This window comes from Terasakiella sediminum (assembly GCF_033100395.1).
Classification (GTDB): Bacteria; Pseudomonadota; Alphaproteobacteria; order Rhodospirillales; family Terasakiellaceae; genus Terasakiella.
This window is the reverse complement of sequence record NZ_JAWLVJ010000023.1, coordinates 1-57,671: the sequence shown is the minus strand read 5'-3', so window position 1 is coordinate 57,671 and position 57,671 is coordinate 1. Positions and strand designations below refer to the sequence as shown.

At 49.6% G+C, this 57,671-nt stretch carries 55 protein-coding genes (1 of these 55 running past the window's edge); 33 read left to right on the top strand and 22 right to left on the bottom strand.

Annotation, left to right across the window (positions count from 1 at the left end):
* From RYZ26_RS16335 to RYZ26_RS16315, 5 genes are all read left to right on the top strand, one after another.
* Positions 1-568, top strand: the final stretch of a protein-coding gene (locus tag RYZ26_RS16335; protein WP_317684311.1) for an MFS transporter. 698 nt of this gene lie to the left of the window's left edge; the window shows 568 of its 1,266 coding nt (coding positions 699-1,266); its start codon lies off the left edge, out of view; its stop codon occupies positions 566-568.
* 13 nt (positions 569-581) lie between these two features.
* A complete protein-coding gene (locus RYZ26_RS16330; protein WP_317684310.1) occupies positions 582-1,781 on the top strand; it encodes an aminotransferase class I/II-fold pyridoxal phosphate-dependent enzyme in 1,200 nt (399 codons plus the stop codon).
* A gap of 37 nt (positions 1,782-1,818) precedes the next feature.
* Positions 1,819-2,187 carry a response regulator gene (locus RYZ26_RS16325; RefSeq protein ID WP_317684309.1) on the top strand — a complete coding sequence of 123 codons (369 nt, stop codon included), beginning with the start codon at positions 1,819-1,821 and terminating at the stop codon, positions 2,185-2,187.
* 89 nt (positions 2,188-2,276) lie between these two features.
* A complete protein-coding gene (locus tag RYZ26_RS16320) occupies positions 2,277-2,651 on the top strand; it encodes a response regulator (RefSeq protein WP_317684308.1) in 375 nt (124 codons plus the stop codon).
* A 97-nt stretch (positions 2,652-2,748) separates the two neighbouring features.
* Positions 2,749-3,804: a MaoC family dehydratase gene (locus RYZ26_RS16315; protein WP_317684307.1), complete on the top strand. Its 1,056-nt coding sequence runs from the start codon at positions 2,749-2,751 to the stop codon at positions 3,802-3,804.
* Positions 3,805-3,875: 71 nt separating this feature from the next.
* Here the strand turns inward: RYZ26_RS16315 and RYZ26_RS16310 are convergent, their stop codons facing one another.
* On the bottom strand, positions 3,876-6,038 hold the full coding sequence (locus RYZ26_RS16310) for a methyl-accepting chemotaxis protein (RefSeq protein WP_317684306.1): 2,163 nt from the start codon (positions 6,036-6,038) through the stop codon (positions 3,876-3,878).
* 198 nt (positions 6,039-6,236) lie between these two features.
* Here RYZ26_RS16310 and RYZ26_RS16305 point away from each other — a divergent pair, with 198 nt between their 5' ends.
* Entirely contained in the window at positions 6,237-7,253 is a 1,017-nt protein-coding gene (locus RYZ26_RS16305; protein WP_317684305.1) for a ParA family protein, read from the top strand.
* 9 nt (positions 7,254-7,262) lie between these two features.
* The gene (locus tag RYZ26_RS16300) at positions 7,263-8,135 is read left to right on the top strand and encodes a hypothetical protein (RefSeq protein WP_317684304.1); all 873 of its coding nucleotides are present in this window, start codon (positions 7,263-7,265) and stop codon (positions 8,133-8,135) included.
* Here the strand turns inward: RYZ26_RS16300 and xth are convergent.
* From xth to RYZ26_RS16280, 4 genes are all read right to left on the bottom strand, one after another.
* Complete coding sequence (xth, locus tag RYZ26_RS16295; RefSeq protein ID WP_317684303.1) at positions 8,132-8,923, bottom strand: exodeoxyribonuclease III; 792 nt, start codon at positions 8,921-8,923, stop codon at positions 8,132-8,134. The genes RYZ26_RS16300 and xth overlap by 4 nt on opposite strands.
* 259 nt (positions 8,924-9,182) lie before the next feature.
* Positions 9,183-9,800 carry a LolA family protein gene (locus RYZ26_RS16290; protein ID WP_317684302.1) on the bottom strand — a complete coding sequence of 206 codons (618 nt, stop codon included), beginning with the start codon at positions 9,798-9,800 and terminating at the stop codon, positions 9,183-9,185.
* A 77-nt stretch (positions 9,801-9,877) separates the two neighbouring features.
* Entirely contained in the window at positions 9,878-10,369 is a 492-nt protein-coding gene (locus tag RYZ26_RS16285) for a methylated-DNA--[protein]-cysteine S-methyltransferase (protein ID WP_317684301.1), read from the bottom strand.
* A gap of 1 nt (position 10,370) precedes the next feature.
* The gene (locus RYZ26_RS16280; RefSeq protein ID WP_317684300.1) at positions 10,371-11,771 is read right to left on the bottom strand and encodes a DNA-3-methyladenine glycosylase 2 family protein; all 1,401 of its coding nucleotides are present in this window, start codon (positions 11,769-11,771) and stop codon (positions 10,371-10,373) included.
* Positions 11,772-11,868: 97 nt separating this feature from the next.
* On the opposite strand from RYZ26_RS16280, the gene hemW reads away from it, so the two are divergent.
* Entirely contained in the window at positions 11,869-13,008 is a 1,140-nt protein-coding gene (gene hemW, locus RYZ26_RS16275; protein ID WP_317684299.1) for a radical SAM family heme chaperone HemW, read from the top strand.
* Here the strand turns inward: hemW and RYZ26_RS16270 are convergent.
* Both RYZ26_RS16270 and RYZ26_RS16265 read right to left on the bottom strand, forming a co-directional pair.
* Positions 13,001-14,323 (bottom strand): cyclic nucleotide-binding domain-containing protein, encoded by a 1,323-nt coding sequence (locus RYZ26_RS16270; RefSeq protein WP_317684298.1) that lies wholly within the window; start codon positions 14,321-14,323, stop codon positions 13,001-13,003. The two genes, hemW and RYZ26_RS16270, sit on opposite strands and share 8 nt — an antisense overlap.
* A gap of 14 nt (positions 14,324-14,337) precedes the next feature.
* A complete protein-coding gene (locus RYZ26_RS16265) occupies positions 14,338-15,756 on the bottom strand; it encodes a penicillin-binding protein activator (protein WP_317684297.1) in 1,419 nt (472 codons plus the stop codon).
* Between RYZ26_RS16265 and rsmI the strand changes: the two genes are divergently transcribed.
* Positions 15,723-16,649 (top strand): 16S rRNA (cytidine(1402)-2'-O)-methyltransferase, encoded by a 927-nt coding sequence (rsmI, locus tag RYZ26_RS16260; protein ID WP_317684296.1) that lies wholly within the window; start codon positions 15,723-15,725, stop codon positions 16,647-16,649. The two genes, RYZ26_RS16265 and rsmI, sit on opposite strands and share 34 nt — an antisense overlap.
* Positions 16,650-16,793: 144 nt before the next feature.
* Here rsmI and RYZ26_RS16255 read toward each other — a convergent pair whose 3' ends face one another.
* From RYZ26_RS16255 to RYZ26_RS16240, 4 genes are all read right to left on the bottom strand, one after another.
* Positions 16,794-17,231 (bottom strand): GNAT family N-acetyltransferase, encoded by a 438-nt coding sequence (locus tag RYZ26_RS16255; RefSeq protein WP_317684295.1) that lies wholly within the window; start codon positions 17,229-17,231, stop codon positions 16,794-16,796.
* Positions 17,231-18,109: a DMT family transporter gene (locus tag RYZ26_RS16250; RefSeq protein WP_317684294.1), complete on the bottom strand. Its 879-nt coding sequence runs from the start codon at positions 18,107-18,109 to the stop codon at positions 17,231-17,233. The genes RYZ26_RS16255 and RYZ26_RS16250 overlap by 1 nt, the downstream gene beginning before the upstream one ends.
* 95 nt (positions 18,110-18,204) lie before the next feature.
* On the bottom strand, positions 18,205-18,576 hold the full coding sequence (locus RYZ26_RS16245) for a histidine triad nucleotide-binding protein (RefSeq protein ID WP_317684293.1): 372 nt from the start codon (positions 18,574-18,576) through the stop codon (positions 18,205-18,207).
* 101 nt (positions 18,577-18,677) lie between these two features.
* A complete protein-coding gene (locus RYZ26_RS16240) occupies positions 18,678-19,298 on the bottom strand; it encodes a flavin reductase family protein (RefSeq protein WP_317684292.1) in 621 nt (206 codons plus the stop codon).
* Positions 19,299-19,399: 101 nt separating this feature from the next.
* Between RYZ26_RS16240 and RYZ26_RS16235 the strand changes: the two genes are divergently transcribed.
* The 3 genes from RYZ26_RS16235 (at position 19,400) to RYZ26_RS16225 (ending at position 21,739) form a co-directional block, all read left to right on the top strand.
* A complete protein-coding gene (locus tag RYZ26_RS16235; RefSeq protein WP_317684291.1) occupies positions 19,400-19,936 on the top strand; it encodes an NUDIX hydrolase in 537 nt (178 codons plus the stop codon).
* Positions 19,937-19,972: 36 nt separating this feature from the next.
* The gene (locus RYZ26_RS16230) at positions 19,973-20,197 is read left to right on the top strand and encodes a hypothetical protein (RefSeq protein ID WP_317684290.1); all 225 of its coding nucleotides are present in this window, start codon (positions 19,973-19,975) and stop codon (positions 20,195-20,197) included.
* Between the two features lie 219 nt (positions 20,198-20,416).
* Positions 20,417-21,739, top strand: a complete 1,323-nt coding sequence (locus RYZ26_RS16225; protein WP_317684289.1) for a protoglobin domain-containing protein — start codon at positions 20,417-20,419, stop codon at positions 21,737-21,739.
* Here the strand turns inward: RYZ26_RS16225 and ggt are convergent.
* Both ggt and RYZ26_RS16215 read right to left on the bottom strand, forming a co-directional pair.
* Entirely contained in the window at positions 21,736-23,514 is a 1,779-nt protein-coding gene (gene ggt / locus RYZ26_RS16220; protein ID WP_317684288.1) for a gamma-glutamyltransferase, read from the bottom strand. The genes RYZ26_RS16225 and ggt overlap by 4 nt on opposite strands.
* 415 nt (positions 23,515-23,929) lie before the next feature.
* A complete protein-coding gene (locus RYZ26_RS16215; protein ID WP_317684331.1) occupies positions 23,930-24,223 on the bottom strand; it encodes a hypothetical protein in 294 nt (97 codons plus the stop codon).
* Between RYZ26_RS16215 and ccoN the strand changes: the two genes are divergently transcribed.
* The 16 genes from ccoN to RYZ26_RS16135 all read left to right on the top strand — a co-directional run bounded on the left by ccoN (position 24,128) and on the right by RYZ26_RS16135 (position 39,965).
* Positions 24,128-25,567, top strand: a complete 1,440-nt coding sequence (gene ccoN, locus RYZ26_RS16210) for a cytochrome-c oxidase, cbb3-type subunit I (RefSeq protein WP_317684330.1) — start codon at positions 24,128-24,130, stop codon at positions 25,565-25,567. The two genes, RYZ26_RS16215 and ccoN, sit on opposite strands and share 96 nt — an antisense overlap.
* Before the next feature lie 10 nt (positions 25,568-25,577).
* On the top strand, positions 25,578-26,306 hold the full coding sequence (gene ccoO / locus RYZ26_RS16205) for a cytochrome-c oxidase, cbb3-type subunit II (protein WP_317684287.1): 729 nt from the start codon (positions 25,578-25,580) through the stop codon (positions 26,304-26,306).
* A 14-nt stretch (positions 26,307-26,320) separates the two neighbouring features.
* Positions 26,321-26,467: a cbb3-type cytochrome oxidase subunit 3 gene (locus RYZ26_RS16200; protein ID WP_317684286.1), complete on the top strand. Its 147-nt coding sequence runs from the start codon at positions 26,321-26,323 to the stop codon at positions 26,465-26,467.
* A gap of 10 nt (positions 26,468-26,477) precedes the next feature.
* Positions 26,478-27,335, top strand: a complete 858-nt coding sequence (gene ccoP / locus RYZ26_RS16195; protein ID WP_317684285.1) for a cytochrome-c oxidase, cbb3-type subunit III — start codon at positions 26,478-26,480, stop codon at positions 27,333-27,335.
* 284 nt (positions 27,336-27,619) lie between these two features.
* The gene (gene ccoG / locus RYZ26_RS16190) at positions 27,620-29,071 is read left to right on the top strand and encodes a cytochrome c oxidase accessory protein CcoG (protein WP_317684284.1); all 1,452 of its coding nucleotides are present in this window, start codon (positions 27,620-27,622) and stop codon (positions 29,069-29,071) included.
* A complete protein-coding gene (locus tag RYZ26_RS16185) occupies positions 29,071-29,565 on the top strand; it encodes a FixH family protein (protein WP_317684283.1) in 495 nt (164 codons plus the stop codon). Before ccoG ends, RYZ26_RS16185 begins: the two co-directional genes overlap by 1 nt.
* Positions 29,566-29,586: 21 nt before the next feature.
* Complete coding sequence (locus RYZ26_RS16180) at positions 29,587-31,911, top strand: heavy metal translocating P-type ATPase (protein WP_317684282.1); 2,325 nt, start codon at positions 29,587-29,589, stop codon at positions 31,909-31,911.
* Positions 31,911-32,108, top strand: a complete 198-nt coding sequence (gene ccoS, locus RYZ26_RS16175) for a cbb3-type cytochrome oxidase assembly protein CcoS (RefSeq protein WP_317684281.1) — start codon at positions 31,911-31,913, stop codon at positions 32,106-32,108. The genes RYZ26_RS16180 and ccoS overlap by 1 nt, the downstream gene beginning before the upstream one ends.
* Positions 32,105-32,932, top strand: coding sequence for a 3-methyl-2-oxobutanoate hydroxymethyltransferase (gene panB / locus RYZ26_RS16170; protein ID WP_317684280.1), 828 nt, complete (start codon positions 32,105-32,107; stop codon positions 32,930-32,932). Before ccoS ends, panB begins: the two co-directional genes overlap by 4 nt.
* 2 nt (positions 32,933-32,934) lie before the next feature.
* Positions 32,935-33,777 (top strand): pantoate--beta-alanine ligase, encoded by an 843-nt coding sequence (gene panC / locus RYZ26_RS16165; RefSeq protein ID WP_317684279.1) that lies wholly within the window; start codon positions 32,935-32,937, stop codon positions 33,775-33,777.
* Positions 33,778-34,022: 245 nt separating this feature from the next.
* A complete protein-coding gene (locus RYZ26_RS16160) occupies positions 34,023-34,313 on the top strand; it encodes a hypothetical protein (RefSeq protein WP_317684278.1) in 291 nt (96 codons plus the stop codon).
* Positions 34,314-34,324: 11 nt separating this feature from the next.
* Positions 34,325-34,987: a ferredoxin gene (locus RYZ26_RS16155; RefSeq protein WP_317684277.1), complete on the top strand. Its 663-nt coding sequence runs from the start codon at positions 34,325-34,327 to the stop codon at positions 34,985-34,987.
* A gap of 285 nt (positions 34,988-35,272) precedes the next feature.
* Positions 35,273-36,106 carry a diaminopimelate epimerase gene (dapF, locus tag RYZ26_RS16150; protein ID WP_317684276.1) on the top strand — a complete coding sequence of 278 codons (834 nt, stop codon included), beginning with the start codon at positions 35,273-35,275 and terminating at the stop codon, positions 36,104-36,106.
* Between the two features lie 7 nt (positions 36,107-36,113).
* On the top strand, positions 36,114-37,358 hold the full coding sequence (gene mtaB, locus RYZ26_RS16145) for a tRNA (N(6)-L-threonylcarbamoyladenosine(37)-C(2))-methylthiotransferase MtaB (protein ID WP_317684275.1): 1,245 nt from the start codon (positions 36,114-36,116) through the stop codon (positions 37,356-37,358).
* Between the two features lies 1 nt (position 37,359).
* Positions 37,360-38,289: a signal recognition particle-docking protein FtsY gene (gene ftsY / locus RYZ26_RS16140; protein WP_317684274.1), complete on the top strand. Its 930-nt coding sequence runs from the start codon at positions 37,360-37,362 to the stop codon at positions 38,287-38,289.
* A 65-nt stretch (positions 38,290-38,354) separates the two neighbouring features.
* A complete protein-coding gene (locus RYZ26_RS16135; protein ID WP_317684273.1) occupies positions 38,355-39,965 on the top strand; it encodes a tetratricopeptide repeat protein in 1,611 nt (536 codons plus the stop codon).
* A gap of 85 nt (positions 39,966-40,050) precedes the next feature.
* On the opposite strand, the gene RYZ26_RS16130 is transcribed toward RYZ26_RS16135, so the two are convergent.
* The 7 genes from RYZ26_RS16130 to ccrA form a co-directional block, all read right to left on the bottom strand.
* Positions 40,051-40,932, bottom strand: a complete 882-nt coding sequence (locus tag RYZ26_RS16130) for a 3-hydroxybutyryl-CoA dehydrogenase (RefSeq protein ID WP_317684272.1) — start codon at positions 40,930-40,932, stop codon at positions 40,051-40,053.
* 59 nt (positions 40,933-40,991) lie between these two features.
* The gene (locus tag RYZ26_RS16125; protein ID WP_317684271.1) at positions 40,992-41,921 is read right to left on the bottom strand and encodes an FAD-binding protein; all 930 of its coding nucleotides are present in this window, start codon (positions 41,919-41,921) and stop codon (positions 40,992-40,994) included.
* Position 41,922: 1 nt separating this feature from the next.
* Positions 41,923-42,672, bottom strand: coding sequence for an electron transfer flavoprotein subunit beta/FixA family protein (locus RYZ26_RS16120; RefSeq protein ID WP_317684270.1), 750 nt, complete (start codon positions 42,670-42,672; stop codon positions 41,923-41,925).
* Positions 42,673-42,836: 164 nt separating this feature from the next.
* The gene (locus RYZ26_RS16115; protein WP_317684269.1) at positions 42,837-43,400 is read right to left on the bottom strand and encodes a cob(I)yrinic acid a,c-diamide adenosyltransferase; all 564 of its coding nucleotides are present in this window, start codon (positions 43,398-43,400) and stop codon (positions 42,837-42,839) included.
* Positions 43,401-43,503: 103 nt separating this feature from the next.
* Positions 43,504-45,642: a diguanylate cyclase domain-containing protein gene (locus tag RYZ26_RS16110; protein WP_317684268.1), complete on the bottom strand. Its 2,139-nt coding sequence runs from the start codon at positions 45,640-45,642 to the stop codon at positions 43,504-43,506.
* 297 nt (positions 45,643-45,939) lie between these two features.
* Complete coding sequence (locus RYZ26_RS16105) at positions 45,940-47,601, bottom strand: acyl-CoA dehydrogenase family protein (RefSeq protein WP_317684267.1); 1,662 nt, start codon at positions 47,599-47,601, stop codon at positions 45,940-45,942.
* 124 nt (positions 47,602-47,725) lie between these two features.
* Complete coding sequence (ccrA, locus tag RYZ26_RS16100; protein ID WP_317684266.1) at positions 47,726-48,997, bottom strand: crotonyl-CoA carboxylase/reductase; 1,272 nt, start codon at positions 48,995-48,997, stop codon at positions 47,726-47,728.
* A 301-nt stretch (positions 48,998-49,298) separates the two neighbouring features.
* Here ccrA and RYZ26_RS16095 point away from each other — a divergent pair, with 301 nt between their 5' ends.
* The 3 genes from RYZ26_RS16095 to rlmN all read left to right on the top strand — a co-directional run bounded on the left by RYZ26_RS16095 (position 49,299) and on the right by rlmN (position 53,760).
* On the top strand, positions 49,299-51,284 hold the full coding sequence (locus RYZ26_RS16095) for a methylmalonyl-CoA mutase family protein (RefSeq protein ID WP_317684265.1): 1,986 nt from the start codon (positions 49,299-49,301) through the stop codon (positions 51,282-51,284).
* A gap of 128 nt (positions 51,285-51,412) precedes the next feature.
* Positions 51,413-52,270, top strand: coding sequence for a TIGR02285 family protein (locus RYZ26_RS16090; RefSeq protein WP_317684264.1), 858 nt, complete (start codon positions 51,413-51,415; stop codon positions 52,268-52,270).
* Between the two features lie 344 nt (positions 52,271-52,614).
* Positions 52,615-53,760, top strand: coding sequence for a dual-specificity RNA methyltransferase RlmN (rlmN, locus tag RYZ26_RS16085; RefSeq protein WP_317684263.1), 1,146 nt, complete (start codon positions 52,615-52,617; stop codon positions 53,758-53,760).
* Between the two features lies 1 nt (position 53,761).
* On the opposite strand, the gene RYZ26_RS16080 is transcribed toward rlmN, so the two are convergent.
* Both RYZ26_RS16080 and RYZ26_RS16075 read right to left on the bottom strand, forming a co-directional pair.
* Entirely contained in the window at positions 53,762-54,526 is a 765-nt protein-coding gene (locus RYZ26_RS16080) for a substrate-binding periplasmic protein (RefSeq protein ID WP_317684262.1), read from the bottom strand.
* A gap of 24 nt (positions 54,527-54,550) precedes the next feature.
* Positions 54,551-55,282: a substrate-binding periplasmic protein gene (locus RYZ26_RS16075; protein WP_317684261.1), complete on the bottom strand. Its 732-nt coding sequence runs from the start codon at positions 55,280-55,282 to the stop codon at positions 54,551-54,553.
* Positions 55,283-55,690: 408 nt separating this feature from the next.
* Here RYZ26_RS16075 and RYZ26_RS16070 point away from each other — a divergent pair, with 408 nt between their 5' ends.
* Both RYZ26_RS16070 and RYZ26_RS16065 read left to right on the top strand, forming a co-directional pair.
* On the top strand, positions 55,691-56,497 hold the full coding sequence (locus RYZ26_RS16070) for a motility protein A (RefSeq protein WP_317684260.1): 807 nt from the start codon (positions 55,691-55,693) through the stop codon (positions 56,495-56,497).
* Positions 56,498-56,500: 3 nt separating this feature from the next.
* Positions 56,501-57,403 (top strand): OmpA family protein, encoded by a 903-nt coding sequence (locus RYZ26_RS16065; protein ID WP_317684259.1) that lies wholly within the window; start codon positions 56,501-56,503, stop codon positions 57,401-57,403.
* Positions 57,404-57,671 lie beyond the last annotated feature (268 nt).

The window sequence follows — 57,671 nt, the reverse complement described above, 5'->3', positions numbered from 1 at the left end:
TGATCATAAAACCGTCTTTTCCTTCCTCATCACCCGCATGATCTATATCGATGGACTGAACACCCTGTTTGCTTTTGGCGGCATTTATGCGGCTGGGACCTTCAATATGGGATTTAAAGACCTGATCATCTTCGGCATCGGGCTAAATGTCACGGCCGGAATTGGGGCAGCTTTCTTTGGCTGGCTGGATGATCGCTGGGGGCCCAAACGGGTGATCAGCCTGTCCCTGATCGCCATTTTCTTTATCGGAGGAGGCACCTTGCTGGTCGCAGATAAAAATCACTTCCTGATCCTGGGGCTGTTGCTTGGGTTCTTCATGGGGCCAACGCAAGCGGCCAGCCGGACCTATATGTCCCATATTGCGCCCAAAGATATTCATACCGAACTGTTTGGTCTTTATGCCTTATCAGGCAAGGTCACTGCCTTTATCGGGCCATTATTGGTTGCTTTTATGACCGATGTCTTCCTGTCGCAACGCGCCGGGATGGCAACCATTCTTATCTTTTTCATCATCGGGCTTGCCCTGATGCGAAACTTGCCTGATATAAGAGGGCAGACACAGACATAAAGGCCTTTTAGACATGGTGAATTCTTCTCTTTCCCAACTTAGTGATTATCCTTTCCAGCGCCTGCGCGACCTGCTGGACCATCATGAAGTCCCCGAAGGCATCACCCCGCTGGCCATGTCCATTGGTGAACCGCAGCATCAGCCACCTGCCTTGTTACAAGATACCATCAATGCCAACGCTTTAAGCTGGAACAAATATCCACCGATCGCAGGCAATCCGGACCTGAAAGCCGCCATTAAAGAATTTCTGGATCGCCGTTATGATCTGAAAGACGATTTCATCAGCACCGATGATGTCCTGCCCGTCTGTGGTACCCGTGAAGCCCTGTTTCTGATCGGCAATTTGCTGATTGAACGGGTGGCGAAGGGGGAAGAAAAGCCGCTGGTTTTAGTCCCGAACCCGTTTTATCAGGTCTATGTCGGTGCCGCCGTCATGAACGAAGCCCAGCCTGTCTATCTGCCCGCCGGTCCTGAAAATGATTTCATGCCTGATCTTTCGGCAGTTGATGAAGAAACCTGGAAAAAAACGGCGATGCTGTTTTTATGTTCCCCGGGCAACCCACAAGGGATGGTCTGTGATCTGGATTATCTACGACACGCCCTGGAACTGGCACGTACATATGACTTCACCCTGATTATGGATGAATGTTACGCCGAACTTTATGATGCAGACAAACCTCATGGGGCTATGGAAGTCGCACAGGAAACCGGATCAACCAAAAACCTGCTGGTCTTTCATTCTCTGTCCAAACGATCGAGTGCTGCGGGCCTGCGCTCCGGCTTTGTGGCGGGCGACCCGGATCTGATCAAGAATTTTGTCGGTTTGCGCAATTATGGTGGGGCCTCCATGCCCTTGCCGTTACAAGCCGCCTCCGCAGCGCTGTGGCGCGATGACGCCCATGTGGTTGAAAACCGTCGTCTTTACAAAGAAAAGATTGATACGGCAGAACGAATCCTTGGCAACCGCTTGGGCTTTTATCGCCCAGCGGGTGGATTTTTCCTCTGGCTGGATGTGCGTGAACGCTGGGCAAACGGTGAAGAAGCCGCCCTTGAAATTTGGAAAAAAGCCGGTGTGCGCGTTATTCCGGGAAATTATCTTGCCAAGACAGACCAGTCCGGTGTAAATCCCGGTACAGCTTATATTCGTCTTGCCCTTGTTCATGAACAACCTATCATCGAAGAGGCCTTGAACCGGATCGGTAAAATCATATAAGCTAATATTTTAGTTTGTTAACATTCGGACACGATTAATGGCTGCCATCCTGATTGCAGAAGATATTGCTGAAATTCGCTTTGCCTATGAAACCATCCTGATGGGGGCGGGCCATGAGGTAAACAGTGTGGCCAATGGTCGCGATGCCATCACCAGTCTGGAAGAACAGAAGTATGACATCGTCATCACCGATCTGATGATGCCGCAAAAAGACGGATTCGATGTCGCTGAACAAGCCGATAAATTGAACCCGCGCCCAAAAATTCTCGTAATTACAGGTGGCGGCGATCAAATGTCCCCTTATGCCGCGCTTAAGTTGCAAGGCGCAAACATCGACAGAATGCTTGTAAAGCCTATTGAAAAGAAGACCTTAACTGACACGGTTGAACGCTTGTTGCGCGACTAGGTATATTTACCCTCACCCATTTATGGGATGAATACTACCTGAAAATACATTATATTTTCCTTTAGCACTTTCGTGATAAAGGACTGCAGATGGCAAATATACTGGTTGCAGATGACATGGCCGAAATTCTCTTCGTCTATGAAGAAACATTGCGCGCTGCTGGCCACACAGTGGTCACCGCAACAAATGGTAAGGAAGCCAATCGATATCTGGATACCGAAGACTTTGACCTGGTCGTGACCGACCTTTTGATGCCCAAAGTCGATGGCGTTGAAGTTGCGACCCACGCCCACAGTCTTGAAAATACGCCAAAGCTGCTGGTCATCACCGGAGGCGGGGATCGCATTTCCCCCCACGAAGCCTTGAAAATCAGCGAAGTCTTCTTTGATGCAACCCTGATCAAGCCTGTTAGTCAGGATGAACTTCTCAATATGGTGGACAAATTGCTCGCAGAACGGCATTGAGTAATTTTATTTCAATATCGCACCTGCAAAAAGTCTTTTCATTGCGCTGCAAAAAATGCTAGAAAGCCTCAAATTAAAAAATTTGAGGATTCTCACCATGACTAAAACCAACCCGGGTAACTTCTTTGAAGATTTCTCCCTCGGTCAGGAAATTGTGCACGCAACACCACGTACCGTAACAGAAGGCGACGTATCGCTTTACACAGCCCTTTACGGTTTCCGCCACATGCCCCATTCATCTGAGCCAAACGCGCGCGACCTTGGCTTTGAAGCCATGCCGCTGGACGACCTGCTGGCGTTCCACATGGTGTTTGGTAAAACGGTTCCGGATGTATCGCTCAACGCGGTTGCCAACCTGGGCTATGCCGAAGGTCGCTTTGGCGCGCCTGTTTATCCGGGTGATACGGTTCGTACCACCTCAACCGTGATCGGACTGAAAGAAAATTCCAACGGTAAATCCGGTGTGGTTTATGTCAATTCTGTCGGCGTCAATCAGGATGATGAAGTCGTTCTGGATTATGTGCGCTGGGTGATGGTGAAAAAGAAAAATCTGGATGCCCCGACACCTGAAACACAAATTCCCGAACTGGCAAAAGTTGTTGAGGTTGACGATCTGGTGATCGCAGAAGGTCTGGATTTCTCAAATTACGACACCGACCTGGCAGGCTCTCCTCACCTGTGGGAAGACTATGAAGTAGGCGAGAAAATCGACCATATCGATGGCATGACCATTGAAGAAGCGGAACATCAGATGGCAACCCGTCTCTATCAAAACACAGCCAAGGTTCACTTTGACCAGCTGGCAGCCAAAGATAACCAGTTCGGCAAGCGTCTGATCTATGGCGGTCACATCATTTCACTGGCACGTGGCCTGTCCTTTAACGGCCTGGGCAATGCGTTCAAGGTTGCAGCGATCAACGCTGGTGCACACGCCAACCCGACTTTCGCCGGCAACACTATCTTTGCTTATTCTGAAATTCTGGATAAACAGGAAATCAAGGGCCGCACCGACATGGGTGCGCTTCGCCTGCGTCTGGTCGCCACAAAAGACCATCCGGCTGGCGACTTCCCATATAAAAACGAAGACGGCAAGTACCACGAAGATGTGGTTCTGGATCTGGATTACTGGGTACTGATGCCACGTCGTGGCTAAGACCAGATTAATCGACACAAAAAAGGGCGCTTCCGATCTGTCAGGAAGCGCCCTTTTTTCTTGTCCTGATTTTATGCCGCTGCGCTCATTGCCAGCTGTTGACGCACAAAGGCTGCGTCCACACGGGAAATATGACCGTTAAACCAACCAAGCAAGCCAGCAAAGGCTTCGGTGATATCATCGGTTTTTCCACCTTCGTAGGCTTTATACCAATGTGTCAGATTATCCAGGAAGTCCTTATGGGCCGTGCGCACATTATCCAGTCCGGGATAATTCACTTTCGCCAATACCGTCATTTCCTGTTCAAAATGGGCAGGCGCGTCATTATGGATGTTATCCAGCACATGCATCACGCTTTGCATATTGTCACCGGACAACATGGCTGCGAAAATCTTGTTCAGGCCTTTCACATAACTTTGGTTTGCCGCATCAATGGTCGCATGACCGTATGAGTAAGCATCATCCCATTCCACAATCGAAAGCTCGCCTTCGTCATTTCTGACCCGATTGAGGAAGCTTGCGACTTTTTCGCGCAGGAACTCACCCTGATGAGACAAGTCTGCACTGGCATCCGCAATCTGTGTGGCCGCACTGCCGGTTTCGGTCGCCGCCTGTTCAACAGTCTGAATGCTATCACTTACTTCCACAGTCCCGCGAGAGGCCTCATCAATATTTTTGGCAATTTCATCGGTCGCCGCATTTTGTTCTTCAACGGCAGAGGCAATGTTAGACGAAATTTCATTCATTTCCGTGATGACATTGGTGATGGAATTAATCGCCTGTTCCACTTCCCCCGTGCCGTTTTGAACATGGGTAATTTGCAAGGTAATTTCATCGGTTGCCCGGCTGGTCTGGTTGGCAAGATTTTTCACTTCGCCCGCCACAACCGCAAAGCCTTTACCGGCTTCCCCTGCACGTGCGGCCTCAATCGTTGCATTCAGGGCCAGAAGGTTGGTTTGCTCCGCAATATTGGTAATTAGCGCCACCACTTCACCAATTTTTGCCACTTGCTGGCTCAACGCCTCAATCGTTTCGGTGGTATGTTGGGCGACACCCACTGCGCGATCAGAAACTTGCGCCGACATTTCCACCTGATTGCGAATTTCACCAATGGACGCGGTTAATTCTTCTGTCGCAGAAGCCACTGTTTGCACGTTATGACTTGCCTGCTGGGCAGATCCGGTCACGATGGCAGCCTGTTCACTGGTCTGTTTTGCCGTACTTGCCATCTGGGTGGACGACGCCTGTAATTCTGTCGCCGCAGAAGTCACGGTCTGCACAACCGCACCCACGTCAGATTCAAACGTATCGGCCATCTTTGCCATGGCAACGCGTTGACGTTCTTCCGCCTGTTTCTTTTCCAGTTCCTGCTGGGCGCGCAGATCGCGGGTTTCACAGAGATTGTCTTTAAAAACCACAAGGGCACGGGCGATATCGCCGATCTCGTTTTTCAAATCCTGGGAAGGGATTTCAGTATCCAGATCACCATGAGCCAAGCCGTTGGTTGCAACGGTCACCCCATGAACCGAACGGTCCACATTGCGACCGATGATCCAGCCAAAGACCAAACCGATAACCAAAGACACGATCCCGGTCCAGAGCATCAAATCTTCAACCGCATGTTCGTGATGTTCAGCTTCCAGCAAGGCTTCTTTGGTGAAACGCGCGATTTCAAACAGAAGCCCTTCCACCTCATGGGTGATCTGATCTTCCTCTTTTGCTGTAGTTTCAATCAGACCAGCCATCTCTTCGGCTGTTCTACCGTCAAAATATCCCTTAAACACATCATCGACATGATGGTCATACGTTGCGTGTTGAACTTCTAAACTTTTGATAGAGTTTAAAAGCGTCTCAAATTCCGCACGCTCTTCTGACGACAATCTGTCCAGTTTCAGAAAATCAGCAATAATTTTGTCAGCTGCTAATAATTCTTTATCCACCTTCTTTGCCAGATCGTGAAACTTATCAATCTCGGACTGTAGCAATTTATCATTCTTTAGTGTGAGACCTGTCAGGCGCAAAACACGTTCAAAATGGATGGCTTGTTCTAACTGATGGGCTTCAATATTTGAAATCAGTTCAACCAGTGGCATATCACGTTCTGCCACAGCTTCGATCTCATTACCAATCTCTGTCACCTTGGTCAGCGTAAAGAAATTGGCGATGAATGCGATTAAAAGAAGCGTCGATACCAAAACCATAATTTTGGCTTTGATCCCCAGATTATGTAACATTCTCATGGTAGTCCTCAGTTCAGCTTGCGCCCTTTAAGTTAATTATAATTGTTCCAAAAGTGACCCACAGGATTGAATTTACACCAGCTTTATACCCGCCTGCAATTAGGTTAAATTACATATCAGCCAAAAAGCTCCTTTGCTTTTAAAGACTAAAGCCTTAATCTAGGTTGATAAAAACAGAACGGTGAGTGTGAAATGACTGCCATCATTGCTGTCATGAACCATAAAGGGGGCGTTGGAAAAACCACAACGACTCTAAATATTGCCAGCGGCCTTGCAGCCGGTGGAAATTCTGTTCTGATTGTGGATATGGACCCGCAAAGTAATGCCGCCACCGGGCTTGGTCTTAATCTCAAAACCATCAAGCATGGCAGTTACGAATTGATTTTAGGGGAAGAACCCCTTGAAACTGTTGCGATTGACACCGACCTGCCGGGTGTGTCGCTGGTACCGGCCACCTTTCAGCTGGCAGCCTTAAGTACCATTTCTTCTGATGATGAAGATCCGGAATTCTGGCTGCGTGAAGCCCTAAAAGAACATGACGGCACCCATGACTTCATCCTCATCGACTGCCCGCCCTCTTTCGGGATTCTCAGCCTGAACGCCCTGGTTGCAGCCCAGAATGTCATTGTTCCGGTACAAAGTGAAAGTTTCGCCATTGCAGGCCTGCAACAGATGGAACAATCTATTGCCGATATTAAAATTGAAGCTGCGCATGATCTGGACTACCGAATCCTGATGACCCTGACGGATCAGAATCAAAAGCTCCATCAACTGGTCGATACGGAAATTCGCGCCCATTTTAAACATCAGGTACTGCAGACTGCCATTCCGGTCGAACCCAAAATCGCCGAAAGTGCCTTTTTAGGACGCCCGGTTGTTCTGCATTCCCCCAATTCTTTGGGTGCACAAGCCTATGTCAATGCCTGCGCCGAAGTGCTGAAATGGACCAAGCAAGAAGGCAAATCCCTACAGGAATATCACAGCGCCATTATGGACGGGGTCTTTGGCTGGTTGCGCAATAAAGATATTTCCCCCACTGGTCACCCGATCCATCTGGAAGACAAAGGCCCGATTGAGGCCCAGACCCAACCCGTTCATCATCAGGCAGAAGAACAACCCAACAGCTTCAGGGTCTCCATCCGTAACGGGGTGATTATGGCCCTGGCCCTCACTGCCGGAATGGCCTTAGCCTTTCTGGGGATGGAATAGGGGCCGGCCATGCTGAAACAGCTTGTCTTTTTAGGTTGTTTTCTGGTCAGCCTGCCTGCGCTTGCCACAGAAAAGATCACCTGGCTGATCTGGGATCTCCCCCCTGAATTCGTGCGCACTGGCCCCCTTCAAAACCAAGGCTATGCCGATAAATTCCTGCAACATTTTATGGAATGGCTGCCAGATTATGATCATCATATTCAATATGTAAATGTCCCTCGTTGGAGCACGGAAATCTTCAAACCACAGCGCTGTTCGGCCCATTTATGGGGTGGCTTTTTCCCGGATAAGCTTTTGTTGTCCAAGGGCTATACGTTCACGCCGCCGCATGTTTTGATCTTTCCCAAGCGCCATCAACGACGCATCGGAGTACCGGGTACACCGCAATCCATCGAAGAATTACTGAAACAGGAAGACCTCAAGCTCGCTACCATGCGACTGATCTTTAACAATGACGCAGGTCAGAGCCGATATCCCGTTCTCTATCCCTATCTGAAACCGTATCTGAACAAAGAAAATCTGGTGCAGCAATCAGGGGGACGCAACCATATTGACCTGCGTTTATTGCTGCATGGTCGGGTGGATTACACTATCGGTTATCCGACCACCATTACCAACCAACGCCGCAGCGATGGCTTGGGGGATGACTATATCAGCTACCCCATCATCGAACATGATATCTATAAAAAAGTCTATGTGGCCTGCGAGAACGATGCTTTCGGTCAGAAGATTATTGAAAGGATCAATCAGCACTTCACCGAAGAAGCGCTGATCCAGTTCCTGAAATACCATGAAGAATGGAACGGCGGAAATATCCCCTTTCGCACCACTTACATGGATTACTTCATCCACAAAAAAGACGTGCCGAACGTTATAGACTAGAGTGCAATCTCAACAAGCACCGGGGCGTGATCGCTCGGTTTTTCTTCGCCGCGCAAATCCAGCAGAACTTCACACGCTTTTACCCCGTCTTTCAGGTTTGGCGTGACCCAGACGTGGTCGAGACGACGTCCCTTGTTTGAGGCACGCCAGTCGCGGGCGCGATAGCTCCACCAGGTAAAGCATTTTTCATCCGGCAGGATATGCATACGCATGGCATCTACCCACTGACCGGAGGCCTGCAACTTATCCAGACGATCAATTTCAATCGCGGTATGGGTGATGATGTTTTTCAGTTTCTTGTGATCCCACACATCGGTTTCCAGCGGGGCGATGTTGAAATCACCGACCATGATACGTTTTTTATCCTCAGCATATCGATCACCAGACCAGACTGTCATTTCATCCAGGAACTGAAGCTTATGGGCAAATTTCGGGTTTTTCTCTGCATCCGGCTCGTCCCCGCCAGCCGGGATATAGAAGTTGTTCAACTCTACACCCCCTTCTAGAACCACGCTCACATGACGTTTGTCCTCGCGCTCACACCAGGAAAGGCCATCGGTTCCTTCAAACGGGATTTTCGACAGGATCGCAACCCCGTTATAGCTTTTTTCGCCCCGAAAATGGGTGTGCGGATAGCCGAGACCCTGCAAATCCTCCAGTGGGAATTGTTCATCGCGCACCTTGGTTTCCTGGAAGCAGATCACATCCGGGTTATGGTCCTGAACCAGTTTTTTGACATGTTCCAGACGAATGCGTACGGAATTGATATTCCAGGTGACCAGCTTCATGGATTTTCCCCATCTGAGATAAAACGGCTCCCCTTATAGCAGAAAAGAAAAGCGCCCGACTAGGGGGTGTCGGACGCTTATAGGATTCTCTCATTATGTGAGAGCGGTCGGGCGGCAGGGGAACCACCCATGAGGGGCTGTGTACACTCAACACAACCGATCTGTAGTATAAATTGGAATTGGAATCGTGAATCGTTAATGCAATTTATGCATGTCAGCCATGCAATTAAAGCATGGCTATAGAGCCTTGATTCTAAGCTTAATTATCGATCTGGTTATATTTCGGATCAATAAAGTCAAAGGTCTTCGGGTCAACCTCTACGCCTGATCGGGCATTTAGCAGGGAAACCTGCGTCATGATGCCTTGGGCATCGACCACCGTCCATTTGCGCAATTCAATCGGCGCGGTCGAAAAAACAAGGGTAACTGACCCCATCCCGGGATCATCACGATCCACCAGCATCAGTTCAATCACACCAGGGGCCTCTGCCAGATCAACGATACGTACATCGTCTTCGAAAGAAAGTTTATCCTGCAGCAGAACTTCAAGCGGCGTGGCGCTGAGCGGATAATAAGTCACCTGCTTAAATTCTTTGTCGTGATAAATAATGGTGCCTTTGCGCACCACGATTTCCGATTTCAGTGGTGGATTATAAGTCAGGCGCATTTTACCCGGACGCGACAGCACAACCTTGCCATCCGCATAATCCCCGTTGGAACTGATCTGGGCAAAGCTACCTTTCAAAGTCTGCATCCCATTCAAGTACGTGCGCAGCTTTTCCGCCAGTTCCATCTGTTCAGCCGTCAGTTTCACATCCTGTGCGAAAGCAGGTGTGGTAAAAATCAAAAGGCTGAGAGCAAATAACAGGCGCAGCATAGGGAAAGAGCTTTCTAAATCGGTTCACTAAAGCTCAATGTAGCCGATACAATCCTAAATGCAATAAGTCACTTTGCCTATATGGCCCCTTCATGACGCAACAACCAATCTTTGCGATCCAACCCGCCTGCATATCCGGTCAGAGACCCATCTGATCCAATGACCCGATGGCAGGGATAAATCAGCGAAACAGGGTTCAGCGCATTGGCGCGTGCCACCGCGCGTACCGCTTTTTTATTGCCGATTTTCTCGGCAAGTTCCAAATAGCTATAGGTTTTTCCGACCGGAATTTCTTTCAAGGCCTGCCAGACACGGTTTTGGAACTCTGTTCCGCCCAAATCACAGGGTATCTTATCAAGTGCTGCGAAATCACCGTTCATATAGGCCAGCAAATGGCTTTTGATGTGATCAGATTGGCCTTTTTCAAGCACAATATCTTTAAAACGTTTTTCAATCATCCGGTTCTGACGATCCCCCTGATCGGGAAAATCCAGATGATAGAGCACATCCTTTTCATCAAAGATAATGGAGATTGTGCCACAGGGGCTGTCAAACTGTTCAATAAACATCTTAATAAAGCCTCCAGAGATAAAGGGCACCATAGGCCCGCCAGGGTCGCCAGTTTTCAGCACGTTTTTCCAGGTCCGCCTTGGTGGCAGGCACATTCTGACCTTCCAACGCCCGAATCAGCCCCAAATCAGCCACCGGATAGGTATCCGGCTCCCCAAAGGCGCGCATGACGATATAGTGCGCCGTCCAAGGGCCAATGCCAGGTAGATCACATAAATCCTTGATGGTCTCTTCCACAGGTTTGCCTGCATCCAGATCCGTCCAATGTTGCGCAAGGTTCTTCAACGTTTTGATCCGACGTTGGGTCAGGCCCAGTCCTTCCAGATCGGTTTCAGCCACATCAGCAGCGGTCGGGAAACAGGGTTTGCCCACCCGTTCCACCAGCCGCCGGCAAATGGTGCGCGCCCCCTTCACACTGATTTGCTGACCAATGATGGCACGCACGGCAATTTCAAATCCATCCCACGCACCGGGCAGGCGCAGACCCGGATGATCCTGAATGACCGGGGCCAGAACCTTGTCTTTCGATAAATCATGGGCAATCGCCAGCGGGTCGGCATCTACGTCAAACATGCGACGGATACGTTGGGCGATATCGCGCAGATCCGGCACCGCCACATTGGTGATCACCGCTTTCAATCGATTCTTTTCCGCCTCACAACTGACAGAAATCTGTGCCTTTTGGCCCTTTAACATGAAAGTGCGGTGATAGGTTTCCTCCTCCACCCACTCAATCGGCTTCAGCGCGCGTGACTTAAAAAAATCTAATAGTCCCTTCCAATCATAAGGCATGCGAAAGTTAAAACGCAAGGTAATCTCATTTAAGGTCCCTGTTTCTTCCTTGTTTTTACGCTCATGTGACGGGGCAAATCCAAAGGCGGATTTATAGGCATCGTTAAAACGACGCAGGCTGTTAAAGCCGGAGGCATAGGAAATTTCTGTAATCGGGGCTGTGGTTTGAACCAGCAACCGTTTGGCAAACATCAACCGTCTCGTCTGGGCCACCTGCTTGGGCGATGCCCCCAGATGTTCATTAAAGAGACGGCGCAAATGGCGTTCCCCCACACCCAGACGATCACACAGATTTTCCACCGTCTGACCTTCGTCCAATGCACCTTCTTCGATCAGACGCATAGCACGGCTGACCAAAGCTTGGGTGCCGAGCCAGGCTGGACTGGCAGGCGCACTTTCCGGGCGGCACCGAAGGCACGGGCGAAACCCGGCATTCAAGGCTGCACTGGCTGACGGATAAAAGGTACAGTTTTCCGGCTTAGGCGTTGTGGCCGGACAGATCGGGCGACAGAAAATCCCGGTCGAAGACACAGCAGTAAAAAATCGCCCGTCAAATCGGGCATCGCGGGTCTTTAAGGCCTGATAGCATATGTCATGTTCTAAAATCATAAAAAACAGTCTACATGAATTCCGCCTCATGGCTCGCCATTTTCGGACTCAAACCATCATTTGCTTTTGATCGGTCTTTCAGGTACTCCTCGCCCTCATGAGCTATTCCATCACCCGCCCCTTTGGCCTCTATGTCCACTGGCCATTCTGTGTGTCCAAATGTCCCTATTGCGATTTCAATTCCCATGTCGCAAAGGCCATTGACGAAGACATGTGGGAACGCGCCTATATACAGGAACTCAAGCGTGTCCATGCAGAAACCTTCGGACATACAATTTCCAGCATCTTCTTTGGCGGCGGCACCCCATCATTGATGAAAGCCAGCACGGTTGAAAGCATCATCAACACTACCCAGAATCTGTGGGGGTTCAGTGACGATGTGGAAATTACGCTGGAAGCCAACCCGACAACTGTGGAAAGCCATACCTTCCGCGATTTCCGATCAGCAGGGGTCAACCGTCTGTCCATCGGCATTCAGTCCCTGCGCGAAGAAGTACTGAAATTTCTGGGTCGTGCGCATTCTATGGATGAGGCCCGCACTGCCCTTGACTTGGCGGCCAAAAACTTTGATCGCTATAGCTTTGATCTGATCTATGCTCGACCAGACCAGACCTTGGATGATTGGCAGGCAGAGCTGGAAGAGGCACTTAAACTATCGGCCGGGCACATTTCCCTTTACCAACTGACGATAGAGCCGGGGACAGACTTCTATAAAAACGGCGTGGAAGCCATCGATGAAGACCTGGGTGCAGACATGTTTGATCTGACCCAGGATATTCTGGAAGGCGCAGGCATGCCCGCTTACGAGATTTCAAACCATGCCCGCATGGGTCAGGAAAGCCGCCACAATCTGATTTACTGGCAGGGCGATGACTATGTCGGCATTGGCCCCGGTGCGCACAGCCGGTGCCAGAATCAGGCCATCCACCAGATTTACAAGCCCGATCTGTGGCTCAAAGGCGTGTTCGAAAAAGGATCGGGGGAGCAAAAACGCAAAAGCCTTGATATGGATGAGCGTATCATTGAACTGTTGCTGATGGGCATGCGTTTGAAAGACGGCATTTCAGCCAACCATTTTGAACAGATTACGGCACGTAAACTCACCGAAAGTGTGGATACCGAAGGCCTTTCCCAACTGCTGGAATATGATTTTGTCATCTGGGAAGATGATCACCTGCGCACCACTGATAAGGGACGCAAGTGCTTAAATGCGGTTCTGGAAAAACTGGTTAAGTAGCCGGTTTTAATTCTGTACGCAGACGACGGGTAAGGGCAGAGAAATCTTCCCAGTCCTGACCGTCCATTTCCGCCATGCCCGCTTCGAAATCATCCATCATGGACAGGATATTTTCACAAACCGGAATTTGCGGGGATTTCTCATCCTTTTTAGACAGACGTTCTATCAGAATACCTGTCACCGTGATCAGTTTTTCCATAAAAAATTCCGTGCTCTGACCCTCGGCACGTTGGGTTGCGATCTTGCCACGCAGCCAGTCGATCTGAACTGCATGACGTTCCAGCTTTAATTCTTCGATACGCATCAGCGCCTGTCTTTCGCTGGCTTCAAATTCCTTGGCGTCCTGGCGCGGCAGAGCTTTATAGGCCAGCGGATTTGGCACCTGAACCAAGGGAATGACTTCCTGATTGGGGCGCTTGCCACTGCGGCGATCCGGGCCAACATATTCCAGCGTCACCACAAAGGGTTTGCGCTGTTTAATCCGGCGTTCTACCCGGTCAATAATATTGCCCAAAGCCACTGGCTTCACCAGCACATCATCCAACCCTGCTTCAGCCAGTTTTTCCAACGTTGCCGGATCAGGTTGATCAATCACCCCAAAGATCACACAGAACGGACTGACCGAGGTTTTGCCATGACGGATATTTTTAATGACTTCTGCGATATGAGGAACCCCCAAACTGCCATCCATCAAAATCAGATCGTAGCTTTCATTGGCCACACGTTTCTTAAAGTCATTCGGGTTGCTGATATCATCAATCTCGCGGAAACCCTGCATATGCAGACCACCTTTGATGCCTTGGCGCGCCTGCGGGTTGGCATCTCCCATCAAAAAGCGGATACTGCCAAAGTCAGTTTTTTCTCGATAATCGTCCTTGATCAAAACGTTGGTATGGGAAGACCCCTTTTTATCAATCTGCCCTTTCTGCGCCGCCTTTAACAGGCTGGATGGTTCTGTCAAATCCGCCAGTTGCTGGTTCTGCACCCGAAGACGCGAAATCAGGGTTTGCACCAGTTTTTTGGAAAAAACATCCAGCGCATCCTGTTTTTCCTTAAAGGTCGGGGCATCCACCACGATCAAAGACACATCATCGGTTGCGCGCACACTGGCCGAACGTGGTTCGGCATCAATCAACCCCATTTCGCCAAAGATATCGCCTTGCTTCAGGGAAGATAAAACCAGTTCGGACCCATCGCGGCGCTTTTTAATGATCTGCACGGAACCAGATTTGATCACATACGCACAGCGCGGTGCATCGCCTTCTTCCAGAATCAGATCACCCATCCGGAATGATTGCATTTTATAGTCTGACATCGCTGCGATCCTTCTTAGTTCGTCACAGGGGCAAAACTGTTGGGTGAGGGGGAAATTTCACGAAATTGGCGTTGCTGAACCTGCATCACAGAAAGGCCCCGTTCCGCCAACCCCCAAGGATGCAAACGGAAAATACCATTACGTCCCAGATAGCCTGCCGGGTCGGTCAAAGTTTCACGGCTGTAATCGGCTTCGCCTTCTTCATTGGCAAGCACGGCAGATAAAGCAACCGCATCATAAGCAAGGGTTGCCAGACGATGCGGGTTCTGTCCGTAAACGGCCTTGAACTGATTGACAAAATCGGTACGATTTTTCGCACTTGGCGCAGCAAACCATCCGCCCTGCAAGGCAGGTTCCGCATGAACCCAGTTATTTTCCCACAGACTGGTCCCAAGGATACGCACCTTTTTCGGGTCTACGTCAAAGTAAGGCAGGTTGGCGGCAATGGTCTGTAACGTACTGCCGCCTGCGGCGACCAGCAAAGCATCAAAATCTACATCGCCAACGGTTTGCAGCAATTCAAGACGTTCCAGTGCCTTTTCAGACAGGGCATCCGTCTTGCCTTCCAGCTCTTTCTTCTGTTTCAGCAATTCTTTGCGACGTTCGTCATAATCGGCCATTTCGCGGATAAGCGCGGCCAGATCATCCGTACCAGATAGGAACTGAACGATCTTGGAAACTTCCATCCCATTGGCCGCAACAGCAGATTCAAAGGCTGCACGCACGCGAACGCCATATTCATCTGCTGGTGTCAGCAACGCAAACCGGGTGGAGCCTTGAAGGGCAGCAAAATTGATGATGCGTTCTACTTCTTCTTCCGGGCGCACACCCAGGACGAACACATTCTGACTGGCAGCGGTTGAATCATTGGTAAAGGCCAACGCATTTACATTGGCAGCCTGCAAAAAAGGTGAGATCGCCTGTGCCGATTGGGACAGAAGCGGGCCGATGATGATCGACACCCCATCAGAAATTGCATATTGCGCCGCCTGAATGGCGCCTTCCGGCGTACTTTGCGTATCATAGGGCAACAGCTCATAACGTGGGCCTGCAAAATCAAACAGGGCCAATTGCGCCGCATTCATGATCTGCTGACCGACCTTGGAGGCACGCCCCGTCAATGGCAGCAACAAGCCGACGCGCGCCGCACGTACGCCACCACGGGCGTCGTATTGGGTCATCCATTCTTCGGCCTTGACCTGCGCATCTTCCTGTTGCACCGTCGGTTGGGACGGATCCCATGGTGGAATTTCTGCGCCTGCACGCGGCTGTGCGGTCGGATCAAAGGTCCCACTTGGGGCTGGACCGCGCGGGGCAGGCGTGGTACCCGGTACTTCCCACCATTTCGGGGGATTTACAGTCTCACAGGCGCTTAACACCAAAGTGATAAAGAACAGCAATGGCAAAACAGATAAACGGCGAAAATGAAACATCGGGTCTCCAGGAAGATAGTCAGATTGCAACAGAGAGTAGCGTCTCGGGGCAATTGAGTAAAGTCACTGCTGGTCTATATATCGTCGCAACCCCGATCGGCAATGCTCAGGATATCACCCTGCGTGCGCTGAATCTGTTGAAAAATGCCGATACAATCCTGTGCGAAGACACCCGTGTTACAGGTAAGCTGTTGATGATACACGGTATTTCACGAAAGAAAACCGTGGCCTATCATGAACATAACGCCGAAAAAATGCGCCCGAAAGTTTTACAAAAACTTCATGACGGGGAAGTGGTTGTTCTGGTTAGTGATGCGGGCACGCCGCTGATCAATGACCCCGGATATAAACTCGTGCGCGATTGCGCCGAATTAAATCTGCCTTACACCACTGCGCCCGGCGCCAGTTCTGTCATTTCCGCCATGGTCTTATCGGGCCTGCCCAGCGATCGCTTCCTCTATCTCGGGTTTCTGCCCAACAAGACGGCAGCACGCAAGAAAGTACTGGACGAAGTCAAATCGATCAATGCCACCCTGATCACCCTTGAATCACCACGTCGAGTCGCGGCCTGCCTGAAAGACATGGCTGAGGTCCTGGGCAACCGCGAGGCCGCAGTGACCCGTGAGATCACCAAGAAATTCGAAGAAGTCCGCCGCGCGGCCCTGCCCGAGCTGGCTTCGATGTATGAGAATGAAGACCCCCGCGGCGAAGTCGTCTTGGTCATCGGCCCACCAGATGAAACCCAGAACGAAACCACCGCAGAAGACCTGGACGCCTTGCTGGAAAACGCCCTTTCCCGGCTGTCTGTACGTGATGCAGTCAAGGAAGTAGTTGATGCGACAGGCTTGAAGAAGCGTGAGGTTTATAACCGGGCGCTCGAATTGAACAAATAGTGGTCATCCCGCTCAAAACATTGTCATCCCGGCCTTTGTGCCGGGACAATCAGTTAATGGCAATATGACTGCCTTCCAAGGGTTGTCCCGGCACAAGGCCGGGATGACAATTTTTTAAATGGAACAACAGCTCACAAAGTAGACTCACAACACCACATCATATTTTACATAATCCGACAGGGTCGCGACCTTGTTATAGAGCGCCTGGGCGATCTCGTTCTTTTTATCCGTATGCCAGTAAAGTTTGGCCGCTCCTTCTTTTTTCGCAGCTTCTTTCACAGCCTCAATCAGCGCCCGACCCGCCCCTTTGGAACGCACAGACTGATCCACATACAAATCTTCCAGATAGCAATAGCTTGAGGGATACCAGGTGGTGCCGTGGAAAAAATAATGAGTGAAGCCAATGAGTTTGCCTTTCTCCACACAGACAAACCCACGCAAGGGATTGTCCGGGTTTAACAGACGATCCCACACGCCCTTTGTGACCTCTTCAGCCAACATCACGTTATAGAAACCAAGATATCCTCCCCAAAGCTCGCGCCATTGGGTTTTATCTTCTGTTGTCATCGGTCTGATATCCATCAGGCTATTCCTTCTTTTTGATGCAGGCGTTCGCGCCATAAAATATAAATACCACTGGCAATAATCACCATGGATCCGGCCAGTGTGGCCTGTTCGGGGTAATGCTGCCAGAACATCCAGTCGATCAATGCTGCCCAGATCAGCGCGGTATATTCCATGGGACTGACCACCGCTGTGGGCGCAAGGCGTACCGCTTCGACCATGAAATAGTGACCGATCCCGCCTGTTACCCCCATGACGAAACACCACAAAAGCGTTTCCATGGACATATCAATCCAGAAAAACGGCATCAGACAGAAGCCAAACACGGTCATCCCCATCGTCGTCCAAAGCGAAAAACTACCCGCACTTTCTGACGCCGCATATTTACGCGCCAGAACCTGGGACAGACCAAAGGCAGCCGCCACAATCAACATGTAAGGCGCACCCGTGCTTAAAATTCCTTCATCAGGCTGCAGAACAATCACCACGCCCATAAAGCCGACAATCATCGCGCTGATGCGATGAAAGCCAACATCTTCACCAAGCAAAAATTTGGAATAAACCACCATGAAAAATGGCGCAGAAAAACACAAGGCAAGCGCGTTCGCCAAAGACATATCGCGCAAACCTAAAGTGAACGCAACAAAACACACTGCCCCCAACACCGCACGCGCAAAATGCAAAAACGGCCGTTTGGTTTTAACTGAACGCAAGCCGCCCTGCATCAAAACGATGACCACCACAGGTACCAAACCGAAAAGGGAACGGAAAAACAGAACCTGCGGGGCAGAGATTTGGGAGGTTAAATGCTTGATAAACCCGTCCATCATGCTCATGAACGCAATGCCAAGCGCCATGACAAACAGTCCGCGTGTGATGTGAGATGAATGTTCCATCGGGGAAGCTTTCTTACAAAAAGTGGATCTTCCCCCGAAAATCCTGTTTTCTGCATCAGGGGAAGACCCCCTGATCAAATATCAAAGGATCGAATTTAGACTTTATTGGCCGGTTTAATCATGCTGCCCAGTCGTCGGCCACCAAACACATGTACGTGCAGATGCGGGACTTCCTGACCACCTTCATCACCGATGTTGGACAGAATACGATAACCGCTTTCGACCACACCAGCTTCGCGTGCCACCACACCAATAGCGCGGATATAGTCTACAATTTCAGCTTCAGACGCATTTTGGGAAAAGTCATCATAGCTTTCATAGGCACCCTTCGGGATCACCAGCGTATGAACCGGTGCCTGCGGGTTGATGTCCTTAAAGGCCAGCGCATGTTCGCTTTCATAGACCTTGTCACATGGGATTTCCCCGCGCAGGATCTTTGCGAAAATATTGTTGCTGTCATATGCCATGGCCGTAAACCTTATTCGTCTTCTTCAAGAATGTGCATCACAGTGCTGAATGATGCGCTTTTTGACAAGTAAAAAAATGTATGGATGCAATTTCTGCGGATTTATCCTTTGCGCCAGACCGCATCCAGCTGGAAAATCTCCCCCAGTGTGGCGTAATCTTTATAGCCCAGACGCGAGATGGGATTAACTTTTTGCAAGTCAACCCTGCCGTCCACCAGCACCCTATCATCAATGTGAATACCAACCACATGCCCAAAGATAGCTGTGTTCTTTTCGTCATCACTATCGCTTAAAAGGTCAATTGTCTGGGTCAAAACGCATTCCAGATTGATCGGTGAATTCTGAATCCGTGCGGGTTTTATTAATTCTGACGGCACCATTTCAAGCCCGGCGAGCCCTGCTTCATCCGTGTCGGGATGTTCGGGGGCAGCTGTGCGGAACATCGCATCTTTCAGATCGTACGTTGCGATATTCACGACGAATTCTTTCGTATTTTCAATATTTTGCAAGGTATCTTTCAAGGGTGCATGCTTACTTTTTCCATTGATCGCAATCATTAGCTGCGGTGGATTTTGCGCAATTCCATTAAAAAAACTAAAAGGTGCAACATTGCCGATACCGCCTTTGCTGATCGTACTGACCCACCCGATGGGACGTGGGGCGACGCAGGCTTTGAACGGATGGTGTGGAAGGCCGTGAGATTGATCAGTTTTAAAAAACATTAAGAAAGATTCTTTAACTTCAAATGTTGTTGCAAAGGCCGTAAAGCCCTAAGTCATTTCCCGGCTTGCGTTCAAAGACCAAGCCGGGCAGACTGTCGTCTATGAATAATACAAAATTAAACGGCCCCAGCATCAAGAAAATTCCTGACGGTGACGACCGGGAACGTCTGGTCTGTCCGGATTGTGGTTTCATCGACTATCAAAACCCCCGCATTGTGGTCGGCGCTGTCTGCACTTGGGAAGATAAGTTCCTGCTCTGTCGCCGTGCCATTGAACCATCCTTGGGCAAATGGACCTTCCCGGCTGGCTTTATGGAACTGAATGAAACGGTGGCTGAAGGTGCGGCACGTGAAGCTTATGAAGAAGCCGGCGTTGATGTAGAGATTCAGGACATCATCGGGGTTTATGAAGTCCCGGAAGTCGGACATGTCATGATGATGCACCGCGCACCCATGAAAAGTCCACATTTTGAGGCCGGAACAGAAAGCCTGGAAGTTGCCCTGTTTGACTGGGATGACATCCCCTGGGATGACCTGGCCTTTCCATCCGTGAAATGGACACTTAAACGTTTCCATGAAGTCCGCGAACAGGAAATCGTCCCGGCCGTGACCGAACGAGCCAAGTTCAAGGTTTTTTAAGTTTTCTTTTCGCATCGTCTGGCGTAAAATAAAGCCATGTCATCAACTACACGCATATCGGGTTCTTCAACCCAGCCAGTCGTCTCGGACCGCGGATCTTACGGTGCAGACCGGGAAGAACGGGTGCGTATTGCCAAAATCGGTCGCCGCGACGGGCCGGACATTCGCGGGGCGCTAGAACGCCTGCGCCGCCTGCTGGCGTCTGGAGAGCCACTGCGAGATGATGTGCCACGCGGCTATTACCTCAATATTATCGTTTGATTTTTTCAAAATCGCACACTCTTGGTTAAGCGGATAAAAAGCCTTTCAACGCGCCATATGTGTTCCAATGATAGAACTTTACATAAGCCCTTCAAAACATTCAGCTTTATCATTGGTACAAAAGTACAATCTTTGAGTCATATCAGAGTCACATAACCCTGATCTAATAACCACAGGCTATTCGCAAGAACCAGAAGTCATGTGTGGAGCAGATCAGTCATGAAATCTCAAGGTCAACGTCGCCTCGCCTTTTACCAGATTGATAAGAAAACCAAGGAACAGCTGGAAATCGCCTGGCCGATTATTGAAAAAGGCCTGCCCGATCTGTTGAAAGGCTTTTATCAACATGTCGGAGAGATTGATCATTTAAATGATATGATCGGATGCCCAGACAATATCGAACGGCTGATCCAGGCCCAAACCAACCACTGGCGTTTACTCTTTAGCGGAACATTTGATGAGACCTATTTTGAACGGGTCAGCCAGATCGCGAACGCCCATGTGCGCATCAAACTGGAACCACGCTGGTATATGGGCGGCTATAGCTACACCCTGATCGGCCTTCAGAACCTGATATTTGATAAACTGAAAAAGAAAAAAGCCATCAAGGCCCTGTCCGCCGTCACCAAAGCCGTCATGATGGATATGGAACTGGTGATCAGCACCTATTATGACGTCATCGATAAAAAACATCGCACGGTCATCAATGACCTGTCGCGAAATTTCTCCCAGACCATTGAAGGGATCGTACGCGATGTGAAGCTCTCATCCGGAGAATTGACGGAAACATCGTCTGAAATGAAAGACCGCACACTGAAAATTTCAGATGCAGTCCAGACGGCGTCTGGTGCCGCCACTGTGGCCCTTGAAAATATCGGTATGGTCAGTTCGTCTGCGGATGAACTCACCAAAGCCATTGAAGAAATCTCCGCCCAGACCCAGCGCTCCATCACAGTCGTCAGCCGGGCCGTCCAGCGCACCGAAATTACCCGCGAAGCTGTGGATGGCCTGCGGATCAGCGCGGAAAAAGTCGGTGACGTGGTCGCCCTGATCGATTCCATCGCCAATCAGACCAACCTTCTGGCCCTCAATGCCACGGTGGAATCCGCACGCGCAGGTGAAGCAGGCAAAGGCTTTGCGGTTGTGGCAGGCGAAGTCAAGAACCTTGCCGGACAAACCGCACGGGCCACCAGTGAAATCAGCGACCTGATCAAAGGCATTCAGGAAAGCACCCACAACACCGTCCATTCCATCGGTGCGGTCCATGCCACCATCGGCGAAGTCAGCCAAATCTCTTCTGCCGTTTCCGCAGCCGTTGAAGAACAATCGGTTTCCACACAAGAAATTGCCCGCAGCGTCCATGAAGTCTCCCAAGCCTCTCACCAGATCGGGGACTTGTTGGGTGAGCTTTCAAACCTCGCCACCCACACCACAACCAGCAGCGCCCAGGCCAACAAGGTCAGCACGGGCCTGTCCATTCAGTCCCAGCACCTCAGCGTCGATGTGGATCGCTTCTTAAGCAGCTTGCGCGGGCAGAATTAGAATCCGTTCACCGCACCTTCACGACGGGGGTCAGCTGCACCGATCAGCGTGCCATCCGGTAAAATCTGGATGGCATGCAACCCGCTGGTCATTTCTTTCAGATTAACCTTATGGCCCAGGGCTTCCAACTTGGCTTTTTGGACAACCGCTTCTGTGCCTTTTTCCAGGTCCGAGGAGCCATTACGGTTGGTGAGATGGCCCTGCATCAGGGCCTGATCCAGCGGTAGTTTATCATCCAGAATGGCAATCAGGCTTTGTGCCACATAACCGATGATGCGCGACCCACCAGGCGAGCCAATGGCCAGCACGGGCTTTTGGGTTTTATGATCCAGCACAATGGTCGGGGCCATGGAACTGCGGGGACGTTTTCTTGCCTCCACCCGGTTGGCGACTTTTACACCGTTCTTTTCTGGCGCAAACGAAAAATCGGTCAGTTGGTTATTCAACAAGAATCCGCCCACCATCTGGCGCGACCCAAAGGCATTTTCGATACTGGTGGTCATGGACACCACCATCCCGTCCGCATCCACAATGCTCATATGCGTCGTCGAAACACCATGATCCGTGTCGTGCGGTGCATAGGCCTGACTATATAAAAACGGTCCACCCGGTGCCACAGGCGTGGCAAGGGCCGAGTCATGCTGGATCAGGGTCTGACGTCCGGTCAGATAGCTTTTGGTCAACAATTCATCCGTTGGAACTTTGACGAAATCCGGGTCCGCCAAAAAATGATTACGATCAGCAAAAGCGAGTTTGGAGGCCTCTAATAATAAGTGTGCGCGATCGATGGTCGGTTTTGGATCATTATTGAGATCATACTGTTCCATCAGTCCAAGGATTTCCGAGACCGTCACCCCACCGGAACTGGGCGGGGCCATACCGCAGACGTCATAGGCACGATAGGTCAGACAAACAGGTTTACGCATCACCGTGTGATAGCGTTGCATATCAGCAAAAGACAGTTGACCCGGATTCGTTGGATGGCTCTGTACCTTCGCGACAATCTCGTCTGCCAGTTTCCCCTGATAAAACGCTGCCGCGCCGCCTTTCTGAATTTCACGCAGACTATCAGCAAAGGCCGGATTCTTTAACAAATGTCCCACAGGCAATGGCGTGCCGTCTTCCTGATAGAAATAAGCGCGCGCCACCGGATCGTTTTTGAGGAACTTGTCTTTCTTTATGAGAAGGTGCAGTCGCTCTGAAACTTCAAAACCTTTTTCCGCCAGCCTGATCGCCTGATCAAACAAAAGAGGCCAACTGATGCGGCCGTATTTTTGATGCGCATCATACAGCATATGGACCAGGCCCGGCGTGCCAACCGCACGACCACCCACGGCTGCTTCAAAGAATCCCATTTTGTTGCCATCTTCTTTAATAAAAAGATCAGGCGTTGCCGTCATAGGTGCAGTTTCACGACCATCAAAACTGATAACCGCCTGCATTTTCGGATCATACATCATCAAGAATCCGCCACCGCCGATTCCCGAAGACTGTGGTTCCACCAGATTCAGCACCAATTGTGCCGCAATTGCGGCATCAATGGCATTACCGCCAGCGCGTAGAATCCGATATCCGGCCTGCGCAGCATGAGGATTGGCCACCGAAATCATCGATTTTTTTGCGGAAACGGCTGATTTTATTTGCCATTGGCCGCCTGCTTCCGGCGTTGCACGATGATCCACTTGTTGATCGGTTGCGCAGGCACCCAGCCAAATTATGCCCGAAATAAGACCAACACAGCGACGAAGGATAGGATAGGAAAATAGCTGAAACATGTTCGAGAGAACCTAAGTAATATTTTTGACCCATAGGTAAGAATGGGACGAAAAGAAGATAAAAACAAGGGGAAGCATATAGTAGGCAGAACTTAGCCACAAATCGGTTGTGGTTATGCTTTGCAACTTATAGAACAATCCCCGATATTCAAGTAAACAATGAATGAAAATAAGTAATATATAAGTAAAAAATGGTCATACCTAATAATTTAACCAATTCTAAACTAGACCATAATATGATTTTTGATACTAAAGTATCATTCTTTTAGCCCTTTGTTTTTTCAACAAAAATATTGTGTAAATGCGTTTATTTTACCAATACACCAATGCGCACTTTATAATCAATACAAACTAGATGTTACTTGGAATCTCTATTTGACTTAAATCAAAACGCTCCATATATTCCGCGCTATATTCAAGCCTTCCAATTATGCCTTTTTATTGTCAAAAACGGCGAGTTGGAAGCACGTACGCAAAGAAAGCTATCGTTGTCGAGGTCCAGACGCTGGGGGGTGTTTTGGAAATCAAGACGATAGCTTTTGACGCGTTCGAATTTCGGGAAGAACAGGAGTTCGGCATGAACCAAGCGACCACAGCTACTGGTGCCTCCGAAGTGGTATACAACGAGGACGTTGTCCGTAAGTTTGTACTCGCCGCTACGTTTTGGGGTGTCATTGGCTTTATCGCCGGAACATTCATCGCTTTTCAATTAGCGTTTCCGGCGCTGAACCTAGGTCTGGAATGGACGACTTTCGGTCGTGTCCGCCCAGTCCATACATCGGCGGTTATTTTCGCCTTCGGTGGTTCAATTATGTTTGCAACGTCTTTTTACGTTGTTCAGCGCACCTGCCGCGCGCCACTATTCGGTGGCAAGCTGTTGGCAGATTTTATTTTTTGGGGTTACCAAGCATTCATCGTAATTGCGGCTCTCGGCTATGTCCTGGGTGTTACTCAGGGTAAAGAGTACGCAGAACCTGAGTGGTATGCTGACCTTTTCCTTACTGTTGTATGGGTAGCTTATCTCGTCGCCTTTGCTGGTACCGTGATGACACGCCGTGTTTCCCACATTTATGTGGCAAACTGGTTCTACCTCGCATTCATTATTACTGTTGCTGTCCTTCACCTGGGTAACAACATTACACTGCCAGTTTATTTCTTCGGTGGTGAAAGCCTCGCCAAGTCTTACATCTGGGCTTCTGGTGTACAGGATGCGATGACACAATGGTGGTACGGTCACAACGCGGTAGGGTTCTTCCTTACAGCGGGTTTCTTGGGCCTGATGTACTACTTCGTTCCAAAGCAGGCTGAACGTCCGGTATATTCTTACCGTCTGTCGATCATCCACTTCTGGGCGCTGGTCTTCATGTATATCTGGGCTGGTCCTCACCACCTTCACTACACATCTCTTCCAGACTGGACACAAACACTTGGTATGACTTTCTCTATCATGTTGTGGATGCCATCCTGGGGTGGGATGATCAACGGCTTGATGACGCTTTCCGGTGCTTGGGAAAAACTGCGTACAGACCCTGTACTGCGCTTCCTGATCGCTTCCATCGCGTTCTACGGCATGTCGACTTTCGAAGGTCCGGCTATGTCTATCAAAGCTGTAAACGGTCTTTCTCACTACACAGACTGGACAGTTGGTCACGTACACTCTGGTGCTTTGGGTTGGGTTGCATTCGTATCCTTCGGTGCGCTTTACTACCTTATTCCTAAACTTTGGGGCCGTACACGTTTGTACTCTCTGCGTCTGGTTACGTATCACTTCTGGATTGCGACAATCGGTATCGTTCTTTACATCACTGCGATGTGGATTTCCGGTATCATGCAAGGCCTGATGTGGCGTGCGTATGATGACCTCGGCTTCCTGCAATACTCCTTCATCGAGTCTGTAGAAGCGATGCATCCATACTACGTAATCCGTGCTTGTGGTGGTGTTCTCTTCGTTCTCGGTTCTCTGATCATGGTTTGGAACTTTATCAAAACCATCGGCGGCGATATCCGTGAAGAAGACGAATTCGTAGCACCGCAATCTGCGGCAGCTGAGTAAGGGGATCGATATGAAACACGAAATATTCGAGAAAAATACGATCCTCTTGGCGATCGGTATCATCATCACCATTTCCATTGGTGGTCTTGTTCAAATCGTACCACTTTACACAATGGATCAAACCATTGAGAAAGTGGACGGCATGCGTCCTTACTCTCCTCTTGAGCTTGCGGGTCGTAACATCTACATCCGCGAAGGCTGCTACCTCTGTCACTCTCAACAAATTCGTCCGTTCCGTGACGAGGTTGAGCGTTACGGTCACTACAGCCTGGCTGCAGAATCCATGTACGACCACCCCTTCCAGTGGGGTTCCAAGCGTACGGGTCCTGACCTTGCTCGCGTAGGCGGTAAATACTCAAACGCATGGCATACTGCGCACCTTATCCGTCCGCAAGATGTTGTGCCTGAGTCTGTAATGCCGATGTACAAGTTCCTGTCTGAAAAAGAACTGACGTTCAATGATGCAGGCGCTCACCTGAAAGCACTTCGTGCTGCGGGTGATCCGTACACGGACGAACAGATCGCACAAGCCGCAGCTGACTTCAAAACTCAGGCTCTGGGTGACGAAGCTGGCGACACGGACGAGCTTCTGGCTCGCTATCCGAAAGCGGTAATCGGTGATTTCGATGGTGATCCATCATCCATCACTGAATTGGACGCGCTCATTGCTTACCTTCAGATGCTCGGTACATTGGTGGACTTCACCACGTACAAGCCTGAAGGCGAGATGGCTCGATAGGTGCAAGCGTGAGCTTGGACGATTTAGTCTCACTCGGGCGACAATTATGGGTCGTCTGGCTGATGTTCCTGTTCTTGGGGATCATTTGGTTCGCTTTGCGTCCCAAAAACCAGAAGAAGTTTGATGAAGCTTCTCAGATCCCCTTACAGGACGATGATTAAGGAGATTAGTATGGCAAACGTGGAAAAGGATCCGGTAACGGGCACAGACACCACCGGCCATGAATGGGACGGCATTAAAGAGTTGGATACCCCACTTCCAAAGTGGTGGCTGACAACTTTTTACGTCACGATCATTTGGGCAATCGGCTACTGGGTAGTTTACCCATCCTGGCCGACGCTAAACGATTACGCCAAAGGTGTATTCGAAACAACGAACCGACTGGAACACGCCAAAGAGATGGAAGAAGTTAAGAAATCTCGTATGGCCTGGACGACAAAGTTCGAAGGTAAAGAAATTGGTGAAGTTGCAAAAGACGCAGAACTTCTGAACTACGCGATGGCAGGTGGTGCCGCGATTTTCGGTGAAAATTGCCAACCTTGTCACGGTGCTTCCGGTTCTGGTTCAAAAGGCTTCCCGGTTCTGGCTGATGACGATTGGCTATGGGGCGGTACTCTGGAAGCAATCCAGGAATCCGTAACATATGGTATTCGTTCCGGTCATGAAAACGAACGTGCATCTGACATGCCAAACCTGGTTGAAGATGAAACCCTCACAGCTGCACAAGCTGGCCAAATTGCTGACTTCGTTATGTCACTGTCTGGTCAGGGCACTGCTTCTGAAGAAGGCAAGGTTGCCTTTGAAGAAAACTGTGCTGCTTGTCACGGCGAAGAAGGTGAAGGCATTCAGGACCTTGGTGCTCCACGTCTGAACGACGGTATCTGGCTCTTCGGTGCTGGTAAAGACGCTGTTCTGGCTCAGATCAACAAGCCTCAGCATGGTGTCATGCCATCCTGGGCAGGTCGTCTGTCAGAAACAGAAATCAAACAAGTATCTATCTACGTTCACTCTCTGGGTGGCGGTCAGTAAGACACTTTCGTTTGATTTGACGAACATGTTTAACGGCTGTCGTGAAACACTCGCGACAGCCGTTTTCATGTCCGGATATATCACCAATCATTTCTAAAGATTTATAATATTACGATATGGTGATCTACCCATTAAACCAAATGGTTTGATAGAATTTCTAAATAAGAATTATTTGGAAAAAAAATGATAATTCGCCAGCCAAATTGACGGTTATCAATTGCTAATTTACCCGAACAAGTATAGGTTCGGGACAATATTTGTTGACCATAGATCGAGTATGAAACATGGCAAAAGCAGTCAGTAAACCCGAAGCCTATCAAGGCGATGGAAAAGGCCCTCTTTATGCAGACCGCATCAAAGTTCACCCGCGTGAATTTGTCGGCCCTTTCCGCAAATGGAAAACCATTCTGTTGTGGGTATTTCTGGGGCTTTACCACTTCTTTGCCTGGGTCAGATGGGACCGGGGACCCGGTGTTCCGGACCAGGCTGTGCTGTTTGATCTGCCTGGTCGGCGCGCGTATATTTTCTGGATCGAGATCTGGCCGCAGGAGGTTTATTACCTCACCGGCCTATTGATTATCGCCGCAATCTCCTTGTTTGCTGCCTCAGCCATTGCCGGGCGGGTCTGGTGTGGCTTTGCCTGTTTCCAGACCGTCTGGACAGACCTGTTCATGAAAGTGGAAGGTTGGATTGAAGGCGATCGTGCCAAGCGGATCAAGCTTGATAAATCACCGATGAGCATGAACAAATTCCTGAAACGCGTGGCCAAACATACTATCTGGTTGATGATCTCGCTTTTCATGGCCGTTTCGTTCCTGTGGTATTTCAACGATGCACCCACCATCACCAAAGACCTGCTGACAGGCAATGTAGGCGGCTGGACGCTGATCACATTAGGTGTTCTGACCTCCATGACTTACATCATGGCCGGTTTTGCCCGTGAACAGGTATGTTTCTACATGTGTCCCTACGGCCGTTTTCAGGGCGTGATGACCGATGAAGATTCCCTGCTCGTAACCTATGAAGCCTGGCGTGGGGAACCCCGTATGAAAGGGGCGAAAAACCTTGATTCCCCTGATCGCGGTCACTGCGTGGATTGTGGCCTCTGTGTGCAGGCCTGCCCAACCGGGATTGATATCCGCGACGGCCAACAGATGGAATGTATCGGCTGTGGTCTCTGTATCGATGCCTGTAACACCATGATGGACAACCTGAAACTGCCGCGAAATCTGATTTCATACGACAGTTACACCAACATGATTGCCCGCGAAAAAGGCGAAGGCAAACAGGTCCACCTGATCCGTCCGCGAACCATCATTTATGCCATCCTGCTGACAGCTGTAACGGCCGTTCTGATGATCAGTCTCAGTATCCGCGATCGTCTGGAAGTCAATATCATCCGCGATCGTGCGCCTTTGTTTGTTACACTGTCCGACGGCGACATCCGCAACGGCTATACCTATAAGATTTTAAATATGGAATCTGTGGGCAAAACCTACGAACTCAGCATCGCAGGCATTGACGGTGTGACCATGGATGTGATCGGTCAGGAAGAAAAAGCGCAGAAGACCGTGACCCTGAAAGCCAAGGCTGACCGTGTTGCGTCCTTCAAACTGTTCCTGAAAGCACCGCGTGGGGAACTGGATGGTGCCTCAACAGATATTGACTTTATCCTCAAGGATGTCGAAACTGGCGAAATTTCAAGCCAAGCAACAGTTTTCCGTGGACCTAAATAATGAGTAAACAACGTAAACTCGGGTGGTGGTACCCCTGGATCTTCGTCGGATTTTTTGCCGTCATCATCACGGTAAACGGCATCATGATGTATTTTGCCTTTTCCAGCTGGACGGGTCTGGAAACCAAGGACCATTACGTCAAGGGTCTGGCTTATGATGACAATGTAAACGCCGCGCGTGCACAGGAGGCCCTGGGCTGGGATGTGAAACTGGATGTCACAACGCTGAATGCCAATGATAAGGAACGCCATGTGGCCTATAAGGTCGTGTTCCTGGATCATAACAAAATGCCGGTTGACCAATTAAAGGCACATACCTTCTTTATCCGCCCAACATCAGAAGGCATGGACGTAGATGGTCCGGCCGAACTTTCTGAACCCGGCGTTGTCACTGGTAAACTGACACTGGCACAGCCCGGTCAATGGGACGTGCGCGTTCATGCAGAAAGCATGGGCCGTCAATACCAGCTGGTTGAACGTGTCGTCGTTAAATAACGATTTCACTGAACGATTGTCATGACAGAGACTTGTCTTCATTGCGGTGATCCCATCCCCCCCGTTTCAGACGGCGGGGATGGTTTTTGCTGTAAGGGCTGTGAAGGAGCCTATAACCTGATCAACGGTCTGGGGCTCAAAACATATTACGAGCGCCGCACCCTTGATCCAGATGTAAAGGCACTGCGCCCCGATGAAGATGAAGCCATCATTGATTACCGCGCCCATATCATCGAAGAAGACGGCAATCATAAAACCCTCTATCTAATGGTCGAAGGCATCCATTGTGCTGCTTGTGTCTGGCTGATTGAAACAGCGCTTGCCAAACAGGAAGGCGTTTTACAGGCCCGCGTCAATATGTCAACACGCCGTCTGGTCCTGAAATGGCAAGATGCAGCGATTGATCCCAATCATCTGGTCGGGATCATCAATGGCCTAGGCTATCGTCTGGTGCCGTATGATCCCGGTTTGCTCAATTCCGAAAATGAAAAGAGCGAGAAAGAACTGCTGCGCGCCATGGCCGTTGCCGGGTTTGCGGCGGCCAACGTCATGCTGTTTTCCGTTTCTGTCTGGGCGGGATATTCCCAAGGTATGCTGGCAACCACGCGTGATTTGATGCACTGGCTGTCTGCCCTTGTCGCTTTGCCCGCTGTCGCCTATGCCGGACGCCCGTTTTTCAGGTCCGCCATCACAGCACTGAAGTCCGGCCGTCTGAATATGGATGTGCCGATTTCGCTCGCCGTCTTGCTGGCAGCGGGCATGAGCCTTTATCAAGTGATGACGGGGGCAGAACATGCCTATTTTGATTCTGCCATCAGTCTTTTATTCTTCTTGCTAATCGGACGCTATCTGGACCGTCGGGCACGCGGCAAGGCACGCGGGGCAGCCGAACATCTGCTGGGTCTAAATGCGGTTGCCGTTACCGTCTTGAATGACGATGGCACAAAGTCCCTGATCCCACCAGATCAGGTCGTTGAGGGCATGACGGTTCTGTCCGCTGCCGGCGAACGGATCGCCATTGACGGCACCATCATCGAAGGCCAATCCGACATTGATACCAGCCTGATCTCTGGCGAATCCCTGCCGACAGCCGCCAAGGTGGAAGATCAGGTTTTTGCAGGCACCACCAACCTGTCTGCGCCGCTGAAAATCAAGGTCACCGCCACAGGCGAAGGCACCCTGCTGGCCGAAATCGTCCGTTTGATGGAAGAAGCCGAGGCAGGGCGTGCCAATTACGTCGCCCTTGCTGACCGGGTGGCACGTTATTACGCCCCTGTCGTGCATTTCCTGGCGCTTATCACCTTTGTCTACTGGTTCTTTATCGATGGCGCACTATGGAACGAAGCGTTACTGCATGCCATTGCCGTTCTGATCATCACCTGCCCTTGCGCCCTTGCTTTGGCCGTTCCGGTCGTTCAGGTGATCGCATCCGGTCGTCTTCTAAGACAAGGGATTTTGGTAAAGACAGGCACCGCGCTTGAACGGTTTGCCCAGATAAAAAACATCGTCTTTGATAAAACGGGCACCCTGACACTGGGTCGTGCGGAACTGGTCAACCGCGATGATCTTTCAAACGAGCATCTGGAACTGGCCGCCAGTCTGGCAGGCGCGTCCAAACACCCGTTATCACGTGCATTATGCCGTGCGGTTCCCCATATTGCGATAAAATCCAATGTGATAGAAGTCCCGGGCTGTGGGTTGGAACTGGATGACATTCGCCTTGGCAGCCGCGCCTGGTGTGGTCGTGAAGATGCCCCCTTAAGCGATGGGCCGGAACTATGGCTGGCCATCAAAGATCAAGACCCCATTTGCTTTAAATTTGCCGATCATGTCCGATCTGATGCCAAAGAAATTTTGAACGAGCTTCACACCCGCGGCTATGCCACTCATCTGCTATCTGGCGATCGGATCGAACCTGTCAAACATGTGGCAGGCGCGTTGGCCATTACCGACTGGAAAGCTCAATGCACCCCGCGCGATAAATGCGATGAGCTGGAAAAACTGGATACCGCCTTAATGGTCGGTGACGGGTTGAACGATGCACCAGCCCTGGCAGCAGCCCATGTTTCCCTGTCGCCTTCTACCGCCATTGATGTGTCACAAACCGCAGCCGATGCGGTTTTCCAGGGGGATCGTTTGAAGCCTGTTCTGGAAGTTCTGGGTGTGGCCAACAAAGCGGAACAGCTGGTGAAGCAAAATTTTGCTTTGGCATTTTTATATAACAGTGTGACAATCCCGCTGGCGATTGCCGGATATGTCACCCCGCTCATCGCGGCAGTTGCGATGTCTACCTCTTCTTTGGTAGTAATCGCAAATGCCCTTCGATTAAGCAGAGGAAAAGTCTGATGGAAAGTTTGTTGTACCTCATTCCCGCCATGCTCGTTCTTGGTGGATTAGGGTTAGCCGCTTTTCTCTGGGCTTTAAAATCCGGTCAGTATGACGATATGGAAGGCAATGCCGCCCGTATTCTTTATGATGACGATGACAAACCCCTGCCCGACCCGACGAAAGTGTCCACGGACACCAAGGAGAAAGACAAATGAGTAAGGCCACCAACACCAAGCGTATCACCCTGACCGACTTGGCTGCCCGCAAAGGACAAGACCCCATCGTTTGCCTGACCGCTTACACCACCTCCATTTCCCGTCTGATTGATGATCATGTGGACCTGATTTTGGTGGGCGACAGCCTCGGTATGGTGCTTTATGGCATGGACAGTACGCTCGGCGTCACGGTTGATATGATGATCGCGCATGGCAAAGGCGTGATGCGCGGATCAAACCAGGCCTGTGTTATCGTTGATATGCCGTTTGGGTCTTACGAAGAAAGCCCGGAAATGGCGTTCCGTAACTGTTCACGCGTCATGGCAGAAACCCGTTGTTCCGGCGTGAAGCTGGAAGGCGGCGTTGAAATGGCCCCGACCATTGAATTTCTGGTCAAACGCGGCATTCCGGTTGTGGCCCACATTGGCCTGACTCCACAATCCGTCCATGCTTTTGGTGGTTTTAAATCCCAGGGCAAGACAGATGATGCGGCAGACCGCATTGTAGAAGACGCCAAAGCTATTGCAGCAGCAGGTGCGTCTGCCGTTGTGGTCGAAGGTGTGATGGAACCGCTTGGCGTGCGGATCACCAAAGAAATCAATATCCCCACCATCGGCATCGGCGCATCCCCGCAATGTGATGGCCAGATTTTAGTAACCGAAGATCTGATCGGCCTGTTTGCCGAATTCAAACCGAAGTTTGTGAAACGCTATGCCCAGATGGATGAGATGATCACAGAAGCGGTTAAAGGCTATCAAGAAGAAGTCCGTGCCCGTACCTTCCCCGCACCCGAACATTGCTTTGGCTATAAAGGGGATAAGTGATCATGAGCATTGCTACGGTACGCACGGTTGCTGATCTTCGCGCACAAGTTGCCGAATGGCGCAAAGAGGGTCTGAAAGTCGGCCTCGTTCCCACCATGGGGGCATTGCATGAAGGTCATTTGACCCTGGTGAAAACGGCCCTTCAGACGTGTGATCGTGTGATTGCCACCATCTTTGTGAATCCCAAGCAATTTGGCCCGAACGAAGACCTGGATACCTATCCACGCACAGAAAAAGAAGACAGTGAAAAACTCGCCAGCGTGGGCGGGCATTTGCTGTTTGCCCCAAATGTGGCTGAAATGTATGGCGAAGACGGTGGGATCACCAAAGTGATCGTCACGGGTCTTGGCGATATTCTGGAAGGCGCCTGCCGTCCGGGCTTTTTTGATGGTGTCGCAACCGTCGTGACCAAGCTTCTGCTGCAAGCCCTGCCGGACAAAGCTTTCTTCGGGGAAAAAGATTTCCAGCAACTGAGTGTTATCAAAAGATTTGTGTCTGATTTGAATATCCCGGTGGAAATTGAAGGCGTGCCGACTGTGCGTGAAACAGACGGGCTCGCCATGTCATCGCGTAATGCTTACCTCATCCCGGAAGAGCGCGAAATCGCCCCGATCCTCTATCGCACTCTGTCCGAAGTGTCCGAACGTTTTAAGGTCGGTGGCACCAACGAAGCGCTTTGCAAATGGGCAAGCCAACAACTTCTAGACGGAGGATTCCAGAAAGTTGATTATGTGGTGATTAAAAAAACAGATGACCTGGCGACAGATGCAGCCAAAGGCGACGATTTCCGCATCCTTGCTGCTGCTTTCTTAGGGAAAGCCCGCCTGATTGATAACGTTGGTTAGTTTTTATAGTTTAAACTGGGTGTAAAGACAGGCTGAGCCTACAACAAACATCCCGAATAACCCTACAAGTGCCCAAGTCATTTTCTTGCCCTCTGACTACGTAATGTTACGCAGTATAGTTGATTTAAAATGAAATTGCTCCCCCAAATAGGTGAGATAGACCAACTTTTTTTCAACTGAAACGATTTCTTAAGCATTTTCAAATAGATTGCTAACAAGAAAAGTTCTGTCCGAGGGGTAAAATTATGTACGGTGATATTAAATCTCAGGTATTTAGCCTGTTTCCTTTCAGTTATGATGCAACCCTGATTCTTCTAGGGTTATTCATCTGGCTGATAACCGGGCTGGTCTTTCGTTTGCCCATGACCAAACTGGTCTGTGTCGCCCCCATCATCATCATTGCCGTTGCCATCGAAATCGCCGATGTAATGTTTCTATCCCAAGCGCCCATGCGCGCTGTTAGTGATTTTGCCTTTCTGGTCATTCCTGTGTTGGTTGTGGTATTCTTTCAGCATCAGGGATGGGCACGGGCTTAAAGATAGAAAATATGGTTTCATATAACGACATAGACAACATGCTGAAGCCTTTGGGCTTTTGTCTGCGTGGCGGGTTTAAAGACAAATTCACCACCATTCTTGTCGGCAATGTGGGATCAGATATCTGGAAACTGTTTGGCGAAGAATATGACGATTGGGTCGAACCGGACCCGCTGGACAATTGGACACGCACCCACCTTTTAGAAATGGCCGAACAACTGGACTGCAAGGTGGTCTTTCCGTTTGAAGGCCCGCGTTATGCCCCCTTTCAGAAATGGGCGATGAAGGCAGATACGGTCTTTCCCTCCCCCCTGGGACCGCTGATCCATCCAGTCTTTGGCCTGTGGCATGCCTATCGCGGGGCGTTTGTGTTCGATACGGACATCCCCGGCATCCCGGAAAAAGCCAATCTGAAATCACCGTGTGACAGCTGTCATAAAAAACCCTGCCTGCGTGTCTGCCCGGTCGAGGCTTATGATGGGGAAAGTTACGACGTGCCCAAATGTATGGATTATCTGACCCATCACGTGGATAGTGACTGTATGGACATGGGGTGTCTCGCGCGCCGTGCCTGCCCCATCGGTGAGAAATTCGCCTACCAGCGTGAACATGGCAAGTTTCATATGGATCGTTTTTTACGTTCTGCGCCGAATACCAAATCTGATAAGGTTTAATACAAATGATGAGATTTATTTTAAGGCGAAGTTAGGAAACATGTACAAAGCGATGCGGGGCATCGGTTAAGCAGGTTGACGCGACAGCGCCTTAAAATAAACTCACCCTACGGGTCGGGAAAAATTAAGTGCAGGATGTCGTCACGACTTATTTGTTGTGAGTGACACAACGGCATAAGTCGTTTCTAACCTGCACTTAATTTTTATCCGATCATTTGTATTAAACCTTATCAGATTTGGTATAAGCCCTAGACTCTTTAGCTCTTTTAGCCCATATAACAGCTTATGTTACCCTTTGTTAAAATGCATGGGCTCGGCAATGATTTTGTTGTGCTGGATGCCCGCGAAAACCCGATTGAACTTTCTGTAACGCAAGTGCAGGCGATGGCCGACCGACGTACAGGGGCGGGTTGTGACCAGTTTATCGTGATGGAACCGGCGCAGGATTCTGCAGCCGACGTTTTCATGCGCATCCGCAATGCCGATGGCAACGAAGTGGAAGCCTGCGGCAATGCCACGCGTTGTATCGCGCGTTTGATGATGGAAGAAAGCGGGAAAAAAGAAATCACGGTTGAAACGGTTGTGGGTCTTTTGCATGCAACAGATGCAGGTGACACAGTTACTGTCAATATGGGCCCCGCACGCCTGAACTGGGACCAAATCCCGGTGGCAGAAGAATGCAACACACTGAACATGCCTGTTGTTGTCGGTCCACTGGAAGGTCCGGTAGGCGTGAATGTTGGTAACCCGCATGCGGTGTTCTTTGTGGATGATTGCGAAACCATTGATCTGACCAACGCAGGCCCGCACGTAGAAACACATCCCTTTTTCCCGGAACGTGTAAACGTCGAAGTCGTCACCAAACAGGATGATGGCTCCCTTCGCATGCGCGTGTGGGAACGTGGTGTGGGCATAACACAGGCTTGTGGCACAGGCGCATGCGCTGTTCTGGTCGCAGCGGTTCGTCGTGGCATCATTAACGGACGCAAAGCCGATGTTATTCTGGATGGCGGCCCGCTGACCATTGAATGGTTGGAAAATGGCGAGATTCTGATGACCGGACCTGCCAGCCGTGCCTTTAGCGGATCGTTTGACGCATCCGTTTACCCCGGAGCGTAAAAGTAAGATGAGCGAAGCCAAGGTCGTCACGCTCGGGTGTCGTTTGAACACCTATGAGTCTGAAGTCATGCGCAAAAATGCGCGTGAAGCTGGCCTGGATAACGCTGTCATCATCAATACCTGTGCGGTGACAGGCGAAGCCGTGCGACAAGCCCGCCAGACCATCCGCAAGCTGCGCAAGTCGGACCCAGATGCCAAGATCATTGTGACCGGATGCGCCGCCCAGATCGACCCGGAAGCCTTTGCTGAGATGGACGAGGTGGATCGCGTTATCGGCAATAAAGAAAAGCTGGAAGTCGATAGTTTCTTACCAGAACGCACAGAACTGATCGAAGTCACCGATATTATGGAGGTCAAGGAGACCGCCAACCATCTGATTGATGGGTTCGATGGCCATACTCGCGCCTTTATCGAGGTTCAGCAGGGCTGTGATCACCGCTGCACCTTCTGCATCATCCCCTTCGGACGGGGGCCCAACCGTTCTGTGCCCATCGGTGAAATTGTCGATCGGGTAAAAAATCTGGTGGAACGCGGATACCGCGAAGTCGTGCTGACAGGGGTGGATGTGACCTCTTACGGTCCGGACCTGCCGGGCCAACCGACATTTGGCCAGATGGTGCGCCGGGTGTTGTCCAACGTGCCGGACCTGCCACGTCTGCGTTTAAGCTCGCTTGATCCCGCAGCCATCGACCAGGACTTGCTGGATGTGATCGCGCATGAGCCTCGTCTTATGCCGCATTTTCATCTGAGCCTGCAATCCGGCGAGGACATGGTCCTCAAACGCATGAAACGTCGCCATACGGTCTCAGATGCCATTGCCTTATGTGACAAAATCCGTATTCGCCGCCCGGATGCGGTCTTTGGCGCGGATATCATCGCAGGTTTTCCGACCGAAGATGACGAGATGTTTGCCACCACGCTGGAAACACTGGATCGCTGCACCATTACCTTTGCCCATGTCTTCCCCTTCAGCCCCCGTGAAGGCACGCCTGCTGCGCGCATGCCGCAGGTGCCGGGAAATGTGCGCAAGGAACGTGCAGCCAAAATCCGTGCCCTTGGGGAAGCGGCACTGGATGAATTTATGGAAAAACGCATCGGGAAAACCGTTTCCGTTCTGGTTGAAAAAAATAATGCCGGACATTGCGAACATTATTGTCCGGTGCAGTTGACAAGCGATGTGGAAGCGGGCCAAATCGTGGCTGCAAAAGTGATCAAGATTCAAGACGGAAGTCTTATTGGGGAAGTAATTTAATATGTCTGAGAAAAAAGGCTGGTTGTCCCGCCTGAAAGCGGGCCTGAGCAAATCATCCAACAAACTGACCAGCGGCATTGGGGACCTCTTCACCAAACGCAAGCTGGATGATGATGCGTTGGAAGAACTGGAAGACCTGCTCATTACCTCTGACATGGGGATCAGTACGGCCAGCAAGATCGTCAAAGGCGTGGCAAAAACACGCTTTGGCAAGGATATCGACACGAATGAGCTCAAAGCCGCCCTTGCTGACGAAATCACCCCAATTCTGGAACCCGTCACCAAACCACTGGATGTCAAAACGGGCCGCAAACCCCATGTGGTGCTGGTCTGTGGCGTCAACGGATCCGGTAAAACCACCACCATCGGTAAATTGGCCAAAAATTATTCCGAACAGGGCCTGAAAGTCATGCTGGCTGCAGGCGATACTTTCCGCGCGGCGGCTGTTGAACAGCTCAAAGTCTGGGGTGAACGCACGAACGTTCCGGTTATCGCCAAAGAAACAGGCGCCGATGCCGCAGCCCTTGCTTTTGATGCTGTAAGTGAAGCTCAGGCACAAGGTGTAGACGTGCTCCTCATCGACACCGCAGGCCGTCTGCAAAACAAGGCCCACCTGATGGACGAGTTGGAAAAAGTCGTGCGCGTCATCAAAAAGGTAGACGACACCGCGCCCCACGACACGGTGCTGGTCCTGGACTCCACCGTCGGCCAAAACGCCCACAGCCAGGTGGAAACGTTTGATAAGGTCGTCACCGTGACCGGGCTTATCGTGACCAAACTGGATGGCACAGCAAAGGGTGGCGTGACCGTCAGTCTGGCGGAAAAATTCGGCAAGCCCGTCCATGCTATCGGGGTTGGGGAAGCGGCAGAGGATTTACGCCCGTTTGAAGCGAGAGCCTTTGCTAATGCCTTGGTTGGTCTAGAGGAATAATCCTTCCTAAATACGATCTAAGCCTGTATCCTTTCCCAACTTAAAGGTGGGAAAGGTTTGCAGTTATGTCTGATACCCTGAAAAATGCACTGATCGCTTTGGCTGTCGCCATAATCGGTGGCTTGGCCGTTTGGTACCTGACCAAAACCGACCCAACACCTACCAAACAAACCATAATTTCTCAGACAGGCAACAACAATCAGGCGGCTGGGCGCGACATAGTCAACAATGGCGTCAGCCAAACCCATTATGACGCATTGTTGAAAAAGCATACACTGACGGAAGCAGCGGTAAACCGTATTCAAAAGTTATTTCAGAAAAATTCTGCCCCGTATAGTAATCCCGTAAACGCTTTGGATGAATTTGCAGAAAAATATGTAGATCTCCAAAATAGGTTAGAACGAATTGATAACAAATCACCACTTTCAGACGAAATCAAACAGAAAGCCAAGCAAGCTTTTGAAAATGGAGATTTAAAGAAAGCAGAAAGGCTGCTGAATGAAGCGGCCCTAACAGACCTAAAACAATCCGATAAACATTGGAAATCTGCCATTGAAAGCTATGTAAAAGCGGCAGAGATGAAGGAACTTGAATTCAACTATTTAGCAGCAGCCAACTATTATAACGAAGCTGCCGATAATACTCCTCGAAAAGAGCACGACATATATATCGAAAATCGTATTCATCAAGCCAATAGGCTAAACTTGGCCGGAAGGTACTACGATTCTCTAAAAATAAATGAAGATATCGTTAACTTTTTAAGAATAAATAAATCTGTCGATAAAAAATTACTACCACAAGCAATAAGCAACTTAGCAAATTCCCATTTACTTCTAAATAAAATGGAAGAAGCAGAAAAACTACTTAAAGAAGCTTTTGAGATAGGAGAGAAAATATTAAAGCCAGATGACCCGATTATTGCTTTATTATCAAATAATTTGGCTGAAATATATAGAGAAACAAACAAGTATAGCGATGCAGAGCCGCTATACATTAAAGCCTTAAAAATCATTCAAAAGCCGAATAATTACGAAGCACAACACGTCGCTACTTTATTGAATAATCTCGCCCTACTATATCAAGAAACCAAAAGAGAAGATAAAGCTGAAAACTTCTTCAAGAAAGCTTTAGTAATTCACGAATCAACTCTAGGAGTTAACCATCATCAAACTGGCATTGATTACAATAATCTAGCACTTTTATATCAAGACATAGAAAGGTATGTCGAAGCAGAAGAATTGTTTTTAAAAGCAATAAAAATTACTGAATTTTCATTAGGCCCATACCACCCCGTAATGGTCACACGCTTAAATAATCTTGCAAATCTATATTTAAAGATAAAGCAATATAAAAAGGCAATTCCCATTTACAAAAGAGCGATCAAAATTGATCAAAATTCTAATAAACTAAGCCCTCAAGGTAGAGCTTTGCTTCTGAACGAACTGGCAACTTGTTACCTACAGACCGAGCAACTTGACAAAGTTACCCCATTATTAAATAAGGCTTTGTCTACAATCGAAAAATCCATGGGCTCACAACACCCTGCGACCCAAATGGTTGCTCTAAACTATGCTTTGTTTTTAGGATCACAAGGCAACATGGTAGAAGCAAATATGCTGATAAAGAACTACAACCTCTCTCAGGAATTTCTAGATTTGTCTGAATCAAAAAGATAGGTTCAACAAACTAATTTTACCCCACAAAAAAGCTCCCACTTCCATCGTAGAAAGCAGGGGCTTTTCTTTAAGCTTTTACCAGACCTTAGCGAGTCGGAACGGGTTCTTCGCCGCTGTAGTCGTAGAAGCCACGACCAGTCTTGCGACCGAGCCAGCCGGCTTCGACGTATTTCACGAGCAGGGGACACGGACGATATTTGGTATCGGCCAGGCCTTCGTGAAGGACGTTCATAATCGCAAGGCAGGTGTCCAGACCGATGAAGTCGCCCAGTTGCAGTGGGCCCATCGGATGGTTGGCACCCAGACGCATGGCATCGTCGATGCTTTTCACGTTACCAACACCTTCATAGAGGGTGTAAACGGCTTCGTTGATCATCGGGATCAGGATACGGTTTACGATAAAGGCCGGGAAATCTTCTGCAGAAACAGAGGTTTTGCCCAGACGTTCCGTCATTTCCTTGATGCAGGCGTATGTGCTTTCGTCTGTCGCGATCCCGCGGATCAGCTCGACCAGTTTCATCACAGGCACCGGGTTCATAAAGTGCATGCCGATGAAACGTTCCGGACGATCTGTGGAAGCCGCCAGACGAGTAATGGAGATAGAAGAGGTGTTGGAGGCCAGAAGACATTCAGGGCCAACAACGTCACAAACCTGTTTGAAGATGTTTTTCTTAACTTCTTCATTCTCGGTTGCAGCTTCAATAACCAAATCTGCATCGGAAAGAGCAGACATTTCGGTGGAACAGTCGATCAGGCCCAAGGCGCTGTCACGATCTGCTTGCGAAATCTTCTCTTTCTTTACCTGACGATCCAGGTTCTTTGTGATGGTCGCCACAGCGCTATCCAAAGATTCCTGGCTTACATCAATCAGTTTAACGGCGTAACCAGCGGCTGCAGCAACATGTGCAATCCCGTTACCCATTTGACCGGCACCAATGACACCGATTGTTTTTATTGTTACAGACATGGTCCCTCTTCTCGTCCGTTAGGGGTTAAATACGGTAGTGGGAGAAAGAGAATTGGGGATTAACCCAATTCCTTTTCAAGTTCTGGTACCGCATCGAATAGATCCGCAACCAGGCCATAGTCGGCAACCTGGAAGATCGGTGCTTCTTCGTCTTTGTTGATCGCAACAATCACTTTGGAGTCTTTCATACCCGCCAAGTGCTGAATGGCACCGGAGATCCCCACAGCGATGTAGAGTTCAGGTGCAACGATCTTACCTGTCTGACCAACCTGCATATCGTTCGGAACAAAGCCCGCATCAACCGCAGCACGGGACGCGCCGATGGCAGCACCCAGTTTGTCAGCCACTTTTTCAAGCAATTCAAAGTTTTCACCGTTGCCCATACCGCGACCACCGGAGATCACAACCTTAGCAGATGTCAGTTCTGGACGTTCAGAAACAGACAGTTCTTCACCAACGAAGGAAGATTTACCGGAATCACCTTGTGAAGCGATGGCTTCAACAGCAGCAGAGCCACCTTCAGCAGCCGCCGCATCAAAGGCAGTGGTACGAACAGTGATAATTTTCTTTTCATCAGAAGACTGAACAGTCGCCATGGCGTTACCCGCATAGATCGGGCGCACGAACGTGTCCGCAGACTCGACCTTAACGATGTCAGAAACCTGTGCAACATCCAAAAGCGCAGCAACACGTGGCATGAAGTTTTTGCCGTTTGTGGTCGCCGGGGCCAGGATGTGTGTGTAATCACCGGCCAGAGACACAACCAGGGTGCCCATGTTTTCAGCGATTTCGTGATCATAGGCAGCATCATCTGCCAGCAATACTTTTGCAACACCGTCGATTTTCGCTGCTGCATCCGCCGCAGCCGCACAACCGTTACCAGCAACCAGAACAGTGATTTCGCCAAGGTCTTTCGCTGCAGTTACAGTGTTTAACGTTGCATCTTTGATGGATGCATTGTCGTGTTCAGCAATAACAAGAACGCTCATCTTACAGTACCTTCGCTTCGTTTTTCAGTTTATCCACCAGTTCGCTCACGGTTTCTACCTTGATACCGGCAGAACGCGCAGCAGGTTCTTCAACCTTCAGCGTTTTCAAGCGTGGGGCAACATCAACACCAAAGTCAGCAGGCGTCACTGTTTCCAGCGGCTTTTTCTTGGCTTTCATGATGTTTGGAAGAGAAGCGTAACGTGGCTCGTTCAAGCGCAGATCAGATGTTACGATCGCAGGCAAAGTCAATTTCACAGTCTGCAGACCGCCATCAACTTCACGTGTCACATCGACAGAACCGTCAGCAACAACAACTTTTGATGCAAATGTGCCTTGTGGCCAGTCCAGCAATGCACCCAGCATCTGGCCTGTTTGACCGTTATCGTCATCGATGGCTTGTTTACCCAGGATAATCATATCCGGTGATTCTTTTTCAACAATGCCTTTGAGCAGTTTTGCAATAGCCAGTGGCTGCAGATCTTCGTCTGTTTCCACCAGAATGCCGCGATCAGCGCCCATGGCCAAAGCCGTGCGGATCGTTTCCTGGCATTTTTTCTCACCCATAGAGACAACCACAACTTCTTCAACTGTGCCTGCCTCTTTAAGGCGGATTGCTTCTTCTACTGCGATTTCGTCAAATGGGTTCATAGACATTTTGACGTTTGCTGTTTCTACACCCGTGTTGTCCGGCTTAACGCGGATGTTCACGTTGTAATCAATTACGCGCTTTACTGCGACGAGAACCTTCATGGAATTCCTTTCTCAGAAGTCTGTTTAACTGGGTAAACCCATACGCCTGAGGCTTGTTTTCATTTTAAATTTTTCGCATTGCACAATAAAGCTTGTGCCTACGTATGTCAATCAAGAGAACGATTGTTAAAAAGTATCATTTTCTCCCGAAAAATCACGCGAAATTATCGGTGTGCCCCCGGTTTCCACAAGACATCCGAATTTCCTTTATCATTTAGAAAACGAGCCATGACAAATGCATGATCTGACAGGCGATTTAGGTATTGGACGCACAGCGGATTGATGTCGTCACGTGCGGCCAATTGCGTACACAATCGTTCCGCGCGGCGACAGACCGTGCGACACAAATGAAGATGGGCGGAAGCCTGGCTGCCCCCCGGTAAAATAAATGAGGTCAGATCGCTCAATTGCGCATTCATCGAATCGATTTCAGATTCAAGACGTTCTACCTGTTCTGCCACGATCCTGAGCGCCCCTTCAGCCCGGCGGCCATCTTCGGGTGTGCACAGATCAGCCCCTAGATCAAACAGGTCGTTCTGGATGCGCTCCAGCATCTGATCCATATCCCCTTCTGCATAAAGACGGGCCAGACCAATTGTCGCATTGGTTTCATCTACACAGCCATAGGCCTCAACACGCAGATCATGTTTGGCAATGCGCGATCCATCCCCCAGTGATGTCTCACCCTTGTCGCCGCCGCGTGTGTAGATTTTCGTCAATGTGACCATCGTCTTTTAAACCCTTCTTTTGATGCAAAAAAGTCAAGGGTGGCACTTTTCCAATCTTCACCGTCCGGGTCAAGCTGAAAGAGGTAAAAAAACGTAAAGCTTCTTAAGAAAAAGCCTTTTTGCCATCCTGCTGTGGCATATTGATCAGACGGTAGGTGCCTTTGCCCGCCTGTTTGGCTTCATACATGGCCCCATCGGCCAACGTGACGATCTTTTGCGTATCGCTTTCCTTGCCAAAGAAACGCACCACCCCGATGGATAATCCGATCTTGGCAATCTGCCCGTCTTTTTCGTAAGGCGCAGAGATTGCATCCTGCATTTTATCGATTACCGCTTCGATGGCATCCAGATCATCGATCCCATGGGCGATAACGGCAAATTCATCTCCGCCCAAGCGCGCGCCAATGTCGGTATCACGCAGGACTTTACGCAGACGCATACCGACCTGAACCAGGACCCAGTCCCCAAAACCATGGCCGAACTTATCGTTTACGCCCTTAAATCCATCCAGATCAAAATAGAACAAAACCCCGGCCCGTTCGGTCCGGGCAGCCAAAGCAATCCCATTTTTCAGATGTTCATCAAACAAACGACGGTTGGCCAGCCCGGTTAAGGGATCATGATGGGCAAGATGGGCCAGCGCTTCTTTCGTATTTTTATGTTCGGTAATATCAAAGGCCCACCACAAAATAGCTTGACGTCCGCCATATTCGATCAGGCGTGTACTGATCTCTGCCCAAAAAGACATGCCATCAGCGCGCAAACAACGGGTTTCCACACTGCTTAAGAATTTTTCGCGCCGGGTTTCCACCCAATGGCGACGATGGAGTTTCTTTTCCACATAAAATTTGCGCGTATCATACCCAATAATCTGCGATTTGGGGATGCGATACATATCGGCCAATCGTTTGTTGGCAAACAACAGCTGGAATTCTTTGACGTCCGAAATTCCAATGGCGATGGGGCTTGTCCCCAAAATGCGACGCAGACGTTCTTCTGAAACCCGCAAGGCTTTTTCGGCCTTTTTACTTTCAGAAATGTCCAGCAAAAGCCCATTCCAGACCGTATCGCCATTGGCCCCGCGATGGGCCCGCCCACCTGCACGAACCCATAAAACCTCTTCAGTTTTACGGTGTTGAATACGGATATCAATGGACCAGTCAGACATTTCTTGTCCGGCACGTTCCAGAATTTCGCGATAACGACCACGGTCTTCGCGCAGCACGGTTTTTTCCAGCAGTTCCGGGTCGGACATCATGGAGGCAGGCCCCCACCCGGTTAGTTCGCGCACACCTTGACTGATATAGCTAAAACCCACACGTCCCTTGCTATCGCGGCGTATCTGATACACTACGCCCGGAATATTGGCCCCCACATCACTAAAACGACGCTGGGTTTCGCGCAGTGACCAAACGGTTTCTGTCTGGGTAAAGGCATTGCCGAGCAAATCACCAATCACTTTGAAGGTGGAGACATCCAGCGTGTTCCAGATACGTGGCTCATCAAAATGCATTCCGATCAGCCACAATGTGCCGCGCGCCAGTAAAACAGGGGCCAACAGCGCTGCTTCGGCGCCATAGTCGCGCAACGCCTCCCCAACCCCGTCAGCATCATCAGGCAAATTGGCAATATTTTCAATCTGCACCACTTCATTTTGCCGAAGACGCCCCAAAATCCAGCTGCACATGGTTTTTCGCGAACGATCCAGCATGCGTTGATCGGAATTTTTCGACCAGAAATAACGGGTTTCATTAATATCAGTTGATAAATCCACGCGTGCGGCAAAACAGCGATCAGCATCAAAATATAGCCCTGCAGCACGCACAGCCGCACGCGCCGCATCATCGGCGGGCAATTCAATAAATTTACGGGCAATGTCGCTGTAAAGTTTTTCGCGGCCCTCAGACAGGCTGATCCCGCTGGGACGCCCGATCAACAGATAGCAATCACTTTGTCCGGTTTCGGCTTCGGGTAAAACCGTGACACTGACACGGAAGGAAAAAGCCTCGCCCCCGGTCACATCAACGCTGAGAACAGCCTGATTTGAAAAATCTATATCTCCCAGTCTTAAGGTGCAGGCACAGGCAGCGGACACATCAAGATCGCATCCGATCTCAAATCGAAAGGAAGGGTTTGCATAAAGTAAATTCACGCCGTCGCTTTCATCACTTGCCTTTCTGACCACAATATGGGCATCGGGACTAAAGCGAGCGGCGCGCCCAACAAGGGCGTCAAAGTCCATATTCTCGACTAACCTGTAGATGAATGCATTCTTGGCAGGCAGTCTAACATTGAATAGGTCGGGAAGATAGTCGCAATATTTGATGTAAAGCTGACAATAAAAAAGGCCCCTTTCCACACACGCGGAAAGGGGCTCAAGTCGGCTTCGCTGTCTGCCTTTTTCCCACAATTTGGGAAACATGCTCTAGTGACGGATGGCAGAATCCTTTAAATGTCACCGGCACGCTCTTCGCACCTAAATCCGGGCATCCATCAAATAGAGAGGGAGAGAATGCCCGAGCTCAGGACTGCAAAAATCTTAGCGACGGGTCAGAAGACCGCGTGCAATCACGCCTGCCTGAATTTCAGCAGCACCTTCAAAGACATTGAGGATACGGCTGTCACACAGAACACGTGAAATTGGATATTCCGTCGCATAACCGTTGCCGCCATGAATCTGTAGCGCGTTGTCCGCGTTCGACCAGGCCACACGAGCTGCCAGCAGTTTCGCCATACCGGCTTCGATGTCACAACGCACATCGTGATCTTTCTCCCAACCGGAGAAATATGTGATCTGACGTGCGATCATGGTTTCAACAACCATCCAGGCGATCTTGGAGTGAACGCGTGGGAATTCAAAAATCGGTTTACCGAACTGAACACGTTCAGTGGCATAGCGCAGACCGTATTCCAGGGCAGACGTTGCCACACCGGACGCACGCGCTGCGGTTTGAATGCGCGCAGATTCAAAAGTTTCCATCAGCTGTTTAAAGCCCTGGCCTTCTTCACCGCCCAGCAATTGACCTTCTTCAACTTCAAAGCCGTCAAATGCCAATTCATATTCTTTCATACCGCGATAACCGAGAACTTCGATCTCGCCACCATCCATACCTTCAGCCGGGAACGGATCTTCGTCTGTGCCGCGTGGTTTTTCAGCCAACAACATGGACAGACCTTTGTAGCCTTTCTCATCCGGGTTAGTGCGAACCAGAAGCGTCATCAGATCAGAACGCGATGCATGTGTGATCCAGGTTTTGTTGCCTGTCACTTTCCATTTGCCATCTTCCAGAACCGCACGTGTTTTCAGTGACCCCAGGTCAGACCCAGTGTTTGGTTCAGTGAAAACGGCTGTAGGCAGAATTTCACCGGAAGAAATCAGTGGCAGATACTTTTCTTTCTGTTCTTCCGTGCCACCCAGACGGATCAGCTCACCGGCGATCTCGTTACGGGTACCAAGAGAACCCACACCGATGTAACCACGTGACAGTTCTTCGGTGACAACACACATGGCAGTTTTACCCATGCCAAGCCCGCCGTATTCTTCCGGAATAGTCAAACCGAAGACACCCATTTCAGCAACAGCTTCGATGATCTCCATCGGGATCAGTTCGTCCGCTTCGTGCCATTTGTGCGCATCTTCAATGACGTTCTCATCAACGAAACGGCGGAACTGATCGCGGATCATTTCCAGTTCTTCGTCCAGGCCCGTTGCACCGAAAGAGCCTGTTTCCAGACCATCTTTGGCGTATTCAGCGATCTTGCGACGAATAGCAGGTGTGTTGCCTTTATATTTAAAGGTTGTCACTTCCGGCGTCATATATTCATGACAGTCTTTTGACGTCAGGCCCAAATCATGCGGACGGATCACTTCGACCTGCGAAATCGCAATACCGTGAGTCAGTTGTGTACAATATTCACCAAAGGCACATTGCAGGATCAGTTGTTCAAATTCACCGAAAGACCCTTCTTCAGTCAGTTTTTCACCCCATTTGTGCATCTGACGCAGGGATTCAACATATGTTGCCATCCACGACAAGCCATGGGCAGCTGTTTGTTCAATTTCCAGTTTCTGGGAGTCAACGCGACCGTCTGTCATTACTTTTTCTGCAACAGCATCTTTGGCTTTTTCCAACAGAATGTCAGCAGCCTCAACGGCGCGACCAGCAGAAGGCAAAAGGTCGGATAGGATAAGATCACTCATGGATCATTCCTTTCAAATATCTATAATTTTAACGAAGCCGAATTTTCATGTCCCGGCGAAGGCCGGGATCTTTTTCCAACGGGAAAGAGACCCCGGATCAAGTCCGGGGCACAGTTTTTGTTAGTTACGCTTCAAGGTTTTCTTCAACTGTACGCAGACCAGTTGTCTTGGCGTTTACCAATACAGACATGTTGCCTGGCAGGTGTTGGTTTTTCATCATCTTCATGTGTGCTTCTGGAATTTCGTTCCATGGGAACACTTCAGACATACATGGGTCAAGACGACGCTCTACCATCAGTTTGTTGGCTTGTGAAGCTTGCTTCAGGTTCGCAAAGTGAGAACCCTGGATACGCTTTTGACGCATCCATACGAAACGGGCATCCATTGTCAGGTTAAAACCAGTTGTACCCGCACAGAACACAACCATACCGCCACGCTTAACAACGTTACAGGAAACAGGGAAAGTCATTTCACCCGGGTGTTCAAAGACCATGTCAACATCGTTGCCTTTGCCTGTGATTTCCCAGATGGCTTTACCGAATTTACGTGTTTCTTTCATGTAATCGTTGAAGCCTTCGCCATTTACTGTTGGCAGTTGGCCCCAGCAATCAAAGTCTTTGCGGTTCAGAACAGCTTTTGCACCCAGACCCATAACGAAGTCACGCTTGGATTCGTCAGAGATAACACCGATTGCGTTCGCACCAGCTACAGCACAAAGCTGAACAGCGTAGGAACCCAGACCACCGGAAGCACCCCAGACCAGAACGTTGTGGCCAGGGCGCAGGATGTGTGGACGGTGGCCAAACAGCATACGGTAAGCGGTTGCCAGTGTCAGTGTGTAACAAGCTGCTTCTTCCCAAGTCAGGTGCTTGGGACGTTCCATCAACTGACGTGCCTGAACGCGACAGAATTGTGCGAAAGACCCGTCAGGTGTTTCGTAACCCCAGATACGCTGAGTTGGGGAGAACATAGGGTCGCCGCCATTACATTCTTCGTCATCACCGTCATCCTGGTTACAGTGAATGACAACTTCGTCACCAACTTTCCAGTTTTTAACCTTGTCACCAACGGCCCAAACGATACCGGACGCATCAGAACCGCAAACGTGGTAGTCATCACTATGTACGTCAAATACGGAGATTGGCTTACCGAGCGATGCCCAAACACCGTTGTAGTTTACACCCGCTGCCATAACGTAAACCAGCGCGTCGTGACTATCGAGCTTAGGTGTTTCAACAACTTCTTCCAGCATCGCTGTGTCCGGGTTGCCATGTCGCTCACGGCGGATCGCCCAAGCGTACATTTTTTCAGGAACGTAACCTAGTGGTGGCATTTCGCCAATTTCATACAGGTCTTTTTTTGGTTGGTCTTCGAGGACTTCGGCGAGATAACTCATTACCGGGATACTCCCATAAATTTTCTATAGACGTTTCAGCAAAGCCAATTGATTGGCGTTTTTGACTTACCTCCACATCTACACCAATTTTCGGCCATGACAAGCTTTTTTTGCATTGCGACACAAAAAAGTGGTTGCATATGCAACTTGTTTTTAAAAAATCACAGTATTCATATGATTTTGGGCTTTTTTTGCGATGCGGAAAATGTTAGTTTGTGGGAAATAGATGATTCAATACTGAATAATTATACTAAAGTAGAATCGTTTTAAGAAATTATATTTCGCGTAGGAGCGCCCAAGAATGTCTACAAATCAACCGGTTCAAAAAGACCGTCCATGGCTATTTCGGACCTATTCCGGTCACAGTTCAGCCGTCGAAACAAACAAGCTGTTTCGCACCAACCTGGGCCGCGGCCAAACAGGTCTGTCTGTCGCATTTGATCTGCCGACACAGACGGGTTACGATTCGGACCATGTGCTGTCACGCGGCGAAGTCGGTAAAGTAGGTGTGCCGATCTCTCACCTGGGCGACATGGAAACCCTGTTCAACGAAATCCCGCTGAACAAGATGAACACATCCATGACCATTAACGCCCCTGCGGCCTGGCAACTTGCGCTTTATATTGCGACAGCTGAACGCCAAGGTGCAGCCCGTTCTGATCTGGCCGGGACCACGCAAAATGACATCATCAAAGAGTATCTGTCGCGCGGCACATATATCTTCCCGCCTGAACCGTCTTTGAAGCTGATCACGGACATTGCAGCCTTCACATACCGCGAAATCCCGAAATGGAACCCGATGAACGTCTGTTCCTATCACCTCCAGGAAGCGGGCGCGACCGCACAGCAGGAACTGGCTTATGCCTTGGCAACTGCTATTGCCGTTCTCGATTCGGTAAAAGCTTCCGGTCAGGTGCCCGATGAAGATTTCTCCAAAGTGGTGGGGCGTATCTCCTTCTTCGTAAACGCTGGTGTTCGTTTTGTAACGGAAATCTGTAAAATGCGTGCCTTCACCGAACTGTGGGACGAGATTTGCCGCGAACGTTACGGTGTCGAAGAAGAAAAATACCGCCGTTTCCGTTATGGCGTTCAAGTGAACTCACTTGGTCTGACTGAACAGCAGCCGGAAAACAATGTTTATCGTATCCTGATTGAAATGCTGGCCGTGACATTGTCCAAAAACGCACGTGCGCGTGCCGTTCAGCTTCCTGCCTGGAATGAAGCGTTGGGTCTGCCCCGTCCATGGGATCAGCAGTGGTCGCTTCGTCTGCAACAGATCATGGCGTTCGAGACTGACCTGCTGGAATATGGGGATCTGTTTGATGGCTCCCCTGAAGTGACCCGCAAGGTGGAAGAACTGAAAGAAGGCGCACGCGACGAACTGGCCCGCATTGATGAAATGGGCGGCTCTATCCCGGCTGTTGAAACCGGCTATATGAAACAAGCCCTTGTTGAAGCCAACGCCACACGTCTTGCCGCCATCGAGGCCGGTGAGCAAATCGTTGTCGGTGTAAACAAATTTGCCGAAGGTGAAGAAAGCCCGCTGACAGCTGGGGATGGCGCCATTCTGACCGTTGATCCGGCAGCTGAACAGGCGCAGATCGAACGCCTGAAAACTTGGCGTGACAGCCGCGATTCAGCCAAGGCTGAAGCGGCGATTGAAGAATTGAAATCTGCTGCCAAGGAAGGCCGCAACATCATGGAACCTTCTATCGCTGCAGCCCACGCCGGTGTCACAACCGGGGAATGGGGCACTGCGCTTCGTGAAGTGTTTGGCGAATACCGCGCCCCAACAGGTGTTGGTGGGGCGTCCAGCGCACAGCATGGTGACCAGTTGGCTGACGTTCGCGTTAAAGTCGATAGCATCTCGGAAAAAATGGGCCGTCGCGTTAAAATGCTGGTGGGTAAACCTGGTCTGGATGGACATTCCAACGGTGCTGAACAAATTGCAGTACGTGCGCGTGATGCCGGGATGGAAGTGGTTTACGAAGGTATCCGCCTGACCCCAGCCCAAATCGTTAACGCTGCCCTTGAAGAAGGCGTGCATGTGATCGGTCTTTCCATCCTGTCCGGGTCTCACATTCCACTGGTGACCGAAGTTCTGGAGCGCATGAAAGAAGCTGAAATCAGCGACATTCCGCTGATCGTTGGCGGTATCATTCCACCAGAGGATGAAGAAGAACTGCTGAAAGCTGGCGTTTCCCGCGTCTACACACCAAAAGATTACGAGATCAACGCCATCATGGCTGATATCACCAATTTGGTAGGTGAGCTTCAAGCAGCTTAAAAGATCAAATATAATCTCTATTAAAGCCTCTGATTATCATCAGGGGCTTTCTTTTTTTAAGAGCTTGAGAAATCTGCGAAAAATTCCCATAATCGAGTGAGGGGAAATAACCGGGTCGATCAGGTACAATGCGGATTTATGTCACAAAAGTCTTTACTTTCAACATACTGCTGTGTGCAATCTTGTTTACCTTCACTACAGCAACTTCTGCAAATGACAATAAAACTGTGCGTTGGGCGTTAAATGATTTCATTCCATTCTATCTGAAGGATGGTCCCTATATGGGAGAAGGTATTTCTGACAAGCTGACCGCTTTCTTCCAGAAGCATTTGCCCGACTATAACCACCATCAGGAACAGATGAATTTCCCACGTTTTTACGCACTCGCCAAACGCGGCGACTTGGTCTGCAATCCCTTATTGCTAAAAACACCGGAACGCGAAAATTTCCTGGCTTATTCCAGAGCCTTCAAACCCGCTTACACACATGTCCTTGTCAGCCGACAGCCGTTAAATTACCCCTCACAGGGTCTATCCTTTGAAAAGTTCCTGAAAGAAGAAAGTCGTAACCTGATTGTCCAGACAAAAAGGTCCTATGGCCCCAAACTGGACAAGATTATTTCCCAGGCAAAACAGAGCGGGTACATTGAAACACACAATTTCCCCACCAAACAACTTTTCGTGATGCTGGAAAACGGCCGAATTGAATATTTCCTCGATATTGAAAACAGTGTGACCTACTATCGCGCCATTCATAAAGGCTCAACAAAATTTTACAATATCCCGTTAAGCGAAGATCGCCTCGACAGATTTGGCTACGCAACATGCTCAAAAACTGAAGAAGGCCAGAAACTCATCAAACGCATTAATGAGATTTTAAACGAGAAAGCTGCTTCCGGCGAATTTCGCGCCATCGTAGAATCATGGATGGCTCCTGAAAACCTGCCGCGTTTTCGTGATTTTTACGATAAAACAATTCTGAACTAGGGTCAGGATCCATCAATTTAGTACAATTTGGTTTATTTAGAAGGCCACAAGATTAGGAAAAGTCTCGCAGGAAGTGTCATTCACTTTCAAGAGACTTTGACGCGATTCTTGTGGCCTTCTAAATAAATCCTGAAGGAACGGGACACATTTGAAGAAGGCTGGCGTTATGAAACTCTTGAAGTACTGGCACTTCGGCGAATTTCATGCCTAATCCTTCTTCAAATGTGTCTCCGCCAAATGGACTAAATTGATGGATCCTGACCCTGAATTTGCATTGTCCCTATATTTCCTGTATAGATCAGCCAGCTTGGAATAACCAAGTAATCAACTCAGGAAAATTTGAAATGAGCGACACCCGCACAGATTTGGTGGGCCTTGACCGTAATGAGCTTAAGGCTGAGATGGAACGTATTGGTGAAAAAGCCTTTCGCGCCAAACAGCTTTGGCAGTGGATCTATCACCGCGGCGTGACCGATTTCACGCAAATGAGCAATATTTCCAAGTCGCTTCATGGCAAACTGGCGGATCATTTCTATATTTCACGCCCCCATGTTTCTGAGGAGTTGACCTCCAAGGACCGCACGCGCAAATGGCTGTTTAAATTTGACGACGCCAATGAAGCCGAAACCGTCTTTATTCCGGAAGAAGATCGCGGTGCCGTTTGTATCTCTTCACAAGTCGGCTGTACGCTCACCTGCAAGTTCTGCCACACGGGCACACAGTTACTGGTGCGTAATCTGTCTACGGCAGAAATCGTCGGCCAGTTTATGGCCGCGCGCGACAGCTATGGAGAATGGCCATCGCCTCCCGGTGACAAACGTCTTTTATCCAACATCGTGCTGATGGGTATGGGGGAGCCGCTTTATAACTACGACAATGTGGTTAAAGCGCTGAAGATCCTGATGGATCAGGAAGGCATATCCCTGTCCAAACGCCGCATTACCCTGTCCACATCTGGCGTTGTGCCCGAAATCCGCCGTCTAGGTCAAGAAGCCGATGTGGAACTGGCAATCTCGCTCCACTCCCCGGTCGATGACGTGCGTAACGAGATTATGCCGATCAACAAAAAATATCCGCTGGCAGAATTGATGGCAGCGGTGAAAGATTATCCAGCAGCTACCAACGCGCGTCGGGTAACCTTCGAATATGTCATGCTGAAAGGCATCAATGACAGCGAGGCGGACGCCCGTGCGTTGACCCGCCTGGTCAAGGATATCCCGTGCAAGTTCAACCTGATCCCGTTCAACCCATGGCCGGGCAGCAATTATGAATGTTCCGGTAAAAAGGCACAGAAGAAATTTGTTGAGATTCTCAACCGTGCCGGATACACCGCCACCATCCGAGTGACACGTGGTCAGGACATTCTGGCGGCCTGTGGTCAATTGAAATCAGAAAGTGAACGCACCCGCTGTTCACGCATGAAAGCGCGCATCGAAGCGGGCATTCATGATGATGAACACATTCTGCCAGCTTCCACGGTTGCTGAATAAGTCAGGGCAAGTATTTCTTTACGATTTTGTCAACTACGCCCTCTTTTTGCATAATGGGCAACAAGGCACTGAACCGACGATACAAATCATTGATATCTTTTGTGCTCTTCTTCGAAAGAACTAGAAATGCGGGTTCATGGGGCATAAAGGGAACGTCAAGACTTTTGACACCCTCTTCCAATCCCATACGTCTGAGATAGTATTGAATACGCAGTTCATTCTCCAAAATCACATCAACACGACCTGCAAACAACATATTCAAAGCACTTTTAGGATTATCAAACTCTACACGCGCAATTGAATGGGACTCAATCCCCATGTTTAGTTCATGTATCAAAGAAAAACCGCGGTTATAAGAAACCCTCAACCCAAAGAGGTCTGAAACCTTTTCAAACAGAAGTTCACTGTCTTTCAAGACAAAAACCCGGAATGTAGATGTATGAATAGGAACCGCAAAAACATACTTCACATACTCACGGCGATCTTCACGGTCAAATAAACTGAAACCAACATCACAGCTGCCATTTTTTAAAGCATATATCAACCGCGCCCAGGGCAGTAGACTCAGTTTATAAGGTTGATCTATTTCATGAAGAAGATATTTGACAGTATCAACATCAATCCCCGATAACTCGTTGCCATCATGAATAACAAATGGTTGAAATCCCAAATGTGTACAGACGTTTAGAACATCTGCTTTCTCATCAGCCTGGGCATACACAGAAAGCATCAACAAGAAGGCAACAACAATCCTTCCTATCTTCATAACTTCCTCTTTCTTAAATCCTGATTAATTCAAGTATTGGGTCGTGATATTCATAATTGTACCATCAAGATGCAATTTCTTCAGCCTTTTCTCAAACATCTCTTTTATGGCGTCTATATCAGACAATGTGGATCTGCGCGACATGACCAGAAAAGCAGGCTGATGAGGTAGAAACGGCACACTTAAAGACCGGATCGAACCGAATTTTTTGCGCTTTTTCAGGTAATATCGAAAACGCGCATCATTATCCAGAACCGCGTCAATTTTTCCTTTTTCCAACATATCCAAAGCTTCTTTTACATCATCAAAAGAAAAGCGGGTGATGTAGCCATCAGAAATCGCCTGTTCCAACCCAACCGTCAGGGCAAAGCCACGATTATGGGCAATTTTCATCCCAAAAAAATCTGAAACCCGGTTAAAAGTAAACTCCCTGCCCTTCTTTACGAAAATACTGAAAGTGGAATAATGGATCGGCACGGTAAAGATATATTCCACAAAAGCGCGGCGATCTTCCGTATCAAACAGAGAAAACCCCGCATCACAGGTACCCTCTTCCAGGGCTTTAAGCAATCCGGGCCAGCTATAGGCCTTGATATCGGCTGGTTGCTTAGCCGATTTCAGCACAGCCACCATGATATCAATATCGATCCCGCTTAACGACTGGCCTTTCTGAATGACATAGGGTTCAAACCCCATATGGGTGCAGAGCTTCAGAGCACGCGCCTGTACATCATTCTGCCAGAACGGTAGAATCATCAGGCATACGGTCCATATCCTTATAAATCTGCTCACCCTTTATCCCCTGATAAAAAAAATTGCCCGCGACAGTCTATCGCACTGCCCCATAAAATTGAAATCTGAAAAATAAAATATCTTTTCTAATATTCATCCTGTGATCATCCACAGGCTTGAAGAGGTATCCCTTTTAGACCAATCAAAACAATTATTTAGCTGAAATTTAACGAAAAACCCACAAAGCTTCTTCGCACATAATTTTTTCTTTTGCTCAACTGTACATTAGTGTTTGGGCTGCTTTCCCCGGCCAAAATCTGCTAACTCCTTAAAATTATAAGAAAATGCCGTCTTTATTGCCTCTTGTCAGATGGGCAAAGAGATTGCAAAATCAATCAACTAAACGTCCAAATAAAAAGGTGCCCGACCCCCATGCAGTTTGATTTTGCCACCATCGCCGGATTGATCCTGGGTGTCACAGTTGTCGTTCTGGCAATTCTGACTGGATCTGATGTCAGCATCTTTTTTAATGGTCCGGGCTTTCTGATCGTCATGGGTGGCACCTTCGCTGCGACCTTGATCAAATTCCCCATCACCGGGATTTTCATTTCCATCCCCATCGGGGTGCGCGCCGCTTTTACGGTCCAGAAAGAGAAGCCACGTGATTACATCCGTCAAGCCATTCAACTGGTGAAACGGGCGCGTAAAAACGGCATCCAGACCATTGAGAAAAACAACCTCAAAAACCCTTTCTTTAAAAAAGGTGTGCAGCTTTGTGCCGATGGTCGCGACCTGGATTACATCCGTAAAATCTTAACACAAGAAATGGCCATGGCCATCCAGCGCGAAGAAGTCGGTGGTAAAATCTTTCGTGCCATTGGCGATACAGCCCCTGCTTTCGGCATGTTCGGCACCATCGTTGGTTTGATCCAGATGCTGGCCAATATGACCGATCCATCTTCTATCGGCCCAGCCATGGCAGTTGCGTTGCTGACGACCCTTTATGGTGTGTTGATCGCAAACCTGATTGCCCTGCCTATTGCTGATAAACTGGAATCAAAATCTGCAGAAGACAAAGCACTGCGTTCACTTGTCATTGAATGTGTGTTCCAGATCCAGCAGATGCAGAACCCGACGGCCATGCTGGAAATTCTGGAACCTCACCTGCCTGAAAAACAACGCGGTGCGGCCAATCAAGACAGCTATACCGCCGGTCGTGATGCAAAGAAACGGCGCTAAGACATGAAGACATACGATCAGGAAGTAGACACAATAGACGGATCAAAGATGATCAAGCACGGCAACGATGCGCCGGCTTGGATGGTCACCTATGCCGATCTCATGTCTTTGCTGTTTGCCCTGTTCGTCCTGATCCTGTCCTTTTCTGAGGTGAACGATCAAAGCTTCAAGAAAAACGCTGGCCCCATGCGCGAAGCCTTTAACCAGAACGCCGATTTTGAAACCGATCAGGAATCGACCCTTTCCGGCGGGCAAGGCATTCTGAAAGGCGTTAAATCCATTCCCATCAATGTCCCGGATCAGGAAGCCCTGCAGGAAGCCATGGTGGAAAATCTGCGCCGATCCTTGCAAGCTGACCTCGCCAACAAGCTGGTGGAACTGGTGGAAACCAAAAACGGCGTGATCGTGCGTTTCCCCTCTGAAACCGCGTTTCAGCCCGGTGGTGCTGAACTGGCACCAACGGCCTATGCATCCCTGGATAAAATCATCCCGGTACTGGCCCGCACGCCCGGGGATATCAAAGTGGGTGGACATACGGATAATCTACCGATTTCCACCTCGCAATATCGGTCCAACTGGGATTTATCGTCTGCGCGGGCAACCTCGGTCATTCATTACTTCCTGCGTTCCGGTCAAATCCCGCAGAAGCGGCTGACCTCCCAAGGCTATGCAGCGTCACGCCCGCTTTATGAAAATATCACACCGGAAGCACGTGCCGCCAACCGCCGCGTCGAGATTGCAATCGAAATCCCAGACGATACGGAGGAAGCAGCCAAAATTCTGGAAAAACAGCAACCGCGCCGCCGCATCTGGACCATCGAAAAAGGCCAGAAACAACTGCTGCCCGGCGTAGAAGCCCAGGACCAGTTGGAACGCCGTCAGCGCATGAAAGAAAACGCGCAGTAAAAGCGATCAAGCCTGCGCGTAAATTTCTGTTCTCCCGTGTCACACACTACGTCCACAATTCTCATAAGAAAATCGTCATCGCGGATTTATTCCGCGATCCGGGGTGGACGCAGCACTCTCTCCTTCCACCCCGGATCCCGCAACAGGATGCGGGATGACAATTGCGCTGGGAAAAGGAAAGAATGACCCGTCCTAAAATACGTTGACGGTTTTAGGTTAAGCCCGTTGCTTTTGGCAGCGGGCTTTTCTGTGCATTTGGTTTGGCGTT

Coding starts and splice junctions, on each gene's coding strand:
- RYZ26_RS16330 (WP_317684310.1), top strand. CDS start 582: ATGGTGAATTCTTCTCTTTCCCAACTTAGTGATTATCCTTTCCAGCGC.
- RYZ26_RS16325 (WP_317684309.1), top strand. CDS start 1,819: ATGGCTGCCATCCTGATTGCAGAAGATATTGCTGAAATTCGCTTTGCC.
- RYZ26_RS16320 (WP_317684308.1), top strand. CDS start 2,277: ATGGCAAATATACTGGTTGCAGATGACATGGCCGAAATTCTCTTCGTC.
- RYZ26_RS16315 (WP_317684307.1), top strand. CDS start 2,749: ATGACTAAAACCAACCCGGGTAACTTCTTTGAAGATTTCTCCCTCGGT.
- RYZ26_RS16310 (WP_317684306.1), bottom strand. CDS start 6,038: ATGTTACATAATCTGGGGATCAAAGCCAAAATTATGGTTTTGGTATCG.
- RYZ26_RS16305 (WP_317684305.1), top strand. CDS start 6,237: ATGACTGCCATCATTGCTGTCATGAACCATAAAGGGGGCGTTGGAAAA.
- RYZ26_RS16300 (WP_317684304.1), top strand. CDS start 7,263: ATGCTGAAACAGCTTGTCTTTTTAGGTTGTTTTCTGGTCAGCCTGCCT.
- xth (WP_317684303.1), bottom strand. CDS start 8,923: ATGAAGCTGGTCACCTGGAATATCAATTCCGTACGCATTCGTCTGGAA.
- RYZ26_RS16290 (WP_317684302.1), bottom strand. CDS start 9,800: ATGCTGCGCCTGTTATTTGCTCTCAGCCTTTTGATTTTTACCACACCT.
- RYZ26_RS16285 (WP_317684301.1), bottom strand. CDS start 10,369: ATGTTTATTGAACAGTTTGACAGCCCCTGTGGCACAATCTCCATTATC.
- RYZ26_RS16280 (WP_317684300.1), bottom strand. CDS start 11,771: ATGATTTTAGAACATGACATATGCTATCAGGCCTTAAAGACCCGCGAT.
- hemW (WP_317684299.1), top strand. CDS start 11,869: ATGAGCTATTCCATCACCCGCCCCTTTGGCCTCTATGTCCACTGGCCA.
- RYZ26_RS16270 (WP_317684298.1), bottom strand. CDS start 14,323: ATGTCAGACTATAAAATGCAATCATTCCGGATGGGTGATCTGATTCTG.
- rsmI (WP_317684296.1), top strand. CDS start 15,723: ATGGCAAAACAGATAAACGGCGAAAATGAAACATCGGGTCTCCAGGAA.
- RYZ26_RS16265 (WP_317684297.1), bottom strand. CDS start 15,756: ATGTTTCATTTTCGCCGTTTATCTGTTTTGCCATTGCTGTTCTTTATC.
- RYZ26_RS16255 (WP_317684295.1), bottom strand. CDS start 17,231: ATGGATATCAGACCGATGACAACAGAAGATAAAACCCAATGGCGCGAG.
- RYZ26_RS16250 (WP_317684294.1), bottom strand. CDS start 18,109: ATGGAACATTCATCTCACATCACACGCGGACTGTTTGTCATGGCGCTT.
- RYZ26_RS16245 (WP_317684293.1), bottom strand. CDS start 18,576: ATGGCATATGACAGCAACAATATTTTCGCAAAGATCCTGCGCGGGGAA.
- RYZ26_RS16240 (WP_317684292.1), bottom strand. CDS start 19,298: ATGTTTTTTAAAACTGATCAATCTCACGGCCTTCCACACCATCCGTTC.
- RYZ26_RS16235 (WP_317684291.1), top strand. CDS start 19,400: ATGAATAATACAAAATTAAACGGCCCCAGCATCAAGAAAATTCCTGAC.
- RYZ26_RS16230 (WP_317684290.1), top strand. CDS start 19,973: ATGTCATCAACTACACGCATATCGGGTTCTTCAACCCAGCCAGTCGTC.
- RYZ26_RS16225 (WP_317684289.1), top strand. CDS start 20,417: ATGAAATCTCAAGGTCAACGTCGCCTCGCCTTTTACCAGATTGATAAG.
- ggt (WP_317684288.1), bottom strand. CDS start 23,514: ATGTTTCAGCTATTTTCCTATCCTATCCTTCGTCGCTGTGTTGGTCTT.
- ccoO (WP_317684287.1), top strand. CDS start 25,578: ATGAAACACGAAATATTCGAGAAAAATACGATCCTCTTGGCGATCGGT.
- ccoP (WP_317684285.1), top strand. CDS start 26,478: ATGGCAAACGTGGAAAAGGATCCGGTAACGGGCACAGACACCACCGGC.
- ccoG (WP_317684284.1), top strand. CDS start 27,620: ATGGCAAAAGCAGTCAGTAAACCCGAAGCCTATCAAGGCGATGGAAAA.
- RYZ26_RS16185 (WP_317684283.1), top strand. CDS start 29,071: ATGAGTAAACAACGTAAACTCGGGTGGTGGTACCCCTGGATCTTCGTC.
- RYZ26_RS16180 (WP_317684282.1), top strand. CDS start 29,587: ATGACAGAGACTTGTCTTCATTGCGGTGATCCCATCCCCCCCGTTTCA.
- ccoS (WP_317684281.1), top strand. CDS start 31,911: ATGGAAAGTTTGTTGTACCTCATTCCCGCCATGCTCGTTCTTGGTGGA.
- panB (WP_317684280.1), top strand. CDS start 32,105: ATGAGTAAGGCCACCAACACCAAGCGTATCACCCTGACCGACTTGGCT.
- panC (WP_317684279.1), top strand. CDS start 32,935: ATGAGCATTGCTACGGTACGCACGGTTGCTGATCTTCGCGCACAAGTT.
- RYZ26_RS16160 (WP_317684278.1), top strand. CDS start 34,023: ATGTACGGTGATATTAAATCTCAGGTATTTAGCCTGTTTCCTTTCAGT.
- RYZ26_RS16155 (WP_317684277.1), top strand. CDS start 34,325: ATGGTTTCATATAACGACATAGACAACATGCTGAAGCCTTTGGGCTTT.
- dapF (WP_317684276.1), top strand. CDS start 35,273: ATGTTACCCTTTGTTAAAATGCATGGGCTCGGCAATGATTTTGTTGTG.
- mtaB (WP_317684275.1), top strand. CDS start 36,114: ATGAGCGAAGCCAAGGTCGTCACGCTCGGGTGTCGTTTGAACACCTAT.
- ftsY (WP_317684274.1), top strand. CDS start 37,360: ATGTCTGAGAAAAAAGGCTGGTTGTCCCGCCTGAAAGCGGGCCTGAGC.
- RYZ26_RS16135 (WP_317684273.1), top strand. CDS start 38,355: ATGTCTGATACCCTGAAAAATGCACTGATCGCTTTGGCTGTCGCCATA.
- RYZ26_RS16130 (WP_317684272.1), bottom strand. CDS start 40,932: ATGTCTGTAACAATAAAAACAATCGGTGTCATTGGTGCCGGTCAAATG.
- RYZ26_RS16125 (WP_317684271.1), bottom strand. CDS start 41,921: ATGAGCGTTCTTGTTATTGCTGAACACGACAATGCATCCATCAAAGAT.
- RYZ26_RS16120 (WP_317684270.1), bottom strand. CDS start 42,672: ATGAAGGTTCTCGTCGCAGTAAAGCGCGTAATTGATTACAACGTGAAC.
- RYZ26_RS16115 (WP_317684269.1), bottom strand. CDS start 43,400: ATGGTCACATTGACGAAAATCTACACACGCGGCGGCGACAAGGGTGAG.
- RYZ26_RS16110 (WP_317684268.1), bottom strand. CDS start 45,642: ATGGACTTTGACGCCCTTGTTGGGCGCGCCGCTCGCTTTAGTCCCGAT.
- RYZ26_RS16105 (WP_317684267.1), bottom strand. CDS start 47,601: ATGAGTGATCTTATCCTATCCGACCTTTTGCCTTCTGCTGGTCGCGCC.
- ccrA (WP_317684266.1), bottom strand. CDS start 48,997: ATGAGTTATCTCGCCGAAGTCCTCGAAGACCAACCAAAAAAAGACCTG.
- RYZ26_RS16095 (WP_317684265.1), top strand. CDS start 49,299: ATGTCTACAAATCAACCGGTTCAAAAAGACCGTCCATGGCTATTTCGG.
- RYZ26_RS16090 (WP_317684264.1), top strand. CDS start 51,413: ATGCGGATTTATGTCACAAAAGTCTTTACTTTCAACATACTGCTGTGT.
- rlmN (WP_317684263.1), top strand. CDS start 52,615: ATGAGCGACACCCGCACAGATTTGGTGGGCCTTGACCGTAATGAGCTT.
- RYZ26_RS16080 (WP_317684262.1), bottom strand. CDS start 54,526: ATGAAGATAGGAAGGATTGTTGTTGCCTTCTTGTTGATGCTTTCTGTG.
- RYZ26_RS16075 (WP_317684261.1), bottom strand. CDS start 55,282: ATGATTCTACCGTTCTGGCAGAATGATGTACAGGCGCGTGCTCTGAAG.
- RYZ26_RS16070 (WP_317684260.1), top strand. CDS start 55,691: ATGCAGTTTGATTTTGCCACCATCGCCGGATTGATCCTGGGTGTCACA.
- RYZ26_RS16065 (WP_317684259.1), top strand. CDS start 56,501: ATGAAGACATACGATCAGGAAGTAGACACAATAGACGGATCAAAGATG.